Source organism: Streptomyces sp. SAS_270 (assembly GCF_052543295.1).
In genome coordinates, this window is the sequence record NZ_JBMNDS010000039.1 from 1 (window position 1) to 56001 (window position 56001).

The 56001-nt window shown below is 70.9% G+C and carries 52 protein-coding genes and 7 tRNA genes (1 of these 59 only partly in view); 42 read left to right on the plus strand and 17 right to left on the minus strand.

Annotation, left to right across the window (positions count from 1 at the left end):
- Positions 1-65 precede the first annotated feature (65 nt).
- Positions 66-737 (minus strand): lysophospholipid acyltransferase family protein, encoded by a 672-nt coding sequence (locus ACN6LB_RS24415; protein WP_351698901.1) that lies wholly within the window; start codon positions 735-737, stop codon positions 66-68.
- Positions 738-1115: 378 nt separating this feature from the next.
- Between ACN6LB_RS24415 and ACN6LB_RS24420 the strand changes: the two genes are divergently transcribed.
- From ACN6LB_RS24420 to ACN6LB_RS24430, 3 genes are all read left to right on the plus strand, one after another.
- On the plus strand, positions 1116-2279 hold the full coding sequence (locus ACN6LB_RS24420) for a glycerophosphodiester phosphodiesterase (protein WP_445027785.1): 1164 nt from the start codon (positions 1116-1118) through the stop codon (positions 2277-2279).
- A gap of 74 nt (positions 2280-2353) precedes the next feature.
- Positions 2354-2860: an RNA polymerase sigma factor gene (locus ACN6LB_RS24425; RefSeq protein WP_356134721.1), complete on the plus strand. Its 507-nt coding sequence runs from the start codon at positions 2354-2356 to the stop codon at positions 2858-2860.
- A 46-nt stretch (positions 2861-2906) separates the two neighbouring features.
- The gene (locus tag ACN6LB_RS24430) at positions 2907-3410 is read left to right on the plus strand and encodes a GNAT family N-acetyltransferase (RefSeq protein WP_356134719.1); all 504 of its coding nucleotides are present in this window, start codon (positions 2907-2909) and stop codon (positions 3408-3410) included.
- A 27-nt stretch (positions 3411-3437) separates the two neighbouring features.
- Here ACN6LB_RS24430 and ACN6LB_RS24435 read toward each other — a convergent pair whose 3' ends face one another.
- Positions 3438-3863 (minus strand): hypothetical protein, encoded by a 426-nt coding sequence (locus ACN6LB_RS24435; RefSeq protein WP_356134717.1) that lies wholly within the window; start codon positions 3861-3863, stop codon positions 3438-3440.
- 1 nt (position 3864) lies between these two features.
- Positions 3865-4224 (minus strand): hypothetical protein, encoded by a 360-nt coding sequence (locus ACN6LB_RS24440; RefSeq protein WP_356134715.1) that lies wholly within the window; start codon positions 4222-4224, stop codon positions 3865-3867.
- A gap of 580 nt (positions 4225-4804) precedes the next feature.
- On the opposite strand from ACN6LB_RS24440, the gene ACN6LB_RS24445 reads away from it, so the two are divergent.
- From ACN6LB_RS24445 to ACN6LB_RS24480, 8 genes are all read left to right on the plus strand, one after another.
- Positions 4805-5839 carry a methionine ABC transporter ATP-binding protein gene (locus tag ACN6LB_RS24445; RefSeq protein WP_445027786.1) on the plus strand — a complete coding sequence of 345 codons (1035 nt, stop codon included), beginning with the start codon at positions 4805-4807 and terminating at the stop codon, positions 5837-5839.
- A complete protein-coding gene (locus ACN6LB_RS24450) occupies positions 5836-6561 on the plus strand; it encodes a methionine ABC transporter permease (RefSeq protein WP_356134711.1) in 726 nt (241 codons plus the stop codon). Before ACN6LB_RS24445 ends, ACN6LB_RS24450 begins: the two co-directional genes overlap by 4 nt.
- Positions 6562-6640: 79 nt before the next feature.
- Positions 6641-7474 carry a MetQ/NlpA family ABC transporter substrate-binding protein gene (locus ACN6LB_RS24455; protein ID WP_445027787.1) on the plus strand — a complete coding sequence of 278 codons (834 nt, stop codon included), beginning with the start codon at positions 6641-6643 and terminating at the stop codon, positions 7472-7474.
- A 124-nt stretch (positions 7475-7598) separates the two neighbouring features.
- Positions 7599-8237 carry a GNAT family N-acetyltransferase gene (locus tag ACN6LB_RS24460; protein WP_445027788.1) on the plus strand — a complete coding sequence of 213 codons (639 nt, stop codon included), beginning with the start codon at positions 7599-7601 and terminating at the stop codon, positions 8235-8237.
- A gap of 118 nt (positions 8238-8355) precedes the next feature.
- Complete coding sequence (gene cbiE, locus ACN6LB_RS24465) at positions 8356-9567, plus strand: precorrin-6y C5,15-methyltransferase (decarboxylating) subunit CbiE (protein WP_356134705.1); 1212 nt, start codon at positions 8356-8358, stop codon at positions 9565-9567.
- A gap of 346 nt (positions 9568-9913) precedes the next feature.
- Positions 9914-13759 carry a nicotinate-nucleotide--dimethylbenzimidazole phosphoribosyltransferase gene (gene cobT / locus ACN6LB_RS24470; RefSeq protein WP_445027789.1) on the plus strand — a complete coding sequence of 1282 codons (3846 nt, stop codon included), beginning with the start codon at positions 9914-9916 and terminating at the stop codon, positions 13757-13759.
- Positions 13760-13904: 145 nt separating this feature from the next.
- Positions 13905-15137, plus strand: coding sequence for a uroporphyrinogen-III C-methyltransferase (cobA, locus tag ACN6LB_RS24475; protein ID WP_445027790.1), 1233 nt, complete (start codon positions 13905-13907; stop codon positions 15135-15137).
- A gap of 64 nt (positions 15138-15201) precedes the next feature.
- A complete protein-coding gene (locus ACN6LB_RS24480) occupies positions 15202-16020 on the plus strand; it encodes a TrmH family RNA methyltransferase (RefSeq protein ID WP_356134699.1) in 819 nt (272 codons plus the stop codon).
- Here ACN6LB_RS24480 and ACN6LB_RS24485 read toward each other — a convergent pair.
- A complete protein-coding gene (locus ACN6LB_RS24485) occupies positions 16017-17297 on the minus strand; it encodes a protein kinase domain-containing protein (protein WP_445027837.1) in 1281 nt (426 codons plus the stop codon). The genes ACN6LB_RS24480 and ACN6LB_RS24485 overlap by 4 nt on opposite strands.
- 196 nt (positions 17298-17493) lie before the next feature.
- On the opposite strand from ACN6LB_RS24485, the gene ACN6LB_RS24490 reads away from it, so the two are divergent.
- From ACN6LB_RS24490 to ACN6LB_RS24505, 4 genes are all read left to right on the plus strand, one after another.
- On the plus strand, positions 17494-17769 hold the full coding sequence (locus ACN6LB_RS24490; protein ID WP_356147964.1) for a hypothetical protein: 276 nt from the start codon (positions 17494-17496) through the stop codon (positions 17767-17769).
- A 219-nt stretch (positions 17770-17988) separates the two neighbouring features.
- Positions 17989-18204 (plus strand): hypothetical protein, encoded by a 216-nt coding sequence (locus ACN6LB_RS24495; RefSeq protein ID WP_445027791.1) that lies wholly within the window; start codon positions 17989-17991, stop codon positions 18202-18204.
- 280 nt (positions 18205-18484) lie between these two features.
- Positions 18485-19429, plus strand: coding sequence for an aminoglycoside phosphotransferase family protein (locus tag ACN6LB_RS24500; RefSeq protein ID WP_445027792.1), 945 nt, complete (start codon positions 18485-18487; stop codon positions 19427-19429).
- A gap of 74 nt (positions 19430-19503) precedes the next feature.
- On the plus strand, positions 19504-19803 hold the full coding sequence (locus ACN6LB_RS24505) for a TFIIB-type zinc ribbon-containing protein (RefSeq protein ID WP_356147955.1): 300 nt from the start codon (positions 19504-19506) through the stop codon (positions 19801-19803).
- Positions 19804-19907: 104 nt separating this feature from the next.
- Here the strand turns inward: ACN6LB_RS24505 and ACN6LB_RS24510 are convergent.
- From ACN6LB_RS24510 to ACN6LB_RS24530, 5 genes are all read right to left on the minus strand, one after another.
- Positions 19908-19979 (minus strand) — tRNA-Val (locus ACN6LB_RS24510).
- Between the two features lie 39 nt (positions 19980-20018).
- Positions 20019-20090, minus strand: a tRNA-Val gene (locus ACN6LB_RS24515).
- Positions 20091-20125: 35 nt separating this feature from the next.
- Positions 20126-20197: transfer RNA gene (locus ACN6LB_RS24520), tRNA-Val, on the minus strand.
- Position 20198: 1 nt separating this feature from the next.
- Positions 20199-20272: transfer RNA gene (locus ACN6LB_RS24525), tRNA-Cys, on the minus strand.
- A gap of 39 nt (positions 20273-20311) precedes the next feature.
- Positions 20312-20384: transfer RNA gene (locus ACN6LB_RS24530), tRNA-Gly, on the minus strand.
- A 156-nt stretch (positions 20385-20540) separates the two neighbouring features.
- Here ACN6LB_RS24530 and ACN6LB_RS24535 point away from each other — a divergent pair.
- From ACN6LB_RS24535 to ACN6LB_RS24545, 3 genes are all read left to right on the plus strand, one after another.
- Positions 20541-21701: a chorismate-binding protein gene (locus ACN6LB_RS24535; RefSeq protein WP_445027793.1), complete on the plus strand. Its 1161-nt coding sequence runs from the start codon at positions 20541-20543 to the stop codon at positions 21699-21701.
- Positions 21698-22519, plus strand: coding sequence for an aminotransferase class IV (locus tag ACN6LB_RS24540; RefSeq protein ID WP_445027794.1), 822 nt, complete (start codon positions 21698-21700; stop codon positions 22517-22519). Before ACN6LB_RS24535 ends, ACN6LB_RS24540 begins: the two co-directional genes overlap by 4 nt.
- Positions 22520-22623: 104 nt before the next feature.
- On the plus strand, positions 22624-23448 hold the full coding sequence (locus ACN6LB_RS24545) for a GNAT family N-acetyltransferase (RefSeq protein ID WP_445027795.1): 825 nt from the start codon (positions 22624-22626) through the stop codon (positions 23446-23448).
- A 47-nt stretch (positions 23449-23495) separates the two neighbouring features.
- On the opposite strand, the gene ACN6LB_RS24550 is transcribed toward ACN6LB_RS24545, so the two are convergent.
- Complete coding sequence (locus tag ACN6LB_RS24550) at positions 23496-24026, minus strand: DsbA family protein (RefSeq protein WP_445027796.1); 531 nt, start codon at positions 24024-24026, stop codon at positions 23496-23498.
- 209 nt (positions 24027-24235) lie between these two features.
- Here ACN6LB_RS24550 and ACN6LB_RS24555 point away from each other — a divergent pair, with 209 nt between their 5' ends.
- The gene (locus ACN6LB_RS24555; protein WP_445027797.1) at positions 24236-24679 is read left to right on the plus strand and encodes a hypothetical protein; all 444 of its coding nucleotides are present in this window, start codon (positions 24236-24238) and stop codon (positions 24677-24679) included.
- A gap of 300 nt (positions 24680-24979) precedes the next feature.
- A complete protein-coding gene (locus tag ACN6LB_RS24560) occupies positions 24980-25132 on the plus strand; it encodes a hypothetical protein (RefSeq protein WP_356147937.1) in 153 nt (50 codons plus the stop codon).
- Positions 25133-25210: 78 nt separating this feature from the next.
- On the opposite strand, the gene ACN6LB_RS24565 is transcribed toward ACN6LB_RS24560, so the two are convergent.
- Together ACN6LB_RS24565 and ACN6LB_RS24570 are read right to left on the minus strand one after the other, a co-directional pair.
- The gene (locus ACN6LB_RS24565) at positions 25211-25768 is read right to left on the minus strand and encodes a CGNR zinc finger domain-containing protein (RefSeq protein ID WP_445027798.1); all 558 of its coding nucleotides are present in this window, start codon (positions 25766-25768) and stop codon (positions 25211-25213) included.
- 274 nt (positions 25769-26042) lie between these two features.
- Positions 26043-26456, minus strand: a complete 414-nt coding sequence (locus ACN6LB_RS24570) for an SsgA family sporulation/cell division regulator (RefSeq protein ID WP_003959770.1) — start codon at positions 26454-26456, stop codon at positions 26043-26045.
- Positions 26457-26647: 191 nt separating this feature from the next.
- Here ACN6LB_RS24570 and ACN6LB_RS24575 point away from each other — a divergent pair, with 191 nt between their 5' ends.
- The 7 genes from ACN6LB_RS24575 to ACN6LB_RS24605 all read left to right on the plus strand — a co-directional run bounded on the left by ACN6LB_RS24575 (position 26648) and on the right by ACN6LB_RS24605 (position 35631).
- Complete coding sequence (locus tag ACN6LB_RS24575) at positions 26648-27130, plus strand: TIGR02611 family protein (protein ID WP_445027799.1); 483 nt, start codon at positions 26648-26650, stop codon at positions 27128-27130.
- Positions 27131-27202: 72 nt separating this feature from the next.
- Positions 27203-27274: transfer RNA gene (locus ACN6LB_RS24580), tRNA-Val, on the plus strand.
- 1713 nt (positions 27275-28987) lie between these two features.
- Entirely contained in the window at positions 28988-30277 is a 1290-nt protein-coding gene (locus ACN6LB_RS24585) for an ABC transporter substrate-binding protein (RefSeq protein ID WP_356145347.1), read from the plus strand.
- Positions 30277-31275: a carbohydrate ABC transporter permease gene (locus ACN6LB_RS24590; RefSeq protein ID WP_445027800.1), complete on the plus strand. Its 999-nt coding sequence runs from the start codon at positions 30277-30279 to the stop codon at positions 31273-31275. The genes ACN6LB_RS24585 and ACN6LB_RS24590 overlap by 1 nt, the downstream gene beginning before the upstream one ends.
- The gene (locus tag ACN6LB_RS24595) at positions 31275-32174 is read left to right on the plus strand and encodes a carbohydrate ABC transporter permease (RefSeq protein WP_445027801.1); all 900 of its coding nucleotides are present in this window, start codon (positions 31275-31277) and stop codon (positions 32172-32174) included. Before ACN6LB_RS24590 ends, ACN6LB_RS24595 begins: the two co-directional genes overlap by 1 nt.
- An 8-nt stretch (positions 32175-32182) precedes the next feature.
- Positions 32183-32800 carry a hypothetical protein gene (locus ACN6LB_RS24600; RefSeq protein WP_445027802.1) on the plus strand — a complete coding sequence of 206 codons (618 nt, stop codon included), beginning with the start codon at positions 32183-32185 and terminating at the stop codon, positions 32798-32800.
- Positions 32801-32898: 98 nt separating this feature from the next.
- The gene (locus ACN6LB_RS24605; protein WP_445027803.1) at positions 32899-35631 is read left to right on the plus strand and encodes an exo-rhamnogalacturonan lyase family protein; all 2733 of its coding nucleotides are present in this window, start codon (positions 32899-32901) and stop codon (positions 35629-35631) included.
- A 23-nt stretch (positions 35632-35654) separates the two neighbouring features.
- Here ACN6LB_RS24605 and ACN6LB_RS24610 read toward each other — a convergent pair whose 3' ends face one another.
- Positions 35655-38039 (minus strand): SCO7613 C-terminal domain-containing membrane protein, encoded by a 2385-nt coding sequence (locus ACN6LB_RS24610; RefSeq protein WP_445027804.1) that lies wholly within the window; start codon positions 38037-38039, stop codon positions 35655-35657.
- A 128-nt stretch (positions 38040-38167) separates the two neighbouring features.
- Between ACN6LB_RS24610 and ACN6LB_RS24615 the strand changes: the two genes are divergently transcribed.
- Entirely contained in the window at positions 38168-38626 is a 459-nt protein-coding gene (locus ACN6LB_RS24615) for an SRPBCC family protein (RefSeq protein WP_445027805.1), read from the plus strand.
- Positions 38627-38665: 39 nt separating this feature from the next.
- Positions 38666-38737: transfer RNA gene (locus tag ACN6LB_RS24620), tRNA-Val, on the plus strand.
- A gap of 61 nt (positions 38738-38798) precedes the next feature.
- On the opposite strand, the gene ACN6LB_RS24625 is transcribed toward ACN6LB_RS24620, so the two are convergent.
- On the minus strand, positions 38799-39524 hold the full coding sequence (locus ACN6LB_RS24625) for a 3'-5' exonuclease (RefSeq protein WP_445027806.1): 726 nt from the start codon (positions 39522-39524) through the stop codon (positions 38799-38801).
- A gap of 169 nt (positions 39525-39693) precedes the next feature.
- Between ACN6LB_RS24625 and ACN6LB_RS24630 the strand changes: the two genes are divergently transcribed.
- The 3 genes from ACN6LB_RS24630 (at position 39694) to thrS (ending at position 43554) form a co-directional block, all read left to right on the plus strand.
- Positions 39694-40260 (plus strand): DUF4365 domain-containing protein, encoded by a 567-nt coding sequence (locus ACN6LB_RS24630; RefSeq protein WP_445027807.1) that lies wholly within the window; start codon positions 39694-39696, stop codon positions 40258-40260.
- Positions 40257-41474: a hypothetical protein gene (locus ACN6LB_RS24635; protein WP_445027808.1), complete on the plus strand. Its 1218-nt coding sequence runs from the start codon at positions 40257-40259 to the stop codon at positions 41472-41474. The genes ACN6LB_RS24630 and ACN6LB_RS24635 overlap by 4 nt, the downstream gene beginning before the upstream one ends.
- 103 nt (positions 41475-41577) lie before the next feature.
- Positions 41578-43554, plus strand: coding sequence for a threonine--tRNA ligase (gene thrS / locus ACN6LB_RS24640; RefSeq protein WP_445027809.1), 1977 nt, complete (start codon positions 41578-41580; stop codon positions 43552-43554).
- Positions 43555-43582: 28 nt separating this feature from the next.
- On the opposite strand, the gene ACN6LB_RS24645 is transcribed toward thrS, so the two are convergent.
- The gene (locus tag ACN6LB_RS24645) at positions 43583-44242 is read right to left on the minus strand and encodes a potassium channel family protein (RefSeq protein ID WP_445027810.1); all 660 of its coding nucleotides are present in this window, start codon (positions 44240-44242) and stop codon (positions 43583-43585) included.
- A gap of 67 nt (positions 44243-44309) precedes the next feature.
- Here ACN6LB_RS24645 and ACN6LB_RS24650 point away from each other — a divergent pair, with 67 nt between their 5' ends.
- On the plus strand, positions 44310-44873 hold the full coding sequence (locus tag ACN6LB_RS24650; RefSeq protein WP_445027811.1) for an HIT family protein: 564 nt from the start codon (positions 44310-44312) through the stop codon (positions 44871-44873).
- A gap of 30 nt (positions 44874-44903) precedes the next feature.
- Here the strand turns inward: ACN6LB_RS24650 and ACN6LB_RS24655 are convergent, their stop codons facing one another.
- Together ACN6LB_RS24655 and ACN6LB_RS24660 are read right to left on the minus strand one after the other, a co-directional pair.
- Positions 44904-46571, minus strand: coding sequence for a hypothetical protein (locus tag ACN6LB_RS24655; protein ID WP_356145374.1), 1668 nt, complete (start codon positions 46569-46571; stop codon positions 44904-44906).
- Positions 46572-46753: 182 nt separating this feature from the next.
- A complete protein-coding gene (locus ACN6LB_RS24660) occupies positions 46754-48952 on the minus strand; it encodes an elongation factor G-like protein EF-G2 (RefSeq protein ID WP_445027838.1) in 2199 nt (732 codons plus the stop codon).
- A gap of 232 nt (positions 48953-49184) precedes the next feature.
- On the opposite strand from ACN6LB_RS24660, the gene pgsA reads away from it, so the two are divergent.
- From pgsA to ruvA, 9 genes are all read left to right on the plus strand, one after another.
- On the plus strand, positions 49185-49913 hold the full coding sequence (gene pgsA, locus ACN6LB_RS24665; protein WP_356149284.1) for a phosphatidylinositol phosphate synthase: 729 nt from the start codon (positions 49185-49187) through the stop codon (positions 49911-49913).
- Entirely contained in the window at positions 49910-50881 is a 972-nt protein-coding gene (locus ACN6LB_RS24670; RefSeq protein ID WP_445027812.1) for a phosphatidylinositol mannoside acyltransferase, read from the plus strand. The genes pgsA and ACN6LB_RS24670 overlap by 4 nt, the downstream gene beginning before the upstream one ends.
- Positions 50878-52038 (plus strand): glycosyltransferase family 4 protein, encoded by a 1161-nt coding sequence (locus ACN6LB_RS24675; RefSeq protein ID WP_445027813.1) that lies wholly within the window; start codon positions 50878-50880, stop codon positions 52036-52038. Before ACN6LB_RS24670 ends, ACN6LB_RS24675 begins: the two co-directional genes overlap by 4 nt.
- Positions 52039-52248: 210 nt before the next feature.
- On the plus strand, positions 52249-52794 hold the full coding sequence (locus tag ACN6LB_RS24680; protein WP_356149537.1) for a LemA family protein: 546 nt from the start codon (positions 52249-52251) through the stop codon (positions 52792-52794).
- A 153-nt stretch (positions 52795-52947) separates the two neighbouring features.
- Positions 52948-53871: a pyridoxal 5'-phosphate synthase lyase subunit PdxS gene (gene pdxS, locus ACN6LB_RS24685; protein WP_356149534.1), complete on the plus strand. Its 924-nt coding sequence runs from the start codon at positions 52948-52950 to the stop codon at positions 53869-53871.
- A gap of 12 nt (positions 53872-53883) precedes the next feature.
- The gene (pdxT, locus tag ACN6LB_RS24690) at positions 53884-54492 is read left to right on the plus strand and encodes a pyridoxal 5'-phosphate synthase glutaminase subunit PdxT (protein ID WP_356149531.1); all 609 of its coding nucleotides are present in this window, start codon (positions 53884-53886) and stop codon (positions 54490-54492) included.
- A 48-nt stretch (positions 54493-54540) separates the two neighbouring features.
- Complete coding sequence (locus tag ACN6LB_RS24695) at positions 54541-55293, plus strand: YebC/PmpR family DNA-binding transcriptional regulator (RefSeq protein WP_356149528.1); 753 nt, start codon at positions 54541-54543, stop codon at positions 55291-55293.
- Between the two features lie 116 nt (positions 55294-55409).
- Positions 55410-55979, plus strand: a complete 570-nt coding sequence (gene ruvC, locus ACN6LB_RS24700; RefSeq protein WP_445027814.1) for a crossover junction endodeoxyribonuclease RuvC — start codon at positions 55410-55412, stop codon at positions 55977-55979.
- On the plus strand, positions 55976-56001 hold the start of the coding sequence (gene ruvA, locus ACN6LB_RS24705; RefSeq protein ID WP_445027815.1) for a Holliday junction branch migration protein RuvA. The gene runs 583 nt beyond the window's last position; the window shows 26 of its 609 coding nt (coding positions 1-26); the start codon lies at positions 55976-55978; the stop codon falls past the right edge of the window. Before ruvC ends, ruvA begins: the two co-directional genes overlap by 4 nt.

Here is a 56001-nt window from a genome sequence, read left to right on the forward strand (position 1 = left end):
CCCCCCCCCCCCAAAAAAAGGTCGGGCGCACCGCGCCCGACCTTCCTCGCACCCCGGCGGAGCCGCTACGCGGCCTTGGCCTTCGTGGCGTACATGTCCACGTACTCCTGCCCGGACAACCGCATGACCTCGGTCATCACCGAGTCGGTCACCGCGCGCAGCACGTACCGGTCACGGTCCATGCCCTCGTACCGCGAGAACTCCATGGCCTCACCGAAGCGAACGGTGACGCGGCCGGGCCGCGGCATCCCCGCGCCGCCGGGCTGCAGCTTGTCGGTGCCGATCATCGCGAACGGGACGACCGGGGCGCCCGTCATCAGAGTGAGCCGGGCGATGCCGGTGCGGCCGCGGTAGAGGCGGCCGTCGGGGGAGCGGGTGCCCTCGGGGTAGATGCCGAAGACCTTGCCCTCCTCCAGGACGCGGCGGCCGGTCATCAGCGCGGCGACTCCGCCGTTCGCGCCGTCCCGGTCCACCGGGATCATGCCGACGCCGGTGAAGAACCAGGCCATCAGGCGGCCCTTGAAGCCCTTGCCGGTGACGTACTCGTCCTTGCCGATGAAGAGCACCTGCCGGTCGCACACCAGCGGCAGGATCATCGAGTCGATGAAGGTGAGGTGGTTGCCGGCCAGGATCACCGGGCCGTCGCCCGGGATGTGCTCCACGCCTTCCACCCGTGGGCGGAACATCAGGCGCATGATCGGTCCGAGCACTGCCTTGATGAGCGCGAAGCGGGACAACGGGCCCTCCATTGTCAAGGGATCGGTATGAAGTCTGTGCAGGTGAGGACGATACTCGCGCTTTCCGGGTGATTGCACATCGGGTTCACCGACTGGATACGCAGTGTTGACGCACGTTTACCTGCGGAGGTGCCCCGTTTCGCGCCCGTCACGCGGGCGCGAAGATGTGACGGACGTCGCGCGGGATACCGGCCGACGCGTGAACAGCGGGGGTCGTGAGGTGGGTGATCCGCGCGCCCGCACAGCCTCAACACCCGTATTCCGTACGACATCCAGCGTCACCCGCGTGTTCCGCCGAGGGTCTCCCCACCGTCACCCGCGGGCACCTACGATCGTCCCGCTTTGACAGGTGCAGGGCGGTACGGAGAAGGAGCGCTCATGGCGACGCAGGGGTCCAACGAGCAGGGGCGGGGCACGGCGCGAAGGAAGCTGCTCGGGGCCGCGGTGCTCGGTGCGGGCGGAGCGGTCCTCGGACTGCCGGGCGTGGCGAGCGCCGACGGGCAGCGCACCGGCGGCGGCTACCGGAGCCTGCCGAAGCCGACCGTCATCGGCCATCGCGGCGCCAGCGGCTACCGTCCCGAGCACACGTTCGGGTCGTACGAGCTGGCCCTCGACCTGGGCGCCGACGTCGTCGAGGCGGGTGACCTGGTGCCCACCAAGGACGGCCACCTCGTATGCCGTCACGAGCCGGAGATCGGCGGGACCACCGACGTCGCCGCGCACCCCGAGTTCGCCGGCCGCAAGACCACCAAGACGCTGGACGGGGTCGCCACCACCGGCTGGTTCACCGAGGACTTCACGCTCGCCGAGCTGAAGACGCTGCGCGCGATCGAGCGCATCCCCGCCAACCGCCAGCGCAACACCCTCTACAACGGCCGCTGGGAGATCCCCACCTTCGAAGAGGTGCTCCAGTGGCAGGACGAGCAGACCCGCAAGCGCGGCAAGCAGGTCTGGATCTACCCCGAGACCAAACACCCCACGTACTTCCGCAAACTCGGCCTCGGCCTGGAGGAGCGGCTCGCCAAGATCCTCCACAAGCACGGCAAGGACCGGAAGAACTCGCCGGTCATCATCCAGTCCTTCGAGCCGAGCAGCATCCAGCGGCTGGACAAGCTCGTCGGCAACCCGCTCGTCGTGCTGCTGTCCGCCGCGAACACCCGTCCCTGGGACTTCGTGACGGCCGGTGACCCGCGCACGGTCGCCGACCTCGTCACGCCCGCGGGCCTGCAGTGGATCGCCTCGTACGCGCAGGGCATCGGTCCGACCCTCGACCTCGTCATCCCCAAGGACGCGAACGGGGCCCTCACCACGCCGACCACGCTCGTTGCCGACGCGCACAAGGCGGGCCTGATCCTGCACCCCTACACGATGCGCAACGAGAACACCTTCCTGCCCGCGAACTTCCGCACGGGCACCGACCCGAACGCCTACGGCGACGCCTTCGGCGCGTTCCGGACGTACTTCGCCACCGGCATCGACGGCGTCTTCTCCGACAATGCGGACACCGCGCTGCTCGCCCGCGAGGACTTCGTCAACGGATGACCCCGCCACCCCGTTTGGGGTGACAACCGGCCGCCCCGGCAACCTCCCGCCCGGGCGGCCGCGTGATGGGGCATATGACACACGAGATGCTCACCGCGCTGCGCCCACTGCTCGCCGCCGAGGCCTCCGCCGAGGCCCACGCGTCCGGCACCGAGCAGAGCGACCTGGAACAGGCCGTCTGGCTGCGCCTCCTGGAGCGCCTCGACACGGACGGCCCACCCGTTGACCCGCACGGGTGGCTGCGCCGGGCCGTCCGCTCGGAAGGGCGCCGCAGCCGCCGCACGGCCCGCCTCGAACGGCCGTACGCCGCCGAGCCCGCCGACGACCACGGCACCGGCCCGGAGCAGCAGGCCCTCGCCGCCGCCCGCGACCGGGCGCTGCACGACGCCGTACGACGTCTGCCGGGCCGCTGCCCCCGGCTGATGGCGGCGCTGTTGTCCCCCAAGGACCTCACTTATCGCGAAATCGCAGGGGAGTTGGGTATCTCACAGGGCAGTCTGGGTCCGGAACGTTCCAGATGCCTGGGATGTCTGCGCCGATTGCTCGCGCCGGAGGTTGCGGCTCGCGAACCGCGGGGATAGGAGTGAGGGACAACCGGTGGAACAGGTGAGCGGGAGGCATGCACACATGGGCATGAGCGTGACCATCTCGGCAGCGACGGAGCAGGACGCCGAGCAGATCCTCAAGCTGCAGTACCTCTGCTACCAGAGCGAGGCCGAGCTGTACGGCGACTACGGCATCGAGCCACTCACCCAGCCCCTCGACTCCCTCAAGGCCGAGCTGGCCCAGGGCACTGTCCTGGTGGCCCGGCTCGGGGACGAGGTGGTGGCCTCCGTACGCGGAGCGGTCGATGTCGAGGGCACGGCGCGCATCAACAAGCTCATCGTCCACCCGCGCATGCAACGCCACGGGCTGGGCGGACGCCTGCTCACCGCGATCGAGGCGAAGCTCGGCGCGGAGGGAACGGCCAAGTCCTTCCAGCTCTTCACGGGACACCGCAGCGACCACAACCTGCGCCTGTACCGCAAGCACGGCTACACGCAGGTCTCCGCGGAGCGCGTCGACGAGCGCCTCACCCTGGTGACCCTCGCCAAGGGCGCGGACACCAGCGCGTACGCGGCCAGCGCGTAGCAGCCCCGCACCTCACGCCCCTGAGGCTCAGCTGTCGGCGGTCGTACGCGCCTTGCGCAGCCAGTACATCGCCGACAGCGGCAGCAGTACCGGGATGAACAGATAGCCCATCCCGTAGTCCGACCACACCGTGGCGTCGGGGAACGCGGACGGCTCCACCAGTGTCCACGTCCCCACCGTCAGCACACCCGCGAGCTCGGCGGCGCAGCACACCAGCGCCGCCCTGCGGGCCCGCTCGCCGCCGCGCACGAGCGAGTACGTGATGAAGCCGTACACGAGACCCGCGATCGCGGAGAGCGAGTAGGCCAGCGGGGCCTTGTCGAACTCCGTCGAGATCTGCACCGCCGAGCGCGACACCGCGCCGACGACCATCACGCCGTACAACCAGACCAGCAGCATGCCCGGTCCGCTGATCAGCCGGACCCTGCGCGGCTTCCCCTCCGGGGCCGTCATCTCAGCCTCCCCAGATGTCATAGAGCCGCACCTCCAGGACGGCGAGGACGACGCCGCCGGCCGCCACGGTGATCGAACCCCAGCGCGTGCGCTCCGCCAGCGACATGAAGCCGGCCGCCGGGATGCACGCGAGCGCGCCGAGCAGATACGCCACGAAGATCGTCGTGCCCTGTTCCGGCTTCTCGCCGCGACCCAGCTGGACGACACCGATGACCAGCTGCACCAGGGCGAGCGCCGACACCACGGCCATGCCGATGAAGTGCCAGTCCTTGGTCGGCTGATCACGGTAGGCGGCCCAGCCGCACCAGGCGGCGAGCGCGAGCGCGGCGACGGCCGTCGCGACCGTCAGGGCATCAAGCATGCCGTGACCCTATTACGGTCCAAATGGCCCGCTGTCCTCGCCCCCGGGCTGCCCCCGCCGGCCCCCGCTCGCCCCGCGCCTCCCGCGGCGCGACCGTCGTGGTCTTGACCACAACACCTGAGGCGGCCGCGCCGCACACGACTCCTGTGGAGAGCGCCGTCGTGCCCCGTCGGCGCTGGTCACCGGCGGGGGAGCGGTGGTTTCCCGTCGGGGCCGGACCGTGTCCATCGCTGTCCGCAATGCGGACAGCGATGACGGCCCGCGGCCGTACTTCTGCTTTACTCGTTTCATGACCACGACGAGCAACCGCATCCTTGCGACCGAGGCGACCATGACGCCCGGTGCTCGTTGTATGTGTCGAATGTGCGCCTTCTAGAGGGCCCCCGCACCACCGCCTGGCCTCGCGCCCCGAAGCGAGACCGCCGCCCCATGTCCGTACGAAGTACGTGACTCGGGCTGCCCCGCGCACACGTTCTCCCCCGGTTCCATCGCCACCGCGAGAACCGTGCCGCGTTCCCGACCGCATGCACCCGTGCCCGGGCACACCCACGCCCCGCACACGACAGTGACGGAAACCCCAGTGATCACGACAACGGGCCTCACCAAGGTCTACCGCTCGCGCGGCCGTGAGGTGACCGCCCTCGACGGCGTCGATCTGCACGTCCGCGAAGGCGAGGTCTACGGCGTCATCGGCCAGTCCGGCGCCGGCAAGTCCTCGCTCATCCGCTGCGTCAACCTCCTGGAACGCCCCACCGCCGGGACCGTGAGCGTCGCCGGACAGGACCTCACCGCCCTCGTCGGCCGCGGACCGCGCGCCGGCCGGGAACTGCGCAGGGCGCGCAGCCGTATCGGGATGGTCTTCCAGCACTTCAACCTGCTGTCCTCGCGCACCGTCCAGGACAACGTCGAGCTGCCCCTCGAAATCCAAGGCGTCTCCGGCAAGGAGCGCAGCCGCAAGGCCCTCGAACTCCTCGACCTGGTCGGCCTCTCCGACAAGTCCAGGTCCTTCCCGGCCCAGCTCTCCGGCGGCCAGAAGCAGCGCGTCGGCATCGCCCGCGCTCTCGCCGGCGACCCGAAGGTGCTCCTGTCCGACGAGGCCACCAGCGCCCTCGACCCCGAGACCACCCGCTCCATCCTCCAGCTGCTGCGCGACCTGAATCGGCAGCTCGGCCTGACCGTCCTGCTCATCACCCATGAGATGGACGTCGTCAAGACGATCTGCGACTCGGCCGCGCTGATGGAGAACGGCCGGATCGTCGAGTCCGGCACCGTGAGCGAACTCCTCGCCTCTCCCGGCTCGGAACTGGCCGCGGCCCTCTTCCCGGTGGGCGGCGACGCCACCGGCGAGGACCGCACCGTTGTCGACGTCACCTTCCAGGGCGAGGCGGCCACCCAGCCCGTCATCTCCCAGCTGTCGCGGACGTACAACATCGACATCTCGATCCTCGGCGCCGCGATCGACACGGTCGGCGGCCTGCAGGTCGGCCGGATGCGCATCGAACTGCCCGGCCGCTACGAGGACAACGTGGTGCCCATCGGCTTCCTGCGCGAGCAGGGACTGGGAATCGACGTCCTCGGCCAGGAGCCCGTGCTGCTCAAGGAAGGTGCCAAGTGACCTGGTCCGAGATGCAGCCGCTGCTGTCCCAGGCGTGTTGGGACACGCTCTACATGGTGGGCTGGTCCACCCTCATCGCGATCGTGGGCGGTCTGCCGCTCGGCATCCTGCTCGTCCTGACCGACCGAGGCGGCCTCCTCCAGAACGTCGTGGCCAACAAGGTCATCGGACAGGTCGTGAACGTCGCCCGCTCGATGCCGTTCATCATCCTGATGGTCGCGCTGATGAGCTTCACCCGCACCATCACCGGGACGACCATCGGCCGTGAGGCCGCGATCGTGCCCCTCGCGATCGGGGCGATCCCGTTCTTCGCGCGCCTGGTCGAGACGGCTGTCCGCGAAGTGGACGGCGGACTCGTCGAGGCCGTGCAGTCGATGGGCGGCAACACATGGACCGTCGTCCGCAAGGTCCTCGTACCCGAGTCGCTGCCCTCGCTGATCTCCTCCGCCACCACCACGATCGTCGCCCTCATCGGCTACTCCGCGATGGCCGGCACCGTCGGCGCCGGCGGCCTGGGCGACATCGCCATCCGGTACGGCTACCAGCGCTTCGAGACCAGCCTGATGTGGATCACGGTCGCCGTCCTCGCGGTCGTGATCGCCGTCATCCAGTTCGCCGGCGACTACGCCGCACGCGGACTGCACCGGCGCGGCGGCCGGTCCGGCGCGGCGCCGAGGCTCCGCCTGCTGAAGGCGTCCACGGCGACCGGCAAGACCGTCTGACCCACTGACTCACCACCCACGGATTTCCCCGTCACCACCCACGACGGGGCAGCACCACCCCTCAGGAAAGGCACTTTTCGTGCGTAACACCGCCAAGATCACCACCGCCGTCCTCGCCGCCGGAGCCCTCACCTTCGGGCTCACCGCCTGCGGCTCGGGCACCGACTCCGCTTCCTCCTCCGACTACAGCGGACCGCTGGTCGTCGCCGCGAGCCCGACCCCGCACGCCGAGATCCTCGACTTCGTCAAGAAGAACCTGGCGAAGAAGGCGGGCCTCGACCTGGAGGTCAAGGAGTTCCAGGACTACATCGTGCCGAACACGGCGACCGAGGACGGCTCGGTGGGCGCCAACTACTTCCAGAACCAGCCCTACCTGGACGACTTCAACAAGAAGCGCGGCACCCACATCGTGCCCGTCGTCACGGTGCACCTGGAGCCGCTCGGCCTCTACTCCCACAAGGTGAAGAGCGCCGACACCCTGAAGAGCGGCGCGACCGTCGCGATCCCGAACGACGCCGTCAACGAGGCGCGTGCCCTGAAGCTGCTCGCCGCCAACGGGCTCATCACCCTCAAGGACGGCGCCGGCAGCGAGGCGACCCCGCAGGACATCGCCAAGAACCCGAAGAACCTCGAGTTCAAGGAGGTCGAGGCCGCTCAGACCGCGCGCTCCCTGGACGACGTCGACGCCGCGGTCGTCAACGGCAACTTCGCCCTCTCCGCGGGCCTCAAGCCCGCCAAGGAGGCCCTCGTCCTGGAGTCCGCGAAGAACAGCCCGTACGGCAACTTCCTCGCGGTGAAGAAGGGCAACGAGTCCGACCCGCGCGTCAAGAAGCTCGCGAAGCTCCTGACCTCGCCCGAGGTGAAGAAGTTCATCGAGGACAAGTACGCCGGCTCGGTCATCCCGTCCTTCTAGCCGCCCCCACGCACGGGGTCCGCTCCTTCACAACGAGCGGACCCCGTGGTGCAGTTCGGTGGTTTCATGCTGCATGCTGGGCAGTTCGCAGGCCCTGAATGTTTCGAAGGTTACGGAGCGGCGCATGACGAGCACCTTCCCCAACATCTCCATCAGCACGGAGCGGTTGGTGCTGCGTCCGCTCGACGAGGACGACGTCCCCTCGCTCGCCGCCATGATGAACGACGAGCAGGTCGCCGCCTGGACCGACGTCCCCCAGCCCTACACCGAGGACGGCGCCCGCGGCTGGATCACCGAGTACGCGCCCACCGAGCGCACCGCGGGCCGCGGCCTCGACCTCGCGGTCACCGAGTTCCTCACCCAGCGCCTGGTCGGGATCATCCAGCTCACCAGGACGAACTGGCACATCCGCGCCACCGAACTCTCCTACATCATCGCCCCCTGGGCCCGCGGCGAGGGCTACGCCTCCGAGGCCGCGCTCGCCACCTCCCAATGGCTCTTCGGCGACCAGAAGTTCGAGCGCATCGAGATCCGTACGGCCGCCGACAACACCGCCTCCCAGCAGGTGGCCCAGAAGATCGGCTGCATCAGCGAGGGCGTCCTGCGCAACGCCTGCATAGTGCACGCACGCACCGAGGACGGCACCTGGGTCGACGTGCGCAGCGACTTCATCGTGTGGAGCCTGCTGCCCGAGGACCTCGACGGCGTCGGCGAGGAACTGGCCGACAGCGGTGGTTTCACGTCGTTCTCGGACTGGAACTGAATTCAAGGGACCGCTCCCACCCGACCGAGCAGTCCCCGGTGTCACCAGGTACCCTCACGGAGCCCGCCCAAGGGCTGCCCCCGACGACCTGCGAAGACCTTTCTGGAGACTGAGGACGATGGCCGACCGGGTCACGGTGATCGGCTGGGACGGCTCGCCGCTGACGGCCGCGGCCCACTCGGCTCTCGCCGCCGCCACACTGGTGGCCGGCGCGGCCCACCACCTGGCGCTCGCCGAGGTACCCGTGTCCGCCGAGCGCATCCGGCTCGGCAGTGTCGCTCTCGCCGCCCGCCGCATCGCGGGCCACCGGGGCAGCGCCGTCGTCCTCGCCGACGGCGACCCGGGCTTCTTCGGGGTCGTACGCACCCTGCGCGCACCGGAGTTCGGCCTGGAGGTCGAAGTGGTGCCCGCCGTCTCCTCGGTGGCCGCGGCCTTCGCCCGCGCCGGGATGCCCTGGGACGACGCACAGGTGGTTGTCGCACACCGCCGAACCCTGCGACGCGCGGTGAATGTGTGCCGCGCCCACACCAAAGTCGCCGTTCTCACCTCACCAGGCGCCGGCCCCGCCGAACTCGGCCTGCTCCTCGAAGGGGTCCACCGCACCTTCGTCATCTGCGAGGAACTGGGCACCGCGCGCGAGCAGGTCACCGTCGTCACCTCGGACAAGGCCGCCGACCACACCTGGCGCGACCCCAACGTCGTCATCGTCATCGGCGGCTTCGTCGCCGCGGCCGAGGGCGGCGGGTGGATCGCCGGACGCGACCCGGGCACCGGACCACGCGGCTGGGCGCTGCCCGCCGAGGCGTACGGCGGCGCGCTCGGCGAGGGCGAGACGGACCTGCTGCGCGCCGCCCAACTCGCCCGCCTGGGACCGCGCGCCGGCGACCTCGTGTGGGACATCGGCTCCGGCAGCGGCGCCTTCGCCACCGAGGCGGCGCGCACCGGCGCCGCCGTCATCGCGGTCGACCGGCAGCCGGGGGCGTGCGCCCGCACCGAGGACTCCGCCCGCCGCTTCGGCGTCCAGATGCAGATCGTGCAGGGCACCGCACCGCACATCCTGGAGAACCTTCCCGAACCCGATGTCGTACGCGTCGGGGGCGGGGGAGCGGCGGTGGTCTCGGCCGTCGCCGACCGCCGCCCGCAGCGCATCGTCACCCACGCCGCGACCCGTGACGCCGCCGAGCTCATCGGCAGGAACCTGACCGAGCACGGATACCGGGTCGAGTGCGCGCTCATTCAGTCCGTCGAACTCGATACAAGGGCCTGGACGGAGAAGGAGCGGAGCGTCGCGTTCCTGCTCACAGGCCGTTTGCCGGATCGCGCCCCGTGATCCTGTTGTCGTACTGCGCGCGGTAGGCTGGCCGATCGTTGTACCGCTCCCGGGTGTCCGATATTTCGTCGGTCAATGTCCGGAAAACACGCCCCTTTTGGGGTGGGTGTGGTACGGCAGAACCGGAGGACGCGCAACGTGGCGCAGTCCACAGCGGGCCGTTGCGGATCAAGGTGTCGCGACGGCGGGACGACCGCGACAATGCCAGTTAATGGCTTTGTCGTCTTTGTTGGCGGGTCGTTTCGTGCCGCTGGGCACGCACGCTCGTTCTTCACTGCGGGGCGGTCGGTGCGCCGTCCCGGGCGAGCTGGTCGTAGAAGCACTAACCGATGGGCGAGGGGTACGCATGACCGACACCGGCCAGGTCCCGGGCGAGGGACTGCCGGAGAACGCAGGCATGGTGGAGCAGCCGGGCGCCCCCGCCCCGGTCGCGTACACCTACCTCGACCCCTCCGAGACCACCGCGGACGACGACGACCTGCTCCTCCTGCCGGGCGCGCCGGGTGCGCAGGGCGCCTGGGGCAACGAGGTGCCGCCGCCGGCCCCGATGCCCCTCGTCCATGAGCCCGGTCCGCACGAGGCGTCGGGCCGCGACAGCGGTTCGGTCGACCTCGGCGGTGTCCGCATGCCGGCTCCGGCCCCGCAGCCGGTGGCCCCGCGCCGCCCGCTGCACCTCGGCCCGCCCACGCCGGACGGTTCCGCGAGCCCGGTGCGTTCGCTCGCCGACCGCGGCCCGGCGGGTGCGCCCCTCGCCGCCCCGGTGCCCCCCGTACGGCACGCAGGACCGCCGACGAGCGGACCCGAGTACCTCGACGTGTCGCACCTCGGCGAGATCCCGCCGCAGGGAGCCGTGCCGTGGGGCGCCCCGCCGGTGAGCTCCGAGGGGCAGATTGCAGAAACGGTCGTTCCGCAGGAGGGGCAGGGCTCCGAGGCGGGCACGTTCCCTGAGCCCGGCACCTTCCCCGAGCCCGGCACGGTCGGCGAGATTACGCAGGCGCCCGAGGCGGTTCAGGATGCTGAGCCGGTCCAGGTCCCCGGGACGCCGCAGGCGCCTGACGCCGTCCGGGCCGCGGAGTTCCCCGCGGCGCCCGAGGCCCCGCAGGTCGCCCACCTGCCGGAGGAGCCGGACGGCGTTCTCGACCCCCATGCCGCCGCGGACCTTGCGCAGGCTCCTGACGCCGCCCACGTGTCGCTTGACCCGCACGCCCAGCAGGCTCCTGACGCCGTGCCGTTCCCGTTGGCCCACGAGCCCGCGCACACCGACGCTCCGGTAGCGGTCCCGGCGGACGCCGAGCACCTCGCGCCCGGCGAGCACATCCAGAACTCCCGGCACGTGCAGCTCGCGCCGGACCCGCAGACGGCGCCCGTGGCTGCGGCGCAGTTCGCCCACGCGGCTGCCCCGGTCCAGGCTCAACCTGCCGAACCCGCGGTCCATATCCCGGACGCCGCTGTCCAGTTCGCGGACACGGTGGCCCCCGTCGAGGCCGCCCAGGTTCCGCAGCCGGTCCCCGCCGAGGCCGAGCACGACGTGGACGAGGAGTTCGACGCCGCGCAGGCGCAGGCCCAGGCCGCGTTCGCCGCCGACTCGTCCTACGGACAGGCGGTGCCCGGGCTCGACGCGGCGGCGGCCCAGCAGTTCGCCCAGCAGTTCGCGAACCCCGCCGGGGCCGCGGCCGCCCAGCCGTCGCACGGCGTGCCCGTCGGTGTCGCCGCGCACGCCGCAGCGCCCCATGCCGCAGTGGGCCACGCCTCCGGCGAGCAGCCCCCCGGTGACGCGGCCCGCGTGGCCGGCGTACCCCTGGAGGTACCGGCGGACCAGTCGCTCGGCCAGTTCGTGGCCGTCGAGGGCCAGGTGCCGACGACCCCGCACCTCGCCCCGACCCCGCCGCACCCCATGGTCGTGCCGCCGCTGCCCGCCGAGGAACAGCCCGCGCAGGAACAGCCCCCGGCCGAGCAGCAGCAACCCGCAGCCGAGGAGCCCGCGCCCGAGGAGCCCGCGGTGGAGCAGCCCTCGGTCGACGAGTCCGCGCCCGCCGTCGCCGGCCACGCGGAGCCCGAGCTCCCGGCCGAGCCGGAGCCCCTGGCCGAGCCGGAGCCCCCGGCCGAGCCCGAGACCGAAGCCCAGGCCGAGACCGCCGCACCCGCACCAGCACCCGAACCCGCGGCGGAACGTGACGCCGAGCCCGAAGCGCCCGCCCCGCAGGAGAGTCCCCAGCTCCCCGCCGACGAGCAGCCCTTCGCCGAAGTCCAGCCCGTCGCCCCCGTGCCCGCACCCCGCGAGTCCGAGGTCGAGGCCCAAGCGGCAACCCATGACGACTTCGAACAAGTCGTGCCGGAACCGCCCGTCGCGGAGCCGGAACCCGCAGTCGTAGTCACACAGCAGGCGGACGACCTGGACACCCAGGGCGCCGATCAGGAAGAGAGCACGGCCGTAGTGGAAGACGTACGAGAGTCCACCGGCCCCGCGGCGCCCGGCTACGACGACGCCGAGCGCGAGGCCGTGCTGCGCGTCATGCGCGAGCGCCGCGACATCCGCAACGGCTTCCGCAGCGACCCGATCCCGCACGACGTGCTGCTGCGCGTCCTGGAGGCCGCCCACACGGCACCGTCCGTCGGCCACTCGCAGCCCTGGGACTTCGTCGTCATCCGCTCGGCCGACACACGCCGCTCGATGCACGAACTCGCCCAGCGCCAGCGCGAGGCCTACGCGCTGTCGCTGCCCAAGGGCCGCGCCAAGCAGTTCAAGGAACTGAAGATCGAGGCCATCCTCGACACCCCGGTGAACATCGTCGTCACCGCCGACCCGACGCGCGGCGGCCGCCACACGCTGGGCCGCCACACGCAGCCGCAGATGGCCCCGTACTCCTCCGCGCTCGCCGTGGAGAACCTGTGGCTGGCGGCCCGCGCCGAGGGCCTCGGCGTCGGCTGGGTCAGCTTCTTCGACGAGCGCGAGATGGTCCGCGCCCTCGGCCTGCCCGAGCACCTGGAGGTCGTCGCCTACCTCTGCGTCGGCTACGTGGACGAGTTCCCCGAGGAGCCCGAGCTGATGCAGGCGGGCTGGTCCAAGCGCCGCCCGCTGTCCTGGGTCGTCCACGAGGAGACCTACGGCCGTCGCGCGCTGCCCGGCGAGGAGCCGCACGACCTGCTCGCCGAGACGGTCGCCAACATCCGCCCGCTGGACGCCAAGGCGCTCGGTGAGGCCTGGGAGCGCCAGAAGCGGATGACCAAGCCCGCGGGCGCACTCGGCATGCTGGAGATCATCTCCGCGCAGTTGTCCGGCCTGTCCCGGCAGTGCCCGCCGCCGATCCCGGAGCCCGCCGCCGTCGCGATCTTCGCCGGAGACCACGGAGTGCACGCCCAGGGCGTCACCCCCTGGCCGCAGGAGGTCACCGCCCAGATGGTGGCCAACTTCCTGGGCGGCGGCGCGGTCTGCAACGCGTTCGCGAACCAGGTGGGCGCCGAGGTCTGCGTCATCGACGTGGGCGTCGCCTCCGACCTCCCGGCAACGCCGGGCCTGCTGCCGCGCAAGATCCGCCCCGGCACCGCCGACATGACGACCGGTCCCGCGATGTCCCGCGAGGAGGTCGTCGCGGCCATCGAGGTGGGCATCGAGACCGCCCGCGATCTGGTGGCGGCCGGCAACAAGGTGCTGCTCACGGGCGAGATGGGCATCGCCAACACGACCGCGTCCGCGGCCCTGATCTCCGTCTTCACGGACACCGACCCGTCCGAGGTGACGGGCCGCGGCACCGGCATCAACGACGAGACGCTGGCCCGCAAGACCGAGGTAGTGCGCCGCGCCATCGAGGTCCACCAGCCCGACCCGGCCGACCCCATCGGCGTCCTCTCGGCCATCGGCGGCCTGGAGCACGCTGCGATGGTCGGCCTGCTGCTCGGCGGCGCGTCCCTGCGTACGCCGGTGATCCTGGACGGCGTGAGTGCCGGCGCCGCGGCGCTCGTGGCCCGCGCGATCGCCCCCGAGGTCCTCGCCGCGTGCATCGCGGGCCACCGCAGCGCCGAGCCCGGCCACGTGGCGGCGCTGAACAAGCTGGGCCTGCGTCCGCTGGTCGACCTCGACCTCCGCCTCGGCGAGGGCACGGGCGCCCTGCTGGCCCTCCCGGTCGTGCAGAGCGCCGCACGGGCGATGCACGAGGTGGCCACGTTCGACTCGGCGGGCGTCACCGAGAAGTAGCCCTGCGACGCGGGGTGGGCCGGGTGGGCGTTGCTGCGCGCCCCCCACCCCCGCCGTACGCTGGATCCACGTCTAAAATCCGCACGTCAGGGCAGCTCCAGAGCCGTAGCGCCCACCGCACGCCTGTACGAGGAGCCGCACCTCCATGGCTGAACACCCCGCCTACCCCGTAGGCCTCCGCCTCACCGGCCGCCGAGTGGTCGTCCTCGGCGGCGGCCAGGTCGCCCAACGCCGCCTCCCGGCGCTCATCGCGGCCGGGGCGGACGTCCACCTCGTCTCCCCGCAGGCCACTCCCTCGGTCGAGGCCATGGCGGACGCGGGCGAGATCACCTGGATCAGGCGCCCGTACGAGGACGGTGACCTCGCCGAGGCCTGGTACGCGCTCATCGCCACTGCTGACACCGCGGCCAACACCGCGGCCTCCGCCGAGGCGGAGCGCCACCGCGTGTGGTGCGTGCGCTCCGACGACGCCGACGCGGCCACCGCCTGGACCCCCGCGACCGGCCACAGCGAGGGCGTGACCGTCGCCGTCCTCACCACGGACGCCCGGGGACGCGACCCGCGCCACACCGCCGCGATCCGTGACGCCGTCGTCGAGGGCCTGCGCGACGGCACCCTGGTCGCCCCGCACCACCGCACCCGCACCTCAGGCGTGGCCCTGGTCGGCGGCGGCCCCGGTGACCCGGACCTGATCACGGTCCGCGGTCGCCGCCTCCTCGCCGAGGCCGACGTGGTCATCGCCGACCGGCTCGGCCCGCGCGACCTGCTCGCCGAACTCCCGCCGCATGTCGAGGTGATCGACGCGGCGAAGATCCCGTACGGCCGGTTCATGGCCCAGGAGGCCATCAACAACGCGCTGATCGAGCACGCCAAACAGGGCAAGTCGGTGGTCCGCCTCAAGGGCGGTGACCCCTTCGTCTTCGGCCGCGGCATGGAGGAGATCCACGCGCTCGCCGAGGCGGGCATCCCCTGCACGGTGGTCCCCGGCATCTCCAGCTCGATCTCGGTGCCGGGCGCGGCCGGCATCCCGGTCACGCACCGCGGGGTCGCCCACGAGTTCACGGTGGTCAGCGGCCATGTTGCGCCCGACGACGAACGCTCGCTGGTCGACTGGCCGTCGCTGGCGAAGCTCACCGGCACGCTGGTGATCCTCATGGGCGTCGACAAGATCGGCAGGATCGCCGAGACGCTGGTGGCGCACGGCAAGTCGCCCGACACCCCCGTCGCCCTGGTGCAGGAGGGCACGACCGCCGCGCAGCGCCGGGTCGACGCCACCCTCGCGACGGTCGCCGAAACCGTACGCGCCGAGGACGTGCGGCCCCCGGCCGTCATCGTCATCGGTCCGGTCGTGACCGTAGGGCCGGCGGCTTCCGCGTAACCCCGGGTAACCCGACCCGTTCCCAGCCGTTGGCACCACACCCAGGACAAGGCAGTATCACCCTGTGGCCGATCTCATCACCGTTGAGGACCCCGACGACCCGCGCCTGAGCGACTACACGGGCCTGACCGACGTGGAGCTGCGCCGCAAGCGCGAACCCGCCGAGGGACTGTTCATCGCCGAGGGCGAGAAGGTCATCAGACGGGCCAAGGACGCCGGGTACGAGATGCGCTCGATGCTGCTGTCCGCCAAGTGGGTCGATGTCATGCGCGACGTCATCGACGAACTCCCGGCGCCGGTGTACGCCGTCAGCCCGGAGCTCGCCGAACGCGTGACCGGCTACCACGTGCACCGCGGCGCGCTCGCCTCGATGCAGCGCAAGCCGCTGCCGACCGCGGACGAACTCCTGGCGACCGCCCGCCGCGTCGTCGTCATGGAGTCGGTCAACGACCACACCAACATCGGTGCGATTTTCCGCTCGGCGGCCGCCCTCGGCATGGACGCGGTCCTGCTGTCGCCCGACTGCGCGGACCCGCTGTACCGCCGCTCCGTGAAGGTGTCCATGGGCGCCGTCTTCTCGGTCCCGTACGCCCGTCTCGACTCCTGGCCGAGAAGCCTGGAAGCGGTCCGCGACGCCGGCTTCTGCCTCCTCGCCCTCACCCCCGACGAGAAGGCGAAGTCCCTCGACGAGGCGGCCCCGCACCGCATGGACCGGGTGGCCCTGATGCTCGGCGCGGAAGGCGACGGCCTGTCCACCCGCGCCCTGATGGCCGCGGACGAATGGGTCCGCATCCCGATGGCCCACGGAGTCGACTCGCTCAACGTGGGCGCGGCCGCCGCGGTCGCGTTCTACGCGGTGGCGACGGGCCGCCCACAGGCCTAACCCTTCTGCTGGCCCTGTCCCTGCCGGGTGTCCGGCTGCGTCTGTCGCACGTCCTTGCGTACGTCGTCGCCGCCCAGTCCGCGCGCCGGGCCCTGGCATCCCTGAGCCGCCGCGATGCCGAGGGCCACCAGCAGCGTCACGACCACGAACACGAAGAGGCGCTGGCGCAGCAGCCGCGGGTTCGCGGGCCGCCGCCCGGTCCCGGTCGTCCGCGGCGCCGAACGCCCCGTGCCACTGCGCGGCGCCGGCCGGTTGCCCGACCGCGTGGTGTTCCGCGCGGGCGCCGGACGCGCGCCGGACCGCGGGCCGGTGCCCGTACTGCCGGTCCGCGGCGGGGGAGTGCCCTGCGGACGCCGCTGGGTGCGCTGCTCCGCGTACTGCTCGGCCAGCCGTCCCGAGGGCCGGTCCGGATCGTTGCGCTGCGCCGGCGGTCGGGCCTCCGTGATGCCCTGCGCCTCGCGGGCCGCGATCTCCTTGAGCCGCAGCGACAGTTGGAGCGTGCTCGGTCGCTCCTCGGGGTCCTTGGCGAGACAGGCGCGGACGAGGGGCGCGAGCGCGTCGGGCACGTCCTGCAGATGCGGCTCCTCGTGCACCACCCGGTACAGCATCACTTCGGAACTGCCGTGCCCGAAGGGCGAGTCGGCGGTCGCCGCGTACGCGAGCGTGGCACCGAGCGAGAAGACGTCCGTGGCCGGGGTGACGGTGGCCCCGCGGACCTGCTCGGGTGCGAGGAACCCCGGCGACCCGACGGCCGTACCCACGTGCGTGAGCGTGGACGCCCCGGTCGCCCAGGCGATGCCGAAGTCGATGATCCGCGGCCCCTTCGGGGACAGCAGGATGTTGGACGGCTTCAGGTCACGGTGCACGACACCGGCCTCGTGCACGGCGACGAGGCCCTCGGAGAGGGCGGCCCCCACGGCGGCGACATCGGCTGCCGACAGGGGTCCCTCCTCGGCGACCTTGTCGTGCAGGGAGGGCCCGGGAACGTACTGCGTGGCGAACCACGGACGGTCCGCGTCCAGATCCGCGGCCACCAGCCGCGCCGTGCACCCGCCCCTGATCCGCCGGGCCGCCGAGACCTCGCGCGCGAACCGCGACCGGAACTCCTGATCCTCCGCCAGATCCGGCCTGATCACCTTCAGGGCGACCCGCTGGCCACGACGGTCGGAGCCCAGGTAGACCACGCCCATCCCACCCGCGCCGAGTCGCCTGTGAAGCCTGAACGAGCCGACGACACGCGGGTCCTCGCGCCTCAGGCGCATCATCGCCATGTCCATCCCCGCTGCCCGGTCCGTTTGACGAGCCACAGCTTACGTTTCCGCGGCTGGCGGCGTGCATAGGCCGCGCCCTCTCGTCCCGATCGATTGTCAGTGCCGGGTGGGAAACTTGAAAGGTGGTCAGGGAGCCTGTGAACAGGACGGTTTTGCGCTGCCTGTGCTCCCAACCACCCGTCGCAGAAGGGGGATTGAACCCGTGAAGGGTGACCGTGTGGAGATAGTCGTGGACGCCGGTGACACGACACGTACCTACGAGGTGGTGGCGAGCAGGGCGGGCCGCCGGGTGGAGACGGCGGTCCGCCGAGGTGTGGTGGAAGTGAGCGAAGTCACCCGAAGCGGATCAGTGGTGCGCACCGCCCGCTTCATGGCGACCCGAGTGCTGGCGCTGGTCGAGCAACCGATCCCCAGGGAGGACAGCTCGGAACAGTCGGGGCACACCGGACGCCCCTTCCGGGAAGACCCTGAGACCTAGGTCTCCATCTCCACCCAGGGGAGTACATCGCAGGTCATAGCTCATCCTCCGGGAGGCCAGGCAAGCGGTACGAGGGCATGACGACCCAGGTTCGCCGCGCCCCTACATTTGAGGTCAAGCGGCGGGTGCAGCACTCGTCCCCCGAGGTCAGACACCCGCCGCTGCCAACCACAACAGAAGCTGAGCGGCTCCCCGGAGCCGCTCGCCAGGAGAGGGACCATGGCTCACACGGCACCGCGGACAGCGATCCGCACGCAGGGACGCAAGGCGTACACCGTCGCGTTCGGCACCCGCCGCGCGAGCCAGGGCCCCCGTCACCCACTGGTGGCGACCGCGATGGTCCTCCCCCTGGCGGCCCTGCTCGTAGTCGTCTTCGGCGGCTGGGACGCAGTGGTCACACAAGCGTCGTCCGTGGGCGTGATGCTGGGGCGCTGAGCGGCGCCCCAGGCCCGGAAGAGCGGTCCGGGCGGGGACATCCGGCCATGAAACCCCGTGGGGACGGGGGTGCGGCGGACGGCAAAAAATGCCCGCGCAGCTGGGGAGCTGCGCGGGCATTGCCGTTTTTTGCACGCCCCCTTGCGCCTAAACCGGCGCCGCTTTCGCGGACCAAATTGCTCGCCGTTGGGGTTGCTCAATTGATGGTTGGGGTGCGTGGGGGGATTTTTGGTGTGGGGCGGGGTGCGTAGGCTCGCTGAGAACATGACGAGGGGGAGCCATGACCGCAGATGTGCTGTTGCCTGCGCTGGCCGCCAAGGTGCGCGTGGCAGCCCATCCGGCGGCCACTGCCTGCGCGCACGCCGACGGGGTTCTTGCCGACAGGCCGGACGGCACTGTCGTACGGCATGCCGGGACCGTCGCCAAGGCCCACGGTCCCGGCACGGACGCCGGGGAACTCTCCCAGCGGCTGGCCGTCGCCGCGCACCCGGAGCTGTCCGGAGTCCTCCTGCCCCCGCTGCGCCCCGAGCCCGTCGAACTGCACGGACGGCTGGTGACCTTCTGGCCGTACGGCGTTCCCGTCGACCCCGAACATCCCGAGGCGGCGCCCTGGGAGGCCGCGGGCGGTCTGCTGGCCCGTCTGCACCGGGCGCCCGTGCCGCGGGGGCTGCCGCCGATGCGGGGCCCCCTCAAGGCGGCCCGGGCGATCGCCCGGCTGCGGGCGGCGGGGCCGCACTCCGGTGCCGACCCGGTGCTGCGCGCCTGGGCCGGCCTGCCCGCCTGGGCCCGCGCCGAGGCTCCGATGCCCGACGCGTCCGCGGCCCTGTGCCACGGCGACCTCCACCTCGGCCAGCTCGTACGCCGGCCCGAGCCGGCCGGGGCCTGGCTGCTCATCGACGTGGACGACCTGGGCGTGGGCGTCCCCGCCTGGGACCTGGCCCGCCCCGCGGCCTGGTACGCCTGCGGCCTGCTCCCGCCCGACGACTGGACCCGCTTCCTGACCGCCTACCGGCGGCAGGGCGGCCCCGCCGTGCCCGCCGACGGGGACCCGTGGCCCGCCCTCGATGTCGCCGCCCGCGCGCTCACGGTGCAGACCGCAGCCCTGGCGATCGCCAAGTCCGTCGCGGCCGGCCGCCCGTTGGACGAGGTGGAGCAGGCCGTGGTGGACGCCTGCGACCGAATGGCTGCCCTCCCGGCGGAGTTGGCCCGGGGCAATGCGACGTAGGGTGCAACCGACCGAGGCCAGGTGGAGTCTGTCCTGGCGGAAGCAGTACCGACCGGCGAGGAGTTGAGCCGAGCATGCAGTGTCCGAAGTGCCATGCGCCGATGCACACGTACAACCGCAATGGCGTCCAGATCGAGCAGTGCAGCGGCTGCCGCGGAATCTTTCTCGACTACGGCGAGCTGGAGGCGCTGACCCGGGTGGAGTCCCAGTGGTCGCAGCCCGCGCCGCCGCCCCAGGCCCCGCAGGCCTACCCCTCCGCTCCCGCGCCCGCCTGGGGCGCCCCGCAGCACGGCGGACACGGCGGCGGCCACTACGGCGGACACGGCGGCCACCAGCGCCACAAGAGCTTCGGCCACATGCTCTTCTCGTCCTGAGCCGAGGGCTCCTCCCGAACAAAGGGGGGAGCCCTTCTCCGTGTCTTCGGGCCGACGCACGACGAAGCCCCCGACCGTACGAGACGGTCGGGGGCTTCGGTGGGTGCGCGATACTGGGATTGAACCAGTGACCTCTTCCGTGTCAGGGAAGCGCTCTCCCGCTGAGCTAATCGCGCAGGTCACGCGGCCTGAGCCACGCTCACTGCTGTACTGCGTGCGCGATACTGGGATTGAACCAGTGACCTCTTCCGTGTCAGGGAAGCGCTCTCCCGCTGAGCTAATCGCGCGGGCTCGGATCTGCCGTACTGGCTGGAAGATCCAGTGGACGATACTGGGATTGAACCAGTGACCTCTTCCGTGTCAGGGAAGCGCTCTCCCGCTGAGCTAATCGTCCTTGGAGGTGGAGACGGGATTTGAACCCGTGTAGACGGCTTTGCAGGCCGTTGCCTCGCCTCTCGGCCACTCCACCAGGAGCGTAGGGGTTCGGGAAGATCCCCCACTTCCTGCGAGCGGACGACCAGGTTCGAACTGGCGACCTCAACCTTGGCAAGGTTGCGCTCTACCAACTGAGCTACGTCCGCTTGTCGGTTCCGTTCCGCTTGCGCGTCGCGGCGACGTGTTGAACTCTAGCGGATTCCGGGGCCAGTACAAAAACGCGTTTGTGCAGCGTGCTGCGGTGCGTCCACCGAACGACATGGTCAGGGCACCTGCAGGTCACCCGCCCTAGACTCGACTGCGTGCTCGACCTCCCTCCTCTCGCCCGTTTCGGCGGCCTCGTCGCCACCGGCCTCATCGATGTCACCAGCGATCCCGCGGCCCTGGACTCCACCGGCTTCTGGGCCGTTGCCGCCGACTTCGAGGGCCGTCTGACGTGCGCACGCTTCCAGGACGTACGGCGGGAGCCGGTGCCCGCCCCGGTGCCCGGGAGGTGGCGGGGGCCCGCCGTCGATGACTGGAAGTCGTCCCTCGACCGCGCCGCGTACACCGCGGGCGTACGCCGTATCCGCGAGCACATCGCGGCCGGCGAGGTCTACCAGGCGAACCTCTGCCGGGTGCTGACCGCACCCGTGGCGCCCGACGCCGACGTGGACGCCCTCACCGCACTGCTGGCCCGCGGCAACCCGGCACCGTACGCCGGAACGATTCGCCTGCCCGGGCACGGCGTCGAGACGGCCACCGCCTCTCCCGAACTCTTCCTGCGGGTCGACGGCCGCGTCGTCGAGTCCGGCCCGATCAAGGGCACCGGCCGGACCGAGGCGGACCTGCTGGACAAGGACTACGCCGAGAACGTGATGATCGTGGACCTCGTCCGCAACGACATCGGACGGGTCTGCGCCACCGGCAGCGTCAGCGTGCCCGACCTGTGCGTGGTCGAGAAGCACCCGGGACTGGTCCACCTCGTCTCCACGGTCCGCGGCGAACTCCGCGCCGACGCGGGCTGGCCGGAGCTCCTCGACGCGGCCTTCCCGCCCGGGTCCGTCACCGGCGCCCCGAAGTCCAGCGCCCTGCGGATCATCGCGGAGCTGGAGACGGCTCCCCGCGGCCCGTACTGCGGCGGCATCGGCTGGGTCGACGCCGACCGCGGAACCGGCGAGCTGGCCGTCGGCATCCGTACCTTCTGGATCGACCGGGCGGAGGGCGTCCTGCGCTTCGGTACGGGAGCCGGCATCACCTGGGGCTCCGACCCCGAGGGGGAGTGGCGGGAGACCGAGCTGAAGGCGGCGCGGCTGCTCGCGGTAGCGTCGGGTGCGTACGAGGCAGCCGACGGGAACCGCACGTCCGGTGCCCTCCCGGGGGACGCCCTGTCCACCGGCGGCTCCGCCGCGGGATGGACCCCCGGCCGAAAGGACATGTCGGACGAAGCGTCCGGCACTCTCTCGCGAGGTGAAACGCAGTGAAGGTCTGGCTCGACGGCGGGCTGCAGGACATCGAGACCGCCCGCGTCTCCGTCTTCGACCACGGGCTGACCGTGGGCGACGGCATCTTCGAGACCGTGAAGGCGGTCCACGGGCGGCCGTTCGCGCTGACCCGGCACCTCGACCGGCTGGCCCGCTCCGCGCACGGCCTCGGGCTGCCCGAGCCCGACGCCGACGAGGTGCGCCGCGCCTGCGCCGCCGTTCTGGAGGCCAACCCCGTGCCGCTGGGCCGGCTGCGGATCACCTTCACCGGCGGCCACGGCCCGCTCGGCTCCGACCGCGGCGAGCACGGCCCGACGCTCGTCGTCGCCCTCGGAGAGTCCGCCCGGCGCCCCGACTCCACCGCTGTGATCACCGTGCCGTGGACCCGCAACGAGCGCAGTGCCCTCACCGGCCTCAAGACCACCTCGTACGCCGAGAACGTCGTCGCCCTCGCCCGTGCCCGCGAACAGGGCGCCACCGAGGCGCTGTTCGCGAACACGGTCGGGCGGCTGTGCGAGGGCACGGGGTCGAACGTCTTCGTCGTCCTCGGCGGGGAGATCCACACCCCGCCCGTCGCCTCCGGCTGCCTCGCGGGCATCACGCGCGCACTCGCCGTCGAGTGGACGGGCGCCAAGGAGACCGACCTGCCGCTGGACGTCCTGGAGCGCGCCGACGAGGTCTTCCTGACGTCCACACTGCGCGATGTGCAGGGCGTGCACCGCGTCGACGGTCGCGCACTCCCGGGCGCGCCCGGCCCGGTGACCGCCAAGGCCATGCGGATCTTCGACGAGCGCAGCGGGGACGACCTCGACCCGTAGAACCCGTAGAACCCGTAGAACACCGGAATCCCGTAGGGCTCGGTGGATCGGATCCGCGGGAAATCCGGATGACGGCAGGCCGCCGGGCGGGTACAACACCCCTGATGACCACCACCCTGCGGCCGACCGAGCCGCTCCAGCACGCCGCCGACGGAACGCGTTCACGCCACTACCAGGTGTGCGTGAACAGTCGCCCCGTCGGCGCGATACACCTCGCCACGCGCCCGGTCCTCGGGCCGTCCGTGGCGGTGATCCGGGACATCCGCATCGAGGAGCCGGACCGGGGGCGCGGCCGGGGCACCGTCGCCGCGCTTGCCGCCGAGGAAGTGGCGCGCGGCTGGGGCTGCGAGCGGATCGAGATGTCGCTTCCGGCCGAGGCCGCGGCCGCGCTCGCGCTCTCCACGGCACTCGGTTACGTCCTGCGCAGTCGGTGGATGGAGAAGGCGCTCGGGGCGGTACCTCCCGCGCTGCCGGCCGGCAGCGTCGGGCGTCCCATGACGGAGGCCGAGTTCGTGCCCTGGGAGGCGCACGGCAGGGAGACCTACGCGCAGGACGCCATCGCGCGGGGTGTGCCCGCGGCCGAGGCGCACGCGAAGTCGCAGCGAGACCACGACGAACTGCTGCCGCGCGGCAGGGCCACGGAGAACATGCTGTTCAGCGTCCTGGAGCACGAAGGGACGGCGGTGGGCACCCTCTGGGTGGCGCTCGAAGACGAACGGGCCTTCGTCTTCGACGTCGAGGCCGACGCGGCGTTCCGCGGCCGGGGCCACGGCCGCGCGCTGATGCTGCTCGCGGAGGCCCAGGCGGTGACCGAGGGCAGGAACCGCATCGGCCTCAACGTCTTTTCGGGCAACACCCCGGCCGAGCGGCTCTATGAGTCGCTCGGCTACGAGACCACCACGCATCACCTGTACAAGTCGCTGCTCTGACGCCGTCGTCGGCGACGGCGGGGCGAACTGCGGTACGGCGGTACGGCTCAGGCTTTCTGGTCGGCTTCGGCGAGCAGGCGGTCGGCGATCTCCTCGATGCGCTCGCGCAGCCCTTGCTGACTCTTGCCGCCGTCCAGCCGCTCACCGCCGATGACGTACGTCGGTGTGCCGGTCACGCCGATGGCCTTGCCCTCGGCCTGGTCGGCGTCGACGATCAGGATGTGCCTGCCGTCGATCAGGGCCGTGTCGAACTCCTCGGCGTCCAGGCCGAGTTCACGGGCCACTTCGACAAGGAAGGGCTCTCCCTCGCGGTCCAGCTCCTCCACGCGGCCGAGCACCGCCTCGACGTACGGCCAGGCCTTCCCCTGCTCGGTGGCCTCCTCGGCGGCCTGCGCAGCGGCGAAGGCGTGCTTGTGCTTCTCCAGCGGGAAGTGCCGCAGCCGCAGTTCCAGCCGGTCGCCGTAGCGGGCGCGCAGGGCGCGGAGGTCGTCGAGTGCGCTGCGGCAGTCCGGGCACTGGAGCTCGCACCAGACGTCCAGGACGGGTGCGGCCGGGCGCGCGGGGGAGGAGTCGTTCATGGGTACCAGTCTCCCAGCCGGGGCGCGGGTGCCCCAACCGGGATCGCGGCCGCCGCGCTTTGGCTGCCGCCGACCGGCACCTGGGGAGGAGTCCGACCCGGAGATGTCCCTGAGGTCCGCCCGGGGCATGGCACACGGGGCGGGGCGCGGTGCAGGATGGAAGGGACGAACCGACCCGCTGCCCGACCGAGCCCTGCCTGGAGGACCGGATGATTGCCGAGACCGTCTGTTCCGCCGCCTCCGCGGCCGGCCTGGGCATTGCCGTGGTCACGGCCTACCGCAAGCGCTTCCTCGCGGCGGCCCGCATCGCCGCCTACTCGCTCGTGCCCGTCGGCCTGGTCATGACCGGTGTCGTCGGCTGGGCGGCCGACACGGCGTTCAGCCCGACCGCGTGGGCGGGCTTCGTCCTGCTCGGCGGAGCCTGGCTGCTGTTCATGACCACGAGGGCCGTGGAGCGGCGCAGCGGCGGCACACGCAAGGAACGCAGGGCGGCGAAGGCGGCTCAGCGCGAGGCGGTGGCCCCCGCGGCCTCCGCGCCCTCGCTGGGGCAGTCCGCGCGCCCGGCGACCCGGCCCGCGGCGTCACCCCGCCCCGCCAAGTCCGGGGACGACTTCACCGACATCGAAGCCATCCTGAAGAAGCACGGCATCTGACGGCGAGGACGACCGCGCGACGGACGGTCGAGATCGAGATGGTCTGACGCTACGGACGGTCGATACGGTCTGACCCGACGGACCGGCGAGACGATCCGACGCCACGGACGGTCGAGACGATCCGACGCCACGGACTGAAGCGATGCTCTGACGCGACGCACTGAAACGACACAGAGCGTCGGGTGAGCGCGCGCAAGCGATCACGTCTGATCCCGCTCTTCACGGATATTGGCGAACTCCCCGTCATTCCGCGCGTGTTGATCGCCTACGGGGTACTCCCTGCGTCATCATCGCCGCGAGATGCTGGACACAACACAGAGCGACACCGCCGCCCCTCCAGAGGAGCCGCGGGGTTGTCTCTTCGCCCTTTCCCAGCCACCGCTGATGATCTTCCTTGCGGTGATCGGCTGTCTGCTGCTCATGGCTTCGCTGCACGACCTGCTGCTGCTCTGAGACGTACGCGAACCCCCCGGCGCCACCCGCCGAGGGTTTCGTCGACACCCCCACGAGCCGGGCGGTCGTACGCCGGCTTCAGCCCGCCGCTTCCTTGCGTCGCGCCCGGTACGCGGCCACGTGCAACCGGTTTCCGCAGGTGCGGCTGTCGCAGTAGCGGCGCGACCTGTTGCGGGAGAGGTCGACGAAGGCGCGCCGGCAGTCGGGGGCCTCGCAGCGCCGAAGGCGCTCCTGCTCCCCGGCCACCACGAAGAAGGCCAGCGCCATCCCGCAGTCGGCCGCGAGGTGATCGGCGACGGAGGCGCCGGGCGCGAAGTAGTGCACATGCCAGTCGTAACCGTCGTGGTCGGTGAGGCGCGGTGTGGTCCCGGCCGCTGCGACCAGCTCGTTGATCAGCCCGGCGGCCGCGTGGGCGTCGGAGGCGGCGAAGACCTCGGCGAACAGGCCGCGGACCTTCCGTACGGCCGCGAGATCACGCTCCGCCAGCACCCCGACGTCACTGAAGTCATGCGTACGTACGAAATCCGCGAGGGACGCCACATCCGCGAGCCCGTCCGTCGTGTTGTCCTCCGGCACGGTGTTCACCAGATCCACCACGGCGTCTAGGGCGCACCGGGTGTCGTGGGTGATCAGCACGTTTCGCTCCCTGGCCTGGGGGGTCGGGCGGGCGCCCGCCGATGTTGGCCGATGGTAGTGGTTTCCCCGGGCCGGAGGACCGGCCGTCCGCTGGGCAGGGGCCGCCTCCGGCCAGGTGGCAGGCGCTGACACTTCCGGGCCCGGCACGGCCGCACACACCGGCGCCGCCTCCGCGGAAGTCCGCGGCGACGGCGCCGATGCGTGCCCTATGCGGTTGTCTGAGCCCGAGCCGTCTCCCCGAGTGGACGGCGCCGGGCGGCTCTGAGGTACCTCGCTAGCTCTCGGCGAGGATGTGGGAGAGCTCGGTGTCGAGATCGAAGTGCCGGTGTTCCGTGCCGGGTGGCACGGCGGCGTCCGTTCGCTTCAGGAAGGACTCCAGGGCCCGCGCAGGGGCCTCGAGCAGGGCTTCGCCCTCCGGGGAGCTCAGGGCGATGCATACGACGCCCTGGCCGTGGCTCCGGGACGGCCAGACTCGGACGTCGCCGGTACCGGTGGGCCGGTGCAGGCCCTCGGCGAGGAGGTCGCGGGCGAACACCCACTCGACGGTTTCCTCGGCTCCGGTGTGGAAGGTGGCGTGCACGGCGTAGGGATCGGCCGTGTCATACCGCAGTCCTGCGGGAACAGGCAGTGAGGACTCGCTCGACACAACGAGGCGCAGGTGCAGCTCGCAGCTGACCGTGGTGTTCATAAGCGCCAGGGCCTTTCGCTCAGTGTGCGCTCGGGGATTCGCACGTCGGCGAAATCGACATGCCACCTACGGTGCCGTTGTAAACCCCTCTGAGTGTTTTGCGTGTCTTTAGGTAGCTCATCCGGCCGAGAGTGCGTTCGTCGGATAGGGCCATTCCGGTGACTGGTTTCTCTCGGGTAGGGTTTGGTCGTATGAATACGGGGAGTGACGAGCCCGGCGAGGTCGCCGTGGCTTCGGATGGGACGAACGCCTTGGGGTCCGACGGGACAAACGCTGTGGGTTCTGACAGGACGAACACCGAGCGCGGGCTCGGTTCGCGAGCGCCGGAATTCATCAAGGCGAGCCGCGCTCTGCATCTGAGCTGGCAGGTGGGCGTTTTCGTCGTGGGCCTCGCGGTCGTGGCCGCGGGCGTGATCATGCTGCCGCTGCCCGGCCCCGGCTGGCTGGTGATCTTCGGCGGCATGGCGATCTGGGCCACCGAGTTCGTCTGGGCCCAGCTCGTGCTCCGCTGGACGAAACGCAAGGTCACCGAGGCGACCCAGCGGGCGCTCGACCCCCGGGTGCGGCGCCGCAACATCATTCTCACGACCATCGGCCTCGTGATCATCGCGGCTCTCATGGGCGTCTACGTCTGGAAGTTCGGCTTCGCCATGCCCTGGAACATCAAGGAGTGAGGACCCCCTCCGCCGGCCCTTCGCGCTGGTCGAACGCACCCTCTGACTTGGGGTAATGTTCTTCCTGCGCCCGGGCGATTAGCTCAGCGGGAGAGCGCTTCGTTCACACCGAAGAGGTCACTGGTTCGAACCCAGTATCGCCCACGTTGTCGATGGCGACCCATGTCCACGGAAAGCGTGGACCGGGTCGCCATCGTCGTTTCTGCGCGGCTTCGCCGCGCGCTGCGGGGGCTCCGCCACCCGCACCCCCTGCGCCGCGGGGATGGGGGCTTCTGGGCCGGGGGGATCCGGGGCTGAGGTGGGCCGGGGGGTGTGACCGCGAGCGTGTCGCTCCAAGGGGCCCTTGCTTGGCCGTGGCGTTCACAGGGCTGAGATGCGTGCTCGCGTCGCTCGTGAGTGCCGACAAGTGGCCTGTACGGCCGCTGGCGACGTCCTGCCTGGCCGACGCCTGAGGCTGCGACTGTGTGCCGGTGACCGGTACGGGCTTACGGCGGCTGTGGGCGGCGCTCGCGGCTGGTGAACGGTGGCGTACGTGCTGTCGCCTGTAGTGGCCCGCGTGGTGGGCGCACGTGGCATGTGCACTGCGGCCGGGGGCCGTTGACCGCTAAAGACTGCGGGCCGGCTGTGGCTCGCCTGACGGGCGCTTGTGGCCTGTGAACAGAGGTCTTTGTGCTGCCGGCCGTGGCGTGGGTTGTCGTTGGTTGTGGAGCCTGCCTGGTCGCGTGCGTGGCTTGTCGGCGGCGGCTAGTGGACGGTGCGGTCTGTGCGCCGTTGACCTGCCTGGGCTGACAGCGGCTGTGGCCCTCGTGGCCGGGTATGGCGGACTGTCGCTAGGGCCCTGCTGCGGCGACCGTCGCGCGCGCTGCCGCTGACAGTGGCCTGTGTGGCTCGCGCCGCGGTTCGTGTGGCCCCGCCGCGGCCCGCGGGCGACAACCCACGTTTCGGCGACCATCGCGCGCGGCCGCAGACATCAGCCGTGTGCCCGGCGCCGTGCCCAGTCGACGGCGATCCGCGGCTCATGCGACGGCGGCTCGCGGTCTGCGCGGAGCAGCCCGCCTGGCCGGCGCCCACGGCGTCCGGCTGCCGCTGACAGCACTCCGACCGCCGCCAACAGCAGCTCTCCGGAGGCCCGGTGACGTCCCGCCAGGTGACGTAGAAGTCCAGACGATGCCAGCGCGGATGAGATCCCGTCCAGGAAAGGTCTCCGCATCGCCACGGTGCCATCTTCCCTGGTCGACGCGTTGTACCCGGTGTCACCGACCCCGCGGACGGCGCTGTCCCCGAAGCCGCGCGAAGTCCCGGACTCCGTATGGCTACATCACGAGGTGGGACACGACTCGCCCGCGCCGCAGTCATCGGAAGCCCTCACGACCGCCGGCCACCGAACGCCCATCGGCTACCGCCAACAGCCGGTCGCGACCCGCGCCTTCCCGCCAGCGGCAGCTCACGCAAACGCCAACCACAGCCCCGCACCCTCCGCTCCGAGCTCCCGCCCCGCGATCCCCGCCCTCATCCCCGTCCAAGCCCCACCCATCACTCTCAGTCCCCGCCCGCCCCCGCCGCCCCCCGTCCCCCCGACTCGGCGCCCCGGAACCAGAGTTGTTTTCGGCCCCTTCGTTTTTCTCCACGACCTGCCGCGAGGCGTTCGACAGGTCGGCCATAGGCGTGGGACCTGCACGGTCGTGCCAACGTTCCGCCGTCACACGCCTGTTCGCGACGTCGCGGAGCAGGATCGCATCCCATCAATTCCTGTCCGAATCATTGACGAGCCCGGAGGGCCTCCGTACCTTGTGCCAGCAAGCGCTTACTTGAAACGATTCATGACGGCGACCGCAACGTCGCGGGAGGGGCCCGACTATGCAGAAGAACGGGAATGTCGAGAGGCGCACGATCCTCAAGGCGGCAGGTGCGTCGGTGGCCGCGTTGGGGCTGGCCACGACGACGGCCTGTGGTGGGGACGGAGCCGGCTCGGGGGATGGCACGGTTACCATCCGTTACGCCTGGTGGGGCGCGGACGACCGGGCCAAGCGGATCAACCAGACCATCGCGCTCTTCGAGAAGAAGTACCCGAAGATCAAGGTGAAAACGGACTTCCAGCCCTATGGCGACTTCTGGAAGAAGTTCAACACCCAGGCCTCCGGCGGAAATCCGCCGGACGTATTCCAGAATGCCATCGGATTCCTGCGCAAGTACGACGCGAAGAATGTCCTGCTCGATCTCAGTGAGCAGGTCAAGGCGGGCAATCTCTCGATGGACGGATTCCGGGCCGGACTTGAGAAGTTCGGCGAAGTCGACGGAAAACTCCTCGGTGTTCCGGTCGGCTCCAACTCGATGGCCCTGGTGATCGACAAGCCCGTGTACACCAAGGCGGGCGTGACGCCGAAGCAGGGCTGGACCTGGGACGACTTCGACGCGGCGATGAAGAAGATCCGCGACAAGGCGGGCCGCGCCGGCGACAGCGGAATGTACGGCGTCATGTACCTCTACGACCTGTACCTCCGTCAGAACGGCAAGGCGTTCTTCACGGACAAGGGACTCGGTTTCACCGAGGCGGATCTCAAGGACTGGTGGACCAAGGCGAAGAAGGGCCTGGAGTCGGGCATCTACGCCAACGCGAAGAAGGTCGCTCAGGTCAAGCCCAAGTCCGCCGTCTCCGCCGAACTCGCGGCGGGCGAGTTCACCTGGGACAACTTCACCGTGCGCTACACCGCGGAGGGCAAGAGCGAGTACGGCCTCGCCCCGATCCCCACCACGGACGGCAAGCACACGGGCCAGTACCTCGGTTCGCTGATGCTCAGCGCCTCCAGGCGCACCCAGCACCCCAAGGAAGTCGCCCAGTTCATCAGCTTCATGACGCACGACCCCGAAGTCGCCAAGATCATGGGCTACGACCGCGGTGTGCCGGCCACGCAGGCGCAGTACGACGCCTACAAGCCGACCGACGAGATCGGCAAGGGCATCGCCGCCTACGAGGAGTCCCTCGTCAAGGCGGGCGTCCTGGAGACGATCACCCCGCACCCGAACGGCGCCGACATCTGCGAGGCCGCGTTCCTGCGCATCGCCGAGGAACTCGCCCTGGGCACACGGTCGGTGGACGACGCCGTCAAGCAGTTCTTCACCGAGTCGAAGACGGCTCTCGGCACCTGATGGGATCCACCGTGACACACGCCCCTGCGACGGAGGCCCTGGCCAAGGGCTCCGAGCCGCGGCACGGTCCGGTGAACCCCGTGCGCCCCGCCGCCCTCAAGCGGCGGGGCCGCCGGGAGAACCTGGCCGGCTATCTCTTCATGTCTCCCTGGATCGCCGGGTTCCTGCTGCTCACCGCGGGCCCGATGATCGCCTCGCTCTACTTCGCGTTCACCGACTACAACCTGTTCGACGCCCCCAAGTGGATCGGTCTCGACAACTTCTCCGAGATGTTCCACGACCCGCGCTGGCGCCACTCGGTGCAGGTGACGATGTGGTACGTCGTCGTCGGGACGCCCCTCAAGCTGATCGCGGCGCTCGGTGTGGCGCTGCTGCTGGCCCAGAAGCGGCACGGACAGGCCTTCTACCGGGCCGCGTTCTACGCGCCCTCGCTGATCGGGGCGAGTGTCTCCGTCGCCATCGTCTGGAAGGCGATCTTCTCGGACGACGCGATCGTGGACCGTACGCAGAAGGTCTTCGGAGTGCACGCGGGCGGCTGGACAGGCGACCCGAACCTGATCATCTACAGCCTGGTGGCGCTCACGGTCTGGCAGTTCGGCGCCCCCATGGTCATCTTCCTCGCCGGCCTCAAGCAGGTGCCGCGCGAGCTGTACGAGGCCGCCGAGGTCGACGGGGCGGGCAAGCTGCGCCGGTTCTGGAACATCACCCTGCCGATGATCTCGCCGGTGCTTTTCTTCAACGTCCTCCTTGAGACCATCCACTCCTTCCAGATCTTCAGCTCGGCCTACATCGTCGGCGGCGGCGCCGGCAGCAACGCCTGTGGTCCGGCCGACGGTTCGATGGTCTACACCTGCTACCTCTACGTCCAGGGCTTCGAGAACAGCCGGATGGGCCTGGCCTCCGCCATGGCCTGGCTGCTGCTGGTCGCGGTCGCGCTGGTGACGGCGGTGCTGTTCTGGTCCCAGAAGCGCTGGGTGCACTACGAGGAGGGCGCCTGATGAGCGCGCAGGTCACAGACGTCAGGCCGGCTCAAGGTCCGTCCGCGAAGGCGGGCAACTTCCGGCGCAGACTGCCCGGTTCGCTCGCCTGGCACCTCGGGTCCCTCGCGATCCTCGCGGTCATCCTCTACCCGGTGATCTGGGTCGTCGGCGGCTCCTTCAAGAAGAGCGAGGACATCGTCGGCAGCCTGGATCTCTTCCCCGGCTCGCCGGTCACCTCGAACTACAAGCGCCTCACCGAGGGCATCGCGGACATCCCGATCTCCACCTTCTTCTACAACTCGCTCTTCCTCGCGGTCGGTTCGGTGATCGGGATCGTCCTGTCCTGCTCGCTGACGGCGTACGCCTTCGCCAAGATCAGGTTCGCGGGCCGGAATCTGCTGTTCACGCTGATGATCGGCACCTTGCTGCTGCCGTACCACGTGCTGCTGATCCCGCAGTACGTGCTGTTCCGCAACATGAACATGATCAACACGTACACCCCGCTCCTGCTGGGCAAGTACCTCGCCACGGAAGCGTTCTTCGTCTTCCTGATGATGCAGTTCATGCGCAACCTGCCGAAGGAACTCGACGAGGCGGCCCGCCTCGACGGCTGCGGACATCTGCGCATCTACTGGTCGATCGTGCTCCCGCTGTGCCGACCGGCCCTGATCACCAGCGCGATCTTCACCTTCATCAACTCCTGGAACGACTTCATGGGCCCGCTGATCTACCTCAACGAGCCCGAAAAGTACACGGTCTCGCTGGGCCTGAAGATGTTCGTAGACCAGGAAGGCGTGGCCGACTACGGCGGCATGATCGCCATGTCGCTCGTCGCGCTGCTGCCGGTGCTCGCCTTCTTCCTGGCGTTCCAGCGGTACCTGATCGACGGCATGGCCACTTCGGGACTGAAGGGCTGAGGCGCGCGATGAGCCAGGCATCCCAGGCATCCGGGATATCGGTCAAGGCGCGCCGTGCGCCGCGGGAATCCGTGTTCGCCGAGAGGTTCGCGCTGTTCGCGGAGTGTCTGCTGACCGGCGTGTGGATCGCGCTCGCCGCGCTGCCGCTGGTCACGTATCCCGCCGCGTTCGCCGCCGGAGCCCGCCATCTGAAGCGGTGTACGGCCCATGAGGGCGGCGGTCTGCGGGAGTTCGTCGCGGACTTCCGGTCGGCCGTGCGCGGCGGCTGGATCGCCGGGCTTGCCGGCTGGGGCGCCGCGCTCGCGGTCGCCGTGGACGTCCAGGCCGTGCGCGCCGGGCTTCCGGGCGGACCGTTCGTCGGTGCCGTCGGCGTCCTCGCGCTGATCGGCCTCGGTGTCGCCGGGCTGCGCGCGGCGGCGTCCTGGGAGCCCGGCGCACGGTGGCGGGCGCTGTTCGCGGACGCCGGACGCCGGACCGTCCTGGACCCCGCCGGATCGTTCCTGCTCATCGGCGGACTGGCCGTCGTGGTCTGCTCCACCTGGTTCGCCCTACCGCTGGCGGTCCCCGTCCTCGGGGCCGTCGCGGCCGCGGCCGTCGCCGTCGAGGAGCGATACCGGCGCCGCTGACGCACCACCCCGCACCGCAAGGTCGGCGCCCCCGGGCGCCGCACCTCTCTCTGTCATGCCCCTGACTTCCCCGCACGGAAAGGAAAGGCTGAGCTCTCATGTCTCCCATTCCCCGCAGGTCCCTTCTCAAGGCAGCTGCCGCCGCCGGAGCCGCCGCCCAGTTCAGCTGGGCGCTGGGGAGCAGCAGCGCCGAGGCCGCCCCGAGAGCCGAGGCCGCCGCCGCGGACCCGGTGACGCTGGACTGGCTGGAGGACGGCGGGCTCGGCGCCGCCCCCGGCTCGACTGTCGGCGTGCCCTGGCCCAAGGGTGCGTACCAGGAGGACCAGACGTTCGCGCTCACGGACGCGGACGGCAAGGCCGTGCCCGTGCAGTCCTGGCCGATCGCGTACTGGCCCGACGGCTCCCTCAAGTGGACGGCGCACGCGGTCAGTTCGGGCTCCGGCAAGCTCACCCTCGCCGCCGGCTCGTCCAGCGCGCCCGAGAAGAAGGTGACCGTCGACAAGAGCGGCGGCACCATCGACATATCGACCGGCGTCATCACGGCGAAGATCGGCAAGAGCGGCACCACGCTGGTGAAGTCCGTCGTACGCGGCTCCACGGAGATCGCCAAGAACGGCCGACTGGTGCTGATCCGGCAGCCGGAGATCGAGGACGAGGACCAGGGCGCCGAGAAGTTCGAGCGCTTCGAGAGCGCCATCGACAAGGTCACCGTCGAGCAGGACGGACCGGTCCGCGCCGTCGTCCGTATCGACGGCAAGCACCGCAAGGGCGCCCGCAGTTGGCTGCCCTTCTCGATCCGTCTCTACTTCTACGCGGGCGCCGACTCCTTCCGGATGGTGCACACCATCACGTACGACGGCACGCAGGAACCCGGCAGGACCAGCGGCGACTTCATCCGCGGGCTCGGCGTGCGCTTCACCGTGCCGATGCGCGACGCCGCGTACGACCGGCACATCCGCATCGGCGGCGAGGGCACCGGTCTGCTGCGCGAGGCCGTCAAGGGCATCACCGGGCTGCGCCGTGACCCGGGCGCCGCAGTGCAGGCGGCCCAGTTCGCGGGCGAGAAGCTGCCCGACCCGTCCACCTGGGACCAGCGGGTGACGACGCGGCTGCAGTACATCCCCGAGTGGGGCGACTACACGCTCTCCCAGCTCTCCGCCGACGGCTTCGCGCTGCGCAAGCGCACCAAGAAGGGATACGGCTGGATCGGCGCGGGCGGCGGCGGGCGGGCGTCCGGATTCGGCTACGTCGGCGGTCCGAGCGGTGGATTCTCCTTCGGCCTCAGGGACTTCTGGGAGAAGTACCCCGCCCAGCTCGACATCCGCGACGCCCAGACCGACGAGGCCGAGGTCACCCTCTGGCTCTGGTCGCCCGAGGCGAAGCCCATGGACCTGCGCTTCTACCACGACGGCATGGACCAGGACACCTACGCCGAACAGCTCGAAGGCCTCAACATCACCTACGAGGACTACGAACCCGAGTTCGGCACCCCGTACGGCATCGCCCGCACCTCCGAACTCCTCTTCTGGGCCAACGAGTCGACGCCCGCTCCCGAGAAGCTCGCCGAGCAGGTCCAGGCGGTCCGGACCCTTCCGCAGCTCGCCGCGCCGCCCAAGCACCTCATCAAGGCCAAGGTCTTCGGCGGCCTCTTCTCCGAGCCCGACCGCTCCACCACCGCGAAGGCGAAGATCGAGGACCACCTCGACTTCCTCTTCACCTACTACAAGGACCAGGTGGAGCAGCGCCGTTGGTACGGCTTCTGGGACTACGGCGACTTCATGCACACGTACGACACCGTGCGCCACCAATGGCGCTACGACGTCGGAGGCTACGCCTGGGACAACTCCGAACTGTCGCCGGACATCTGGCTCTGGATGGCGTATCTGCGCTCGGGCCGCTCGGACATCTTCCGCTTCGCGGAGGCGCTGACCCGGCACACCGGCGAGGTCGACGTCTACCACCTCGGCAAGTGGGCGGGCCTCGGCACCCGGCACGGCGTGCAGCACTTCGCCGACAGTGCCAAGCAGCAGCGCATCGCCAACACCACCTACCGCCGCTACTACTACTTCCTCACCGCCGACGAACGCGTCGGCGACCTCATGCACGCCAACGTCGACTCCGACGAGACGTTCCTCGTCCTCGACCCGCTGCGCAAGGTGCGCACCGACCCCTACACCCCCGACCGGCACGCCCTGTCGATCGGCTTCGGCACGGACTGGAGCGGTCTGGTGTCGGCATGGCTGACCGAGTGGGAACGCAAGGGTCCCAAGTGGGAGAAGGCCAAGGCGCGCGTGCTGTCGACGATGGAGGGCATCGCCGCCCAGCCCAACGGCTTCGTGCAGGGCAGCGGCCTGTACGACCTCGACACCGGCAAGTTCGCCGTCGCGCCCGCGCCCGTCGTCTCGGTCTCGCACCTCTCGGCGGTATTCGGCCTCAACGAGCTGTGCGCCGAGCTGATCGACCTGGTCGACGTGCCGAAATTCAAGGACGTCTACCTCGACTACTGCCGCTACTTCAACGCCACCAAGGCAGAACAGGCGGCACGCTACGGCACCAACTTCGGCACCCTGCTGCTGTTCCAGGGCCACTCGCGCCTGGACGCGTACGCCGCCGTGCAGACCGGTGACGCGACGCTCGCCAAGCGCGCGTGGACGAAGTTCTACGGCTCGGACGGCTACATGGAGTCCTCGCCCTGGAAGACCGAGAAGCTGAGCGGCCCCCTCACCCTGGTGCCGGGCAGCGAGGCCGCCTGGGTCAGCTCCAACGACACCGCCCTGTACGGCCTCGCCGCCATCGAGAACCTGGCGCTGCTGGGGGACAAGATGCCGTAGCCGTACGCCGGTTGAGGATGCCCCTAACGCATCCTCCCCAGCACCTCCCGCACTCGCCGCGCGTCACGGATCCGCTGCTCGTAGGTGGCACCCAGCGCGAGCAGCACCAGACCGGCGAGTGCGGGAGGCACCCAGCGCGGCAGCGCGTCGACCACCTGGACGATGTACGGGGCGAGTTCGTGCAGCGCGTCCAGGGCGAGCACCACCGAGCCCACGACGAGCGGTGCCTGCAGCCGGTGGCGGGCACCGACGAGCGTGACCGCGAGCGCCGCCCCGCCGAGCAGCAGCGGCCGCAGCCAGTGGGGGTCGCCCCACGCCGCGAGGAGACTCGGCACCAGCGTGAGCGACAGACCCGCGCCGTACGCCGTCCACGACGAGGCCGGGGTGTCCCTGCGGCGCCTGAGCACGCCCACGAGCAGCGCGGGAACGGTCACGGGAAGCGTGTACGCCTCCGGGGAGCCGACGCCCCAGGACGCCAGACGGACCCAGGTGGCCAGCGCGAACAGGGCGGCGGCCGCGTATCCGACGGGCCGCCGGTCCGCTCGTACGGCGGTGGCCGCGGCGAGCACACCGAGCAGAGCCAGGACCAGAGCGAGCATCGGGGGATGGGTGACCGTGAGCGCGACGGCGAGGAGCCCGGCAGCGGCTCCCGTCGCCTCGACGGCCACGGTCGTCACCGGATCGCTCAGGCGCGCCGCCGCGAGCGCCGCTGCCGCCGGCACCACCAGCACGAGGAGCGCGGTGTACCGCGGTTCCCAGCCCAGGGACGCGCCCACGGCGCAGGCGAGCGCGGTGGCGGCGACGAGGGAGGCGGTGGCGGCGACCGCTCGGAGGTGCGGCGGGCGCGCGGCGGCCGCGAACAGCACGGTCAGCGCCGTGAGGACGCCGAGGGTCGCCCCCTCGGAGGCCAGGGAGAGGAAGGCGAGGCTGACGGAGCCGAGAAGGGCCAGCAGCACTGGAGCCGCCCGCAGCCCGCTCGGCCGTGCGCACGCCAGAACCGCCACCGTGGTGGCGCCCTGGGCCGCCATCCCTGCTGCGTAAGGGAGTTGGAGGACCGCCGGAAGCGCGAGCGCCGTCGCCCAGGCCAGCGTCAGCGCGCAGGTCAGCGCCTGCGGGCGCCATGCCGCGTCGCGGACCGCCACCACCAGGACACCGGCCACCAGCGCGAGGACGACAGGAGCCAAGGTGGAGTGCGGCGGCCAGGGGACATCCATGGCGACCGCGTCGCGGGCGGTCGCCGGGGCGCCGGACCAGATCCGCCCCGCCCGGCTCACCGGGCCCAGCAGGGCGAGGGCGGCCGCGGGCAGCGCCCACACCACCGCGACGGCCTGCACGCAGCCGGAGGCCCCGGCCAGCCCCCGCCGCACCTGCTCGCGCAGGCGAGTGCGCACGAGCGCCAACAGCGCGATCCCGCACACCAGATATCCCAAAACCGTCGAGTCGTCGGGCAGCGCCGAGCGCAGTACGCCGCCGAACGCCGCGACCGTGATCAGACCGCCGGCGAGCGCCGTCCCGGTGGCGGCGTTCGGGTGCGGAGCACGCCACGCGGCCACCAGGGCGATCGCGCCGGCGAAGAGGAGGAGCGCCGCCGCACGGGCGGCGGCGCTCGGGCCGGAGGCTGTCCAGGAGAGCCATCCGGCCGCCAGGGTGCCCCAGCCGCCCATGCCGTACGCGCCGACGACAGCGACGATCCGGACGGACCTCAGGGGCGTGCGGAGCGCGACAGCCGTGTCGAACGCGGCCGTCACCAGCAGCGCGGCCGTCATGGCGCGGTCCCCCGCACCGGCCGCGCCCGCCCACAGGAGCAGCGGGAACTGGGCCGTGACCAGGGCGGCGGGCAGCGGCAGTCCCAGCGGGAGCCGAGCGGCCGCGCCGGCCTCCCGCTGCCCGCGCGGCCCGTCGAGTGCGAGCCCGTACCCCGCCCACACCACGGCCAGTGCCGCCGAGGCGGCTGCCGCATAGCCGGAGGCGTCCGTCTCCGCGAACGCGACCTGGTGCAGCGCGTAGACGTCCAGCACCGTCAGCACGAGTCCCAGCCCCGCCAGCGCCTCGGCCGTCGAGCGCAGCCCGCGGCGCAGCAGCGGCACGGGCGCGCCGAGCGCGGCCAGTGTCACCGCGCCGAGCACCAGCGCCCGCCCGGCGATGCCCAGGTGTCCCCAGCTGACCACCGTGAACGCGATCGCGGCGACGGTCAGCAGGACGCCGCCGAGCGCCAGGAGCACGTTCTGGACACCGGGCGCGGTGGTCTCGGACCGGCGTGCGGCGGGGGGCGGCGGCGCCCACACCGGCTGCAGGACCCGCAGCAGCCAGGCACGGCGCTCCAGCAACTGGGCCCGGCGGGCATCCAGTTGTCGCAGCTCGGCATCGAGGAGCCGCAACTCCTCGGCCGGGGGCGGGATGTTCATCATGCTTCGCAGTGTGGTCCCGGTCACGTCCCCCGGCATGAGTGCACGTACTCAGGCCGTACTCAGATACGACACAGGAAGTCTCGTACCGATCTACCGGAAAGGGTGCGGGGGACCGGCACACTCGGCGCATGGACTGGAGCCATTACCGCTTCCGCAGCCTCTGGGAGCTGCCCGCCCCTCCCGCCGCCGTCTACCTGGCCCTGGAACAGGCCGAGGACTACCCCCGCTGGTGGCCTCAGGTGCGCGAGGTGCGGCGCATCGACGACCGCAGCGGAGCCATCCGGATCCGCTCGCTGCTGCCGTACGACATGACGTTCACCGCGCGGGAGGTGCGGCGCGACCCCGCGGCAGGCGTCCTGGAGATCGCCATGACCGGTGATATCGACGGCTGGGCGCGCTGGACCGTCACCGCCGACGGGCCGGGCACCCTCGCCCGCTACGAGCAGGAGGTCGACGTGAGCAAGCCGCTGCTGCGGCGCCTCGCGATGCCGGGACGGCCCCTCTTCCTCGCCAACCACGCGCTGATGATGAGGGCCGGACTGCGCGGACTGCGCGCACACCTGCGGGAGACGGGCCAAGCGGTTTGAACGAAACCCGCCGGGACCTGTATGGTTCAGTGCGTTCCCGGGCGATTAGCTCAGTGGGAGAGCGCTTCGTTCACACCGAAGAGGTCACTGGTTCGAACCCAGTATCGCCCACCCGGAGAAAGCCGGTCCGTCACAGACGGACCGGTTTTTCTGTGTTCCCGTCCTCGCGCCCTCACGCCGCCGCGGGCAGGTCCGGCCGCAGGGGCCAGGCCGGATCCACCAGCTCCGGAGTGCCGCTGCGCGCGAACCACGCCTGCAGACCGCGTGCCTGCGCCGCGTGCCACACCGCCTGCAGGGTGTGCAGCTCGGCGGGGGAGAGCCGCTCCAGGCGAGTCGCGAAACGGCGCCCCACCGCGCGTACGACCTCCATCGCGGCCAGTGCGTCCGCGCCCGCGTCGTGCGCGCCCTCCAGCACCACCTCGTAGTGCGCGCACAGATCGGTGAGCGTGCGACGGCCCTTGCGGTAGCGGTCCAGATGCTTGTCGAGGACCCGTGGATCGAGTACCCGCAGCGGCGCCGACGCGAGCCAGTGATCGAGCGAGGAGGCGCGGTGGCGGCGCAACTCCCGGTCCAGGATGGTCAGATCGAACGGCGCGTTCATCACCACCAGCGGCCGGCCCGCCGCCGCCTGTTCGCCCAGCGCCCGGGCTATCTCCTCCATCACCGGCGACGGCCAGCGGCCGTTGCACTGCAGATGTTCGTCCGTCAGCCCGTGCACCGCCGTCGCGCCCGCGGGCACCGGCACTCCCGGGTTCACCAGCCACCGGGTCACCCGCGGACGGGAACCCGGGGCGTCCTGGACCACCACGGCGGCCGACACGATCCGATCGGTCTCGACGTCCACGCCGGTGGTCTCCGTGTCGAAGGCGGCCAAGGGGCCTTCGTACCAGCACGTCATACCCACACAACTCCTCGTTCACCCACGGCAGCTGACGCACCGTCTTCTGCCCCGTTTGGTGATACCCGGGCTGTTTGCGCCGTACGCCGGAAGGAGACAACAGAGGTACGGGTCTTTGCAGTTCAGGGGCTCGTCGAGGCGATTCACCAGTTCTGGAAGGCTTTTGGTCATGGCGATAGCGCAGCCCGAACGGGGCGGGCTGCTGCCCGAGCGCACGGCACCCCACCGCGGCAGCCTCGCCACCACCGCATGCATGGAGACACTGCAGGTGGGCTATCTGCACGCCGTCGCCGCGGCCGCGGGATGCTCCCTGTCCCAGCCCTTCCCGGACAACGGCATCGACTGGCACGTCAGCCACAGCGCCCCCGGGCACACGGTCGACGACGAAGTCACCATCAAGGTGCAGCTCAAGTGCACGTACCAGATACCGCCGAACCCCCCGGGCCCCGCCTTCTCCTTCACGCTCGACAACGACCACCTGGCGAAGCTCGCCCGAACCCCGGTCTCGGTGCACAAGATTCTGGTCGTGATGCTCGTGCCCAGATCCCAGGACGAGTGGCTGCGCGCCAGTCACGACCGTCTCGACCTGCGGCACTGCTGCTACTGGACCAACCTCGCCGGACACACCGTCACCGGCCGGCGCAGGACCACCGTGCGGATACCGACCTCGCGCATCTTCGACGACCGGGCGCTCTGCGAGATCATGACGCGGGTCGGGACGGGAGGCAGACCGTGACGCACCGCCCGATCGACGAGACCCTGCGGTCGGTGCGGCCGCATCCGGCCGACACCGACTGGACCCGGCCGCCCGAGCCCGGCCGGGTCGACCCCGCCGTCCTCAGCGCGCTGCTGCACCGGCACGGCTGGCAGCGCCGCGGCGGAGCGGCGGGACGGTACGGCCGCTGGACCCCACCCGGGCCCGGTGGCGGCGGTACGAGCCTGCTCGTACCGGAGAACCGGGCCTTCCCCGACAGCGACGACCTGCTCGGCGAGGCCCTCCTCGCGCTCTCCCGCAGCGGGTCACCCTCCGCACGCGACGTACTGCTCGGGCTCGCCGTGCCCAGCGACGAGGTCCGCTGGTGGCGCGACGTGCCGACGGGACCCGTGGGCGCCGCGCCCTGGACCGCCGAGGAGCAGCTGCGCGCCGCCGCCCGCCAGATGCTGCTCGCCGCCGCGCTGGCCACCCGCGCGCACGCGGGGTACTACGGCGCCCGCCACCGTGGGCCCGCCGCCGCGTCCCTGGACACCGTCCTCGTCGGCGCGGAGCACGGCGGACACCGCCTGACCGCATTCGTGCCCGTCACGACCGGGCGGCTCCTGGCCGTACGGCTCTACCAGGCGCTGTACGCCGCCCGCGAGGCCATCGACTACCAGCGCGCCACCGGGGGCATGGACGCCTTCGACGGAGCCGTCGCGGCGGGCGTCAGCCATGAGCTGACCGAGGCGATCGTCGCCCTCGTCCGCGGCACGGAGGGCGCCCGGATCGCAGTCGAGTGGGCGCCCGCGGCCGGGGTCCCCGAGGGCTGCGCCGCCCCCTCCGAGCCCGTCGAGTTCTCGCCCGGCGACCTGCCCGTCCTGCGCGAGGCGGGGGCCCGCTATCTGCGCGCCGAGCCGTCCGTGCCGGTGCGGATCACCGGAACCGTGGTGCGGATGCGCAGGTCCGGGCCGCGCGGCGAGGGCTCCGTACGGCTGCGGGTGCTCGCCGGAGCCGAGGTCCCGCATGTGCGGATGACCCTCGACGAGGAGGCGTACCGCATCGCCGGGCACGCCCATCTGGTCGGGCTGCCGGTCCGGGTGCTCGGGCGTCTGGAGAGCCGGGGCGGCTTCCGCAGGCTCACCGACGCCTCCGGGGTCGTGCCCGTACAGGTCGACGAGGCCGAACGGGACCGGCTCATGAAGTCGCTCCAGGAGAACCTGGACTTCTTCGAGGAGGCGTGCAGCGGGGACTGACGGAACCGTTTCGCGGAGGGGACCCCGGTCTCGGTAGGATCCGTAGCCTATGGCGCGCGCAATGGACTTTGGGCGCGCGTCCCCCTTCAGGCAGGAGAGACCGGTGTCAGACGTCCGTGTGATCATCCAACGCGATTCCGAGCGGGACGAGCGCGTGGTGACGACGGGCACTACGGCCGCCGAGCTCTTCGCCGGTGAGCGCACCATCGTCGCGGCCCGCGTGGGCGGCGAGCTGAAGGACCTCGCGTACGAGGTGCGGGACGGCGAGACCGTCGAGGCCGTGGAGATCTCCTCCGAGGACGGCCTCAACATCCTGCGCCACTCCACCGCGCACGTCATGGCACAGGCCGTGCAGGAGCTGTTCCCCGAGGCCAAGCTGGGCATCGGCCCTCCGGTCAAGGACGGCTTCTACTACGACTTCGACGTGGAGAAGCCGTTCACGCCCGAGGATCTCAAGGCCATCGAGAAGAAGATGCAGGAGATCCAGAAGCGCGGGCAGCGCTTCTCCCGCCGTGTGGTGACCGACGAGGCGGCTCGCGAGGAGCTGGCGTCGGAGCCGTACAAGCTGGAGCTCATCGGCATCAAGGGCTCCGCGTCCACGGACGACGGCGCCGATGTCGAGGTGGGCGGCGGCGAGCTGACCATCTACGACAACCTCGACGCCAAGACCGGTGACCTGTGCTGGAAGGACCTCTGCCGCGGTCCCCACCTGCCCACCACCCGCAACATCCCGGCGTTCAAGCTGATGCGCAACGCGGCCGCCTACTGGCGCGGCAGCGAGAAGAACCCGATGCTCCAGCGCATCTACGGCACCGCCTGGCCTTCCAAGGACGAGCTGAAGGCGCACCTCGACTTCCTCGCCGAGGCCGAGAAGCGCGACCACCGCAAGCTGGGCAACGAGCTGGACCTGTTCTCCATCCCGGATCAGATCGGCTCCGGCCTCGCCGTCTTCCACCCCAAGGGCGGCGTCATCCGCCGGGTCATGGAGGACTACTCGCGCCGTCGCCACGAGGAAGAGGGCTACGAGTTCGTCTACACCCCGCACGCGACGAAGGGGAAGCTCTTCGAGACCTCGGGCCACCTGGACTGGTACGCCGACGGCATGTACCCGCCCATGCAGCTCGACGAGGGCGTGGACTACTACCTCAAGCCCATGAACTGCCCGATGCACAACCTGATCTTCGATGCGCGCGGCCGCTCCTACCGCGAACTGCCGCTGCGCCTCTTCGAGTTCGGCACCGTGTACCGGTACGAGAAGTCGGGCGTCGTGCACGGCCTCACCCGGGCCCGCGGCTTCACGCAGGACGACGCGCACATCTACTGCACCCGCGAGCAGATGGCCGACGAGCTCGACAAGACGCTCACCTTCGTCCTGAACCTGCTGCGTGACTACGGCCTGACCGACTTCTACCTGGAGCTGTCCACCAAGGATCCGGAGAAGTTCGTCGGCTCCGACGAGGTCTGGGAGGAGGCCACCGAGACGCTCCGCCAGGTCGCCGAGAAGCAGGGCCTCCCGCTGGTCCCGGACCCGGGCGGCGCCGCCTTCTACGGCCCGAAGATCTCCGTCCAGACCAAGGACGCGATCGGCCGCACCTGGCAGATGTCGACGGTCCAGCTCGACTTCAACCTGCCGGAGCGCTTCGACCTGGAGTACACCGGCCCGGACGGCACCAAGCAGCGCCCGGTCATGATCCACCGCGCTCTCTTCGGCTCCATCGAGCGCTTCTTCGCCGTGCTCCTTGAGCACTACGCGGGCGCGTTCCCGGCCTGGCTGGCGCCCGTCCAGGCGCTCGGCATCCCGATCGGCGACGCGCACGTGGAGTACCTGCAGAAGTTCGCCGCCGAGGCGAAGAAGAAGGGGCTGCGCGTCGACGTCGACGCCTCCTCGGACCGCATGCAGAAGAAGATCCGCAACGCGCAGAAGCAGAAGGTGCCCTTCATGGTCATCGCGGGCGACGAGGACATGGCCGCCGGCGCGGTCTCCTTCCGCTACCGCGACGGCTCGCAGGAGAACGGCATCCCGCTCGACGAGGCGATCGCCAAGATCGCGAAGGTCGTCGAGGAGCGCGCGCAGGTCTGACGCTTACCTCGAGAGGCCCCCGGAAAGCTCAGCTTCCTGGGGGCCTCTCCTCGTCCTCCTGCTCTGAGAACACCTGAAGCAGCCACGCCGAGAACGACCCGGTGACCGCCCCCAGCAACGCCACCCCGCAGGCCATCAGGCCCACCGCGATCACCCGCCCGAGCGGGGTCACCGGGACCACGTCGCCGTACCCGACCGTCGTGAGCGTGGAGCACGTCCACCACAGCGAGTCGCCGAAGGTGTGGATCGACGCACCTGGGGCCCCGCGCTCCTGCTGGTAGACGGCGAGGGCACCGGCGAAGCCGAGCAGGGACACCGACAGCGTCGCGTACACGATCACGCGCGCGTGCAGGGCGAGACGGGGCTGCCCGTGTCGGCGCTGTACGGCCTCGTAGACCCTGACGATGCGCAGCGGGCGCAGGAGGGGCAGCACCAGCACGAGCGTGTCCAGCCAGTGCGTCCGGACGAAGCGGAGCCGCTGTCCGCTCAGCCGCCAGTGCACCGCGTAGTCGACGGCGAACACCGCCCAGGCCGCCAGGATCACCGCGAGACAGAGGTCCTGCCGGCCCTCGGAGAGGTCCTTGGCGAGCACCAGGACCGCGTACATGGCCAGGAAGAGCACCGATGCCACGCCGAGGAGCATCCCGGTGCGCTGCTCCCAGGCGGCCTTTCGACTGTCGTCGTCCATCGCCCCAGCTTGGCCGCAGGCGCTTTCGCGCAGGCCCCGGCGACACGCCGCGAACGGGCGAAGCCATATGCTGCACCTCATGACGAGTGAGCCGGAGCAGCAGATCGGAGTCGGGACGCAGGACGCGTTCCAGCGCTTGTGGACGCCCCATCGGATGGCGTACATCCAGGGCGAGAACAAGCCCACCGGCCCGGGGGCCGACGACGGCTGCCCCTTCTGCTCGATCCCGGCCAAGTCGGACGAGGACGGGCTCATCGTGAGGCGCGGCGAGCAGGTGTACGCGGTGCTCAACCTCTACCCGTACAACGGCGGCCACCTCATGGTCGTGCCCTACCGCCATGTCGCCGACTACACGGACCTGACGGGCCCCGAGACCGCCGAGCTCGGCGAGCTGACCAAGCAGGCGATGACCGCCCTGCGCGCCGCCTCGGGCGCTCACGGCTTCAACATCGGCATGAACCAGGGCACGGTCGCGGGCGCCGGCATCGCCGCTCACCTGCACCAGCACATCGTCCCCCGCTGGGGCGGCGACACCAACTTCATGCCGGTGGTCGGCCACACCAAGGTTCTTCCCCAACTCCTCGCGGACACCCGCAAGATGCTTGCGGACGCCTGGCCGGCGAGCGCCTGACACACACCCCGCGCATTCGCCGGGCAGGCGCTATGCGTCGTACACATCCGCCTTCCGAGGCGCCGCATCCTGCACCATGTTGCTGAGGAACGACGACCGGGTGCCGAACTTCTCGGTGTTCACGCCGTTCTCTTCGAGCACCTTGATCGCCGCCGCGTGCACCACGCGCAGCACGGGTGTCGCGGCGCGCAGCGCGTCGTCGGCCATGAACCGGTGCCGCCACGGCTTGTCCGCCCAGGCGTGCCGCAGGCCGAACGGCTCGGGGAGCACCAGCGTGCCGCCCAGCCAGTTGAGGAACGGCGGGAACCGGCTGAAGGGGGCGCGGGCCGTGAGCCGTACGACCTCGTCGGCGGTGACCAGCGGGAGCGACACCTTGCGGGTCTCCCAGAACTTGATCGACTTGGCGACTTCCTTCGTCGGCGCCTCGGGCTTGGTCGTGAACAGGGAGTGCACGGGCCCCAGCGCATGGCCGGTGACCTCGATGCGCAGCGTCTCGTGCAGCACGGTCACGGTGATCAGCATGGTGATGACCAACTGGCCGTCCCACAGCGTCCATTGGCAGCCCAGGTAGTGCCGGTCGCCGCCGCCGAACTGCTGCTTGTTGCAGATGTCCTGTATCGCGTGCGACCTGACCGTGTAGGCGTCGACATCGGTGCCGACCGGCCGTGACACCGCCTTCGCGTTCTCGCCGATCGGTGTGACGACCCAGTGCTTGATCGAGGGGGCCGGGAAACCGCCGGTGTTGAGCGGTCCGCGCTCCAGCATGCGGAGCTTGTCGTGGATGGAGCGTATGACGTCCCAGCTGCGGAAGGGGTGGATCTCCTTGCCGGCGTCGCGCGGCACCAGGTCCTCGGCGAGCTGCCAGCTGCCCCAGCGGGTGCCCATGCCGAGGATGCCCTTGGGGCCCGCGTAGAAGACGGAGTTGGACTGCTGCTCGGCGCTGAGCCGGGCCAGCGCCTGGCGCAGCCGCTCCGCCGCGGACTCGCCGGGACTGCCCGGCACCGCCTCCGGGATCTTGGCGCCGATGCCGCCGCCGGCCAGCAGACTGTCCCAGCGCTCGCGCAGGTCCTTCGCCGTGCGCTCGCAGATCTGCTTGGCCCACAGCCATCCGACGACGGGCACGACGACCGCCGCGCGCGCATACCAGGCCCAGAAGCCGGTGAACGGCATCTTGAGGAGGAAGAGCACGGCGAGGGCGCCGACGGCGACCAGCAGCGTGGTGGCGAGGGCGGAGGCCCGCTTGTCCTCGCGCTTGGCGATCTGCGTGCGGATCTGGAAGACCATCAGCCAGACGAGGAGCCCGGGCAGGAACAGCAGTCCGCACAGCACCATCACGGCCGACAGCCAGTTGTCGCGCTCCCGGCGGATGTTGTTGGCCGCCAGGCAGTGCTCCACGATGACCTGGGGCTCGGTGCCGAAGGACTGGATGAGCGGCTTGCGGTCTCCGCCCAGCATCCGGTTGCGCACGGCCACCGAGAACGCCTCACCGAGGTTCGGCTTGAACAGCTTCATCCTGCCGGCCTTGACGGCGGAGACGTGCCACTCGCTGTTGGCCTTGAGTATCTCCTCGACCTCGTTGTCCCGGTAGGCCGCGGAGGCCAGGGCGTACGTCGCCGCCGTCTGCCCCGCGGCGCCCGAGAGCGGCACCTGTGCCCCGGGAGAGAAATCGAATCCGTCGTCCGCCACTGCCGCCCCCATCGCCGCCGTACTCGCCCTTGCGGCTTTTCCCGACTTCCGTGCCCCGCACACCTGTTGATCAGGTCGTCATCTTGATCGCGCGCAACTTGATCAGGTCATCAGCGTATCCGCAGCCACCGACATTCGTCGGCGGACGGCCGCTGCGGCCGTCCGCCGACTCGGAGGGGAGCCGTTCGCGGCAACTACGGGGCGTCCTTCGCCTGTTCGCGGAGCTTTTCGGCGATCTGCGGGGGCATCGGTTCGTGCCGGGCGTAGCGGCGGTCGAAGCGCGCGGTGCCGTGCGACAGCGAGCGCAGGTCGACCGCGTACCGGCCGATCTCGATCTCCGGGACCTCGGCCCGTACGAGTGTGCGGCCGCCGCCCGCCTGCTCGGTGCCGACGACCCGGCCGCGCCGCCCGGACAGGTCGCTCATGACGGCGCCCACGTAGTCGTCGCCGACCATGACGGTCACCTCGGCCACCGGCTCCAGAAGATGGATCCGCGCGTCGGCGGCGGCCTCGCGCAGGGCGAGCGCGCCGGCGGTCTGGAACGCGGCGTCGGAGGAGTCCACCGAGTGCGCCTTGCCGTCGAGCAGCGTGATCCGTATGTCGATGAGCGGATGCCCGGCGGCGACTCCCTTGGCGGACTGGGCCCTTACGCCCTTCTCCACGGACGGGATGAACTGCCGCGGCACCGCCCCGCCGACGACCTTGTCCACGAACTCGATGCCGGAGCCGTTCGGCAGCGGTTCGACCTCGATCTCGCAGATCGCGAACTGGCCGTGACCGCCGGACTGCTTCACATGGCGCCCGCGCCCCGCCGCCCTGGCCGCGAACGTCTCCCGTAGGGAGACCTTGTGCGGGATCACGTCGACCTGGACGCCGTAGCGGTTGCGCAGCCGCTCCAGGGCGACGTCCGCGTGCGCCTCGCCCAGGCACCACAGGACGACCTGGTGGGTGTCCTGGTTCTGCTCCAGGCGCATGGTCGGGTCCTCGGCGACCAGTCGGCCCAGGCCCTGGGACAGCTTGTCCTCGTCGGCCTTGCTGTGCGCCTGGATGGCGAGCGGCAGCAGCGGGTCGGGCATCTGCCACGGCTCCATGAGCAGCGGATCGTCCTTGGCCGAGAGGGTGTCGCCGGTCTCGGCGCGGTTCAGTTTCGCCACGCACGCAAGGTCTCCCGCGATGCAGTGCGTGAGGGCGCGCTGCTGCTTGCCGAACGGCGTGGACAGGGCGCCGACGCGCTCGTCGACGTCATGGTCCTCGTGGCCGCGGTCGGCCAGCCCGTGCCCGGAGACGTGCACGGTCGCGTCGGGGCGCAGGGTGCCGGAGAAGACCCGTACGAGCGAGACGCGGCCCACGTAGGGGTCGGAAGCCGTCTTGACGACCTCCGCCACCAGCGGCCCGTTCGGATCGCACACGCTGATCTCGCGCGGTCGGCCGTCCGGCGTGCCGACCGCGGGCGCCCGGCGCTCCAGCGGCGTCGGGAAGCCGCCGGTGATCAGTTCGAGGAGTTCGACGGTGCCGAGGCCCTGGCGGGCGCCCTCGGCCGCGGGGGCGGCGGCCAGCACGGGGAAGAAGATCCCGCGCGCCACGGCCCGCTCCAGGTCCTGCACGAGGGTCTTGAAGTCGATCCCCTCGCCGCCGAGATAGCGGTCCATGAGGGTCTCGTCCTCGCTCTCGGCGATGATCCCCTCGATCAGCCGGTTGCGTGCCTCCTCGATCAGCGGGAGCTGGTCGGGTCCCGGCTCCGCCTCCTTGCGCTCCCCGGAGGAGTAGTCGAACAGCCGCTGCGAGAGCAGCCCGATCAGTCCGGTCACGGGCGCGTGCCCGTCGGGTCCCGGCTCGCCGTGCAGCGGCAGGTACAGCGGCAGTACCGCGTCGGGGTCGTCCCCGCCGAAGGCCTCCGCGCAGGTCCGCGTCATCTCGTCGAAGTCGGCGCGGGCGGCCTCCAGGTGGGTGATCACGATGGCCCGCGGCATGCCGACCGCCGCGCACTCCTCCCACACCATGCGGGTCGAGCCGTCCACCCCGTCCGAGGCGGAGACGACGAAGAGGGCCGCGTCCGCCGCCCGCAGACCGGCCCTCAACTCGCCGACGAAATCGGCGTATCCGGGGGTGTCCAGAACATTGATCTTGTACCCGTCCCAGTCGACCGGGACCAAGGAGAGCTGCACCGAGCGCTGCTGCCGGTGCTCGATCTCGTCGTAGTCGGAGACGGTGCCGCCGTCCTCCACGCGGCCCGCCCGGTTCACTGCTCCCGCCGTCAGCGCGAGAGCCTCCACCAATGTCGTCTTGCCCGATCCGCTGTGGCCGACCAGCACCACATTCCGTACGGACGCGGGGTGGTCGGCCGCTGTAGCCCTGCCGGCGGCTCCGGGGTGTGCGTTCGCCTTGTCGCCCATGGACTTGCCTCCCGTGCACGGTGAGGTCACTGTGGGCGCGGACATGCGGATCCTCCACCCGGGCTCCGTCCGGGGGGACCCCCTGCGGTGTCGGCTCCGGTGACGCCCGCGGTGTCTTCGAGCTTTGCACTCGTGTCACGGTGCGTCCATACGGCGGACGTGATCGCGCCGGACGAGATCCCGGGGCGGGGTGCGGGTGCCCGGCCGTCGCACACGCGCACGCGTGGCTACGATGGGCCAGCCGGTGGCCAGCAGGGGCCGCTCGGCCACACCGACCCTCGGGAAGGCCATGCTGAACAAGTACGCGCGTGCATTCTTCACGCGTGTCCTCACGCCGTTCGCCGCATTTCTCATCCGCCGGGGGGTAAGCCCCGACACGGTCACCCTCCTGGGTACCGCCGGAGTGATGGCGGGCGCGCTGGTCTTCTACCCCCGGGGCGAGTTCTTCTGGGGCACGATCGTCATCACGCTGTTCGTGTTCTCCGACCTCGTCGACGGAAACATGGCCCGCCAGCTCGGCCGCTCCAGCCGCTGGGGCGCCTTCCTGGACTCCACGCTCGACCGGGTCGCCGACAGCGCGGTCTTCGGCGGTTTCGCGCTCTGGTATGCCGGTGACGGTGACAACCTTGTCCTGTGCGCTGTCTCGATCTTCTGTCTGGCCAGCGGCCAGGTGGTGTCGTACACGAAGGCCCGCGGCGAGTCGATCGGTCTGCCGGTCGCGGTCAACGGGCTGGTCGAGCGCGCCGAGCGCCTGGTGATCTCCCTGGTCGCGGCCGGTCTGGCGGGGCTGCACAAGTTCGGGGTGCCGGGCATCCAGGTGCTGCTGCCCATCGCGCTGTGGATCGTCGCCGTCGGCAGCCTGGTCACGCTGATCCAGCGCGTCGTCACGGTGCGCCGGGAGTCCGCCGAGGCGGACGCCGCGGCCGCGGCGGAGACCCGCAGCAGCGAGGCCACCTCGTGAGCGGTCTCGGTGACCGGCTGACGGACGGGGCCTACGCGCTGGGCTGGAGCACCGTCAAGAAGCTCCCCGAGCCGGTCGCCGCGCGGCTCGGCCGGACGATCGCCGACCTCGCCTGGAAGCGGCGCGGCAAGGGCGTACAGCGTCTGGAGAGCAACTACGCACGCGTGGTGCCGGACGCGACCCCTGAGCGGCTCGCCGAGCTCTCCAGGGCGGGCATGCGCTCGTACCTGCGCTACTGGATGGAGTCCTTCCGGCTGCCCGCCTGGAGCGCGGAGCGCGTCAGGACGGGCTTCGACCCCAAGGACGTGCACAACCTGACCGAAGCGCTCGCCTCCGGCCGGGGCGTCATCCTCGCGCTGCCGCACCTGGGCAACTGGGACCTCGCCGGCGCCTGGGTCACCACCAAGCTGGAGACGCCCTTCACCACGGTCGCCGAGCGTCTCAAGCCCGAATCGCTGTACGACCGCTTCGTCGCCTACCGCGAGGGCCTCGGCATGGAGGTCCTGCCGCACAGCGGTGGCACCGCGTTCGGCACGCTGGCCCGGCGGCTGCGCGACGGCGGCCTGGTCTGCCTGGTCTCCGACCGCGACCTGTCCGCCTCCGGCGTGGAGGTCGAGTTCTTCGGCGAGGCGACCCGGATGCCCGCGGGCCCGGCGCTGCTCGCCCAGCAGACGGGGGCGCTGCTGCTGCCGGTCACGCTCTGGTACGACGACTCGCCCGTGATGCAGGGCCGTGTGCATCCCCCCATCGAAGTCCCGGAGACAGGTACCCGGGCCGAGAAGGCGTCTGTCATGACACAGGCGCTGGCCGACGCCTTCGCCACGGGGATCGCCGACCATCCGGAGGACTGGCACATGCTGCAGCGCTTGTGGCTCAAGGACCTCGATCCGCAGAAGGCCCCCGAGAACCCGGACGGCTCCCGGAACGCCGGGGACACTCAGCAGGATCCCGAGAAGGGGACCTCGTGAGGATCGGCATCGTCTGCCCGTACTCCTGGGACGTGCCGGGTGGCGTCCAGTTCCACATCCGTGACCTGGCCGACCACCTGATCCGCCTCGGGCACGCCGTCTCGGTCCTCGCGCCCGCGGACGACGACACCCCCCTTCCGCCGTACGTCGTCTCGGCGGGCCGCGCCGTGCCGGTGCCGTACAACGGATCGGTGGCCCGGCTGAACTTCGGGTTCCTGTCGGCGGCCCGGGTGCGGCGCTGGCTGCACGACGGCGTGTTCGACGTGATCCACATCCATGAGCCGGCCTCGCCGTCCCTGGGCCTGCTGGCGTGCTGGGCCGCGCAGGGGCCCATCGTCGCGACCTTCCACACCTCGAACCCGCGCTCCCGGGCGATGATCGCCGCGTACCCGATCCTCCAGCCCGCGCTGGAGAAGATCAGTGCGCGCATCGCGGTGAGCGAGTACGCGCGCCGCACTCTCGTCGAACACCTGGGCGGCGACGCGGTGGTCATCCCGAACGGTGTCGACGTCGACTTCTTCGCACGTGCCAAGCCCAAGGCCGAATGGCAGGGCGACACGCTGGGCTTCGTCGGCCGCATCGACGAGCCCCGCAAGGGACTGCCGGTCCTCATGAAGGCGCTGCCCAGGATCTTCGCCGAGCGCCCGCAGACGCGGCTTCTGGTCGCCGGACGCGGTGACGAGGAGGAGGCGGTGGAGACGCTGCCGGCCGAGCTGCGCTCGCGCGTCGAGTTCCTCGGCATGGTCAGCGACGAGGACAAGGCCCGCTTCCTGCGCAGCGTCGACGTGTACGTGGCGCCCAACACCGGGGGCGAGAGCTTCGGCATCATCCTGGTCGAGGCCATGTCGGCGGGCGCTCCGGTGCTCGCCTCCGACCTCGACGCGTTCGCGCAGGTCCTGGACCAGGGTGCGGCGGGCGACCTGTTCGCCAACGAGGACGCGGACGCGCTGGCGGAGGCGGCCCTACGGCTCCTCGGCGACCCGGAGCGCCGGGCCGGGCTGCGCGAGCGGGGGAGTGCCCACGTGCGGCGCTTCGACTGGACGACGGTCGGCGCGGACATCCTCTCCGTCTACGAGACGGTGACGGACGGGGCCGCCGCGGTGGCCGCCGACGAGCGGACGGGGCTGCGGGCGCGGTTCGGTCTGGCGCGCGACTGAGGCCACCGCCGCTCATGAGTCGTTGAACCGGGCCTCCCTCGCGCGGGAGGGCCGGTTCGGATGTCCAACTGACCGGGCGCGGCCTCCGACCGCGGACCGCCACCGTCCAGGCGTTCCGGATCGACCCCGGTCCCCTCGACGGGCACGGCGGATTCCGCTGCGCGTGGGACCTCGTGGAGCGGTGACCACGCCCCGGTAGCCTTGCCGCCCGTGACCGCAACCCTCATCTGGATCCTCGTCGGCCTCGTCGCCATCGGCCTCTACCTGAGCTGGACCGCCGGCCGGCTCGACCGACTGCACGCCCGCATCGACGCGGCCCGAGCCGCCCTCGACGCCCAACTGCTGCGGCGCGCCTCGGTCGCCCAGGAGCTGGCCACGTCGGGCGTCCTGGATCCGGCCGCCTCGATCGTGCTCTATGAGGCGGCCCACGCGGCCCGGCAGGCCGAGGAGGAGCACCGCGAGGTGGCCGAGAGCGAGCTGAGCCAGGCGTTGCGGGCCGTGTTCGGTGAGCAGCAGCAGGTCGACGCGGTGCGCGAGGCGCCGGGCGGTGTGGATGCCGCGGAGGAGCTGGCGCAGGCGGTGCGGCGGGTGCCGATGGCACGGCGCTTCCACAACGACGCCGTACGGGCCGCACGGGCCCTGCGGCGCCACCGCACCGTGCGGTGGTTCCGGCTGGCGGGGCACGCCCCGTTTCCCCTCGCGTTCGAGATGGACGACGAGCCGCCGACGGCGCTGGCGGACCGGCCCGGAGCCTGAGAGGCCGGGGCCGGCGGGGGCGGCCACTCGGCCGGAGGGCCGGTTCGTTCCGGCAGAATGAGCCACCGCCTCCCCATTGGCCCTTGCTGTGGCCTGGTCCCCTCGCGTTTCCTCGGTGATGCAAGAACCCTCTTTCACCGAGTGAGGTCGCCCGTGTCCAGCACGCTCTCCAACTCCGCCCAGCCCACCGAGAACACTGCGATCGGCACCGCCCGCGTCAAGCGCGGCATGGCCGAGCAGCTCAAGGGTGGCGTGATCATGGATGTGGTCAACGCCGAGCAGGCGAAGATCGCCGAGGACGCCGGCGCCGTCGCCGTCATGGCGCTGGAGCGCGTCCCGGCCGACATCCGCAAGGACGGCGGCGTCGCCCGTATGTCCGACCCGAACATGATCGAAGAGATCATCGAGGCCGTGTCCATCCCGGTGATGGCCAAGTCGCGCATCGGCCACTTCGTCGAGGCCCAGGTCCTGCAGTCCCTCGGCGTCGACTACATCGACGAGTCCGAGGTCCTCACCCCGGCCGACGAGGTCAACCACAGCGACAAGTTCGCCTTCACGACCCCCTTCGTCTGCGGTGCCACCAACCTCGGTGAGGCCCTGCGCCGCATCGCCGAGGGCGCGGCCATGATCCGCTCCAAGGGCGAGGCCGGCACCGGCAACGTCGTCGAGGCGGTCCGCCACCTGCGCCAGATCAAGAACGAGATCGCCAGGCTGCGCGGCTTCGACAACAACGAGCTGTACGCCGCGGCCAAGGACCTGCGCGCTCCGTACGAGCTCGTCAAGGAGGTCGCCGAGCTCGGCAAGCTCCCCGTCGTGCTGTTCTCCGCCGGTGGTGTCGCCACCCCGGCCGATGCCGCGCTGATGCGCCAGCTCGGCGCCGAGGGCGTCTTCGTCGGCTCCGGCATCTTCAAGTCCGGCGACCCGGCCAAGCGCGCCGCCGCCATCGTGAAGGCCACCACCTTCTACGACGACCCGAAGATCATCGCGGACGCGTCCCGCAACCTGGGCGAGGCCATGGTCGGCATCAACTGCGACACCCTCCCCGAGGCCGAGCGCTACGCCAACCGCGGCTGGTAAGGCACCACGCCCATGACTGACGCACCTGTGATCGGCGTCCTGGCGCTCCAGGGCGACGTACGGGAGCACCTCATCGCCCTGGCCGCGGCGGACGCCGTGGCCAGGCCGGTGCGGCGTCCCGAGGAACTCGCCGAGGTGGACGGTCTCGTCCTGCCCGGCGGCGAGTCCACCACGATCTCCAAGCTGGCCGTCCTCTTCGGCCTGATGGAACCCCTTCGCGCGCGCGTGCGGGACGGCATGCCCGTCTACGGCACCTGCGCCGGCATGATCATGCTCGCCGACAAGATCCTCGACCCGCGCTCGGGCCAGGAGACCGTCGGCGGCATCGACATGATCGTGCGCCGCAACGCCTTCGGCCGGCAGAACGAGTCCTTCGAAGCGGCGGTCGACTTCCACGGCGTCGAGGGCGATCCTGTGGAGGGCGTCTTCATCCGCGCCCCCTGGGTCGAGTCCGTGGGCGCCGAGACCGAGGTGCTCGCCGAGCACGACGGCCACATCGTCGCCGTACGCCGGGGCAACGCGCTCGCCACGTCGTTCCACCCGGAACTGACCGGCGACCACCGGGTGCACGGGCTGTTCGTCGACATGGTGCGCGCGAACCGGGCGCCCGAGTCCTTGTAGGATCTCTGGCGTTCGTAAAGAGTTGGGTTACGCGAAGGAGACAGGCAGATGTCCGGCCACTCTAAATGGGCTACGACGAAGCACAAGAAGGCCGTGATCGACGCCAAGCGCGGCAAGCTCTTCGCGAAGATGATCAAGAACATCGAGGTCGCGGCTCGTACGGGTGGCGCGGATGTGTCCGGCAATCCGACCCTGTTCGACGCCATCCAGAAGGCGAAGAAGAGCTCGGTCCCGAACAAGAACATCGACTCCGCGGTCAAGCGCGGCGCCGGTCTCGAGGCCGGTGGCGCCGACTACGAGACGATCATGTACGAGGGTTACGGCCCCAACGGTGTCGCGGTGCTCATCGAGTGCCTCACCGACAACCGCAACCGCGCTGCCTCGGACGTCCGCGTCGCGATGACCCGCAACGGCGGCAACATGGCCGACCCGGGTTCGGTGTCGTACCTGTTCAACCGCAAGGGTGTCGTGATCGTCCCCAAGGACGAGCTGTCCGAGGACGACGTTCTCGGCGCCGTGCTCGACGCGGGTGCCGAGGAGGTCAACGACCTCGGCGAGTCCTTCGAGGTGCTCAGCGAGGCGACGGACCTGGTCGCCGTGCGCACCGCCCTCCAGGAAGCGGGGATCGACTACGACTCCGCCGAGGCCAACTTCGTCCCGACCATGCAGGTCGAGCTCGACGAAGAGGGCGCCCGGAAGATCTTCAAGCTGATCGACGCCCTTGAGGACAGCGACGACGTGCAGAACGTCTTCGCCAACTTCGACGTGAGCGACGACGTGATGGCCAAGGTCGACGCCTGAGGGCACGGACAGCGCGTACAGCACGGCGGGCCGACGGGACACACCCCGTCGCCCCGCCGCTTTGTCAGCGGCACCCGATAGCCTGCACAAACACGCGATCGAAGAAGGGGGCTGGGGTGCGGGTACTGGGTGTTGACCCCGGGCTGACCCGGTGTGGTGTCGGAGTGGTCGAAGGAGTCGCCGGCCGGCCCCTGACCCTGCGCGGTGTCGGAGTCGTACGCACCCCGGCGGACGCCGAGTTGGGCCTGCGACTCGTCGCCATCGAGCAGGGCATCGAAGAATGGCTGGATGAGTACCGACCCGAAGTCGTCGCCGTGGAACGGGTGTTCAGCCAGCACAACGTACGGACCGTGATGGGCACCGCCCAGGCCAGTGCCGTCGCCATGCTCTGCGCGGCCCGCCGCGGTCTCCCCGTCGCCCTGCACACGCCGAGCGAGGTCAAGGCCGCCGTCAGCGGCAACGGACGCGCCGACAAGGCCCAGGTCGGTGCCATGGTCACCCGCCTGCTCCGGCTCGACGCGCCGCCCAAGCCCGCCGACGCGGCCGACGCCCTCGCGCTCGCCATCTGCCACATCTGGCGCGCCCCCGCCCAGAACAGACTCCAGCAGGCGGTCGCGCAGAACCGACTCCAGCAGGCCGTCGCCGCGCACGCCTCGCACCACGCATCGAAAGGCCGTACCGCATGATCGCCTTCGTCAGCGGCCCGGT

Coding starts and splice junctions, on each gene's coding strand:
- ACN6LB_RS24420 (WP_445027785.1), top strand. CDS start 1,116: ATGGCGACGCAGGGGTCCAACGAGCAGGGGCGGGGCACGGCGCGAAGG.
- ACN6LB_RS24425 (WP_356134721.1), top strand. CDS start 2,354: ATGACACACGAGATGCTCACCGCGCTGCGCCCACTGCTCGCCGCCGAG.
- ACN6LB_RS24430 (WP_356134719.1), top strand. CDS start 2,907: ATGGGCATGAGCGTGACCATCTCGGCAGCGACGGAGCAGGACGCCGAG.
- ACN6LB_RS24435 (WP_356134717.1), bottom strand. CDS start 3,863: ATGACGGCCCCGGAGGGGAAGCCGCGCAGGGTCCGGCTGATCAGCGGA.
- ACN6LB_RS24440 (WP_356134715.1), bottom strand. CDS start 4,224: ATGCTTGATGCCCTGACGGTCGCGACGGCCGTCGCCGCGCTCGCGCTC.
- ACN6LB_RS24460 (WP_445027788.1), top strand. CDS start 7,599: ATGACGAGCACCTTCCCCAACATCTCCATCAGCACGGAGCGGTTGGTG.
- cbiE (WP_356134705.1), top strand. CDS start 8,356: ATGGCCGACCGGGTCACGGTGATCGGCTGGGACGGCTCGCCGCTGACG.
- cobT (WP_445027789.1), top strand. CDS start 9,914: ATGACCGACACCGGCCAGGTCCCGGGCGAGGGACTGCCGGAGAACGCA.
- cobA (WP_445027790.1), top strand. CDS start 13,905: ATGGCTGAACACCCCGCCTACCCCGTAGGCCTCCGCCTCACCGGCCGC.
- ACN6LB_RS24485 (WP_445027837.1), bottom strand. CDS start 17,297: ATGGACATGGCGATGATGCGCCTGAGGCGCGAGGACCCGCGTGTCGTC.
- ACN6LB_RS24495 (WP_445027791.1), top strand. CDS start 17,989: ATGGCTCACACGGCACCGCGGACAGCGATCCGCACGCAGGGACGCAAG.
- ACN6LB_RS24500 (WP_445027792.1), top strand. CDS start 18,485: ATGACCGCAGATGTGCTGTTGCCTGCGCTGGCCGCCAAGGTGCGCGTG.
- ACN6LB_RS24505 (WP_356147955.1), top strand. CDS start 19,504: ATGCAGTGTCCGAAGTGCCATGCGCCGATGCACACGTACAACCGCAAT.
- ACN6LB_RS24545 (WP_445027795.1), top strand. CDS start 22,624: ATGACCACCACCCTGCGGCCGACCGAGCCGCTCCAGCACGCCGCCGAC.
- ACN6LB_RS24550 (WP_445027796.1), bottom strand. CDS start 24,026: ATGAACGACTCCTCCCCCGCGCGCCCGGCCGCACCCGTCCTGGACGTC.
- ACN6LB_RS24555 (WP_445027797.1), top strand. CDS start 24,236: ATGATTGCCGAGACCGTCTGTTCCGCCGCCTCCGCGGCCGGCCTGGGC.
- ACN6LB_RS24560 (WP_356147937.1), top strand. CDS start 24,980: ATGCTGGACACAACACAGAGCGACACCGCCGCCCCTCCAGAGGAGCCG.
- ACN6LB_RS24570 (WP_003959770.1), bottom strand. CDS start 26,456: ATGAACACCACGGTCAGCTGCGAGCTGCACCTGCGCCTCGTTGTGTCG.
- ACN6LB_RS24575 (WP_445027799.1), top strand. CDS start 26,648: ATGAATACGGGGAGTGACGAGCCCGGCGAGGTCGCCGTGGCTTCGGAT.
- ACN6LB_RS24585 (WP_356145347.1), top strand. CDS start 28,988: ATGCAGAAGAACGGGAATGTCGAGAGGCGCACGATCCTCAAGGCGGCA.
- ACN6LB_RS24590 (WP_445027800.1), top strand. CDS start 30,277: ATGGGATCCACCGTGACACACGCCCCTGCGACGGAGGCCCTGGCCAAG.
- ACN6LB_RS24595 (WP_445027801.1), top strand. CDS start 31,275: ATGAGCGCGCAGGTCACAGACGTCAGGCCGGCTCAAGGTCCGTCCGCG.
- ACN6LB_RS24600 (WP_445027802.1), top strand. CDS start 32,183: ATGAGCCAGGCATCCCAGGCATCCGGGATATCGGTCAAGGCGCGCCGT.
- ACN6LB_RS24605 (WP_445027803.1), top strand. CDS start 32,899: ATGTCTCCCATTCCCCGCAGGTCCCTTCTCAAGGCAGCTGCCGCCGCC.
- ACN6LB_RS24610 (WP_445027804.1), bottom strand. CDS start 38,039: ATGATGAACATCCCGCCCCCGGCCGAGGAGTTGCGGCTCCTCGATGCC.
- ACN6LB_RS24615 (WP_445027805.1), top strand. CDS start 38,168: ATGGACTGGAGCCATTACCGCTTCCGCAGCCTCTGGGAGCTGCCCGCC.
- ACN6LB_RS24625 (WP_445027806.1), bottom strand. CDS start 39,524: ATGACGTGCTGGTACGAAGGCCCCTTGGCCGCCTTCGACACGGAGACC.
- ACN6LB_RS24630 (WP_445027807.1), top strand. CDS start 39,694: ATGGCGATAGCGCAGCCCGAACGGGGCGGGCTGCTGCCCGAGCGCACG.
- ACN6LB_RS24645 (WP_445027810.1), bottom strand. CDS start 44,242: ATGGACGACGACAGTCGAAAGGCCGCCTGGGAGCAGCGCACCGGGATG.
- ACN6LB_RS24650 (WP_445027811.1), top strand. CDS start 44,310: ATGCTGCACCTCATGACGAGTGAGCCGGAGCAGCAGATCGGAGTCGGG.
- ACN6LB_RS24655 (WP_356145374.1), bottom strand. CDS start 46,571: ATGGGGGCGGCAGTGGCGGACGACGGATTCGATTTCTCTCCCGGGGCA.
- ACN6LB_RS24660 (WP_445027838.1), bottom strand. CDS start 48,952: ATGGGCGACAAGGCGAACGCACACCCCGGAGCCGCCGGCAGGGCTACA.
- pgsA (WP_356149284.1), top strand. CDS start 49,185: ATGGGCCAGCCGGTGGCCAGCAGGGGCCGCTCGGCCACACCGACCCTC.
- pdxT (WP_356149531.1), top strand. CDS start 53,884: ATGACTGACGCACCTGTGATCGGCGTCCTGGCGCTCCAGGGCGACGTA.
- ACN6LB_RS24695 (WP_356149528.1), top strand. CDS start 54,541: ATGTCCGGCCACTCTAAATGGGCTACGACGAAGCACAAGAAGGCCGTG.